Raw genomic sequence first — 54,953 nt, 5'->3', positions numbered from 1 at the left:
GCCGGGCCGGGGCCCCCACACCCCCCCCCCCCCCCGCCTCTGTGTGTCGGGCAGGTTTCGTGCCGTCCGTTCCTTTTGCCAAGGGTTAACCCCCGCCTCTTGACGACCCCATGACGGCGTTCTCACTATGTTCCTCATAGCGCAACCCATCGTGCATTGCGCAACAGCAGAGGAGCTTGTCGTGCCACACGAGGTCCGTGCCGTAGTCGCCGTCAAGAAGGGCGCACCCGTCGAGGTGCAGACGATCCTCGTCCCCGATCCCGGCCCGGGTGAGGTGCTCGTCGCCGTACAGGCATGCGGGGTCTGCCACACGGACCTGCACTACCGGGAGGGCGCGATCACCGACGACTTCCCCTTCCTGCTGGGCCATGAGGCGGCCGGCACGATCGAGGCGGTCGGCGCGGGTGTCACCGACCTGGTCCCCGGCGACTACGTCGTCCTCGCCTGGCGCGCGCCCTGCGGAAGCTGTCGCTCCTGTCGCCGCGGCCGCCCCTGGTACTGCTTCGACTCCCGCAACGCCACCCAGCCGATGACGCTCCTCGACGGCACCCCGCTCAGCAACGCGCTCGGCATCGGCGCCTTCGCCGAGAAGACCCTGGTCGCCGCCGGACAGGCGGTGAAGATCGACCCGGCCGCCCGTCCCGAGGCCGCGGGCCTCATCGGCTGCGGGGTGATGGCGGGGTACGGCGCCGCCGCCAACACCGGCAACGTCGGCCGGGGTGACACGGTCGCCGTCATCGGCTGCGGCGGTGTCGGCAACGCGGCGATCGCGGGCGCCTGCCTCAACGGCGCCATGAAGGTCATCGCCATCGACATCGACGACAAGAAGCTCGACCAGGCCGAGAAGTTCGGCGCGACGCACACGGTCAACTCCCGGGGCACGGATCCCGTGGAGGCGGTACGCGCGCTCACCGACGGTTTCGGGGTCGACATCGCCATCGACGCGGTGGGCCGGCCGGAGACGTACAAACAGGCCTTCTACATGCGCGACCACGCCGGGGTGCTCGTCCAGGTCGGCGTCCCCGACCCTGAGATGAAGATCGAGATCCCGCTGATCGACCTGTTCTCGCGCGGCGGCGCCCTGAAGTCATCCTGGTACGGCGACTGCCTGCCGAGCCGCGACTTCCCGTTCCTCATCGACCAGTACCTCTACGGTCTGCTGGACCTCAACGCCTTCGTCAGCGAGACCATCTCGCTCGATCAGGTCGAGGAGGCGTTCGCGAAGATGCACCGGGGCGAGGTGCTGCGTTCGGTGGTGGTCCTGTGACCACGGACTGCACTGGACAGAGCCGCATCGACGCGGCCACCGGTCTCACCAATGCGACCGGCAGCTCGTATTCCGACCGACCCACCGTCGACGCCTCCCTCCGCAACCGGCTCCTCAACCTCCCCGGCAACACGGTCGTCCGCACCGGACACGGCGAGGACACCACCGTCGCCGCCGAGCGGCCCAACGTCCCCACGCCCTGAGCGCGTTCGCTCCCCACCCCGGCAAGGAGGGGCATGTCCAGTACGCCCGAAACCCATCCCCGAGTGGTCATCGTGGGCGCCGGCATCGTCGGCTGCTCACTCGCCGACGAGCTGACCGCCCGCGGCTGGACCGACGTCACCGTCCTCGAACAGGGGCCGCTGCCCGCCCCGGGCGGCTCCACCTCGCACGCGCCAGGTCTGGTGTTCCAGACGAGCCCGTCCAAGACGCTCACGGCGTTCGCCCGCTACACGGTCGAGAAGTTCAACTCCCTCCAGGTGGACGGGGTTTCCTGCTTCAACCAGGTCGGCGGTCTGGAACTGGCGACCACACCGGAGCGGCTGGCCGACCTGCACCGCAAGGCCGGTTACGCCGCCGCCTGGGGCGTGCGCGGCGAGGTCGTCAGCGCGACCCGTTGCAAGGAACTCTGGCCGCTCATCGACGAGTCGACCTTCCTCGGCGGCTTTCACACGCCCGACGACGGCCTGGCCCGCGCCGTGCTCGCGTCCCGCGCCCAGCTGGCACGGGCCACCGAAAGGGGCGCCCGCTTCCTGGACCGCCACACGGTCACCGGCATCGAGCAGGAGGACGGCCGGGTCACCGCCGTCGTCACCGACCGCGGCACCTTCCCCGCAGACCACGTCGTCTCCGCCGCCGGTTTCTGGGGCCCGGTCATCGGCCGTATGGCCGGAGTCGAGATCCCGCTGCAACCACTCGCGCACCAGTACGCGAAGACGAGGCAACTCCCCGAGCTGGCCGACGCGCAGACGGAAGCCTCCAAGCCCATCCTCCGCTTCCAGGACCGCGACCTCTACTTCCGCGAGCACAACGACCGTATCGGTATCGGCAGTTACGCCCACAAACCGCTCCCCGTCGACCCGTTCGCGATCCTCCCCTACGACGAGGCGCGGGCGAACGACATGGAGATGCCGTCCTCGTTCCCCTTCACCGAGGAGGACTGGGCGCCGAGTTGGGAGGACTGCCGCCAGCTGATGCCCGCCCTGCGTGAGACGGAGATCGAGGAGGGTTTCAACGGCGTCTTCTCGTTCACGCCCGACGGCATGCCGGTTCTCGGCGAGTCACGGAAACTCCGCGGCTTCTGGCTGGCCGAGGCCGTCTGGGTCACCCACTCCGCGGGGGTCGCGAAGGCGGTCGCCGAGTGGATGGTCGACGGACGCGCCTCCATCGACCTGCACGAGTGCGACCTCACGCGTTTCGAGGATGCGCAGCGTTCACCGTCGTACGTCCGTGAGCGCGGTTCACAGCAGTTCGTCGAGGTGTACGACGTCCTGCACCCGCTCCAGCCGATGGAACAGCCCCGTCCACTGCGCGTCAGCCCCTTCTACGCCCGGCAGCAGGAACTCGGCGCCCGGTTCCTTGAGGGCGGCGGCTGGGAACGCCCGCACTGGTACGAGGCGAACGCCCCGCTCGTCGACACCCTCGGGCCCCTCCCCGAGCGCGACCCCTGGTCGGCCCGCTACTGGTCGCCCATCGCGGCCGCGGAGGCGAAGGCGACCCGCGAGAAGGTCGCGCTGTACGACATGACCCCGCTGCGCCGCCTCGAAGTCACCGGCCCCGGCGCCCTCGCCTTCCTCCAGCGCATGACCACCAACAACCTCCGCAAGAAACCCGGAGCGGTCACGTACACCCTGCTCCTGGACGAGACGGGCGGCGTCCGCTCCGACCTCACCGTCGCGCGCCTCGCCGTCGACCGCTTCCAGGTAGGCGCCAACTCCCCCGCCGACCTTGACTGGTTGACCCGGCACGCACCCACCGACGTACACATCCGCGACATCACCTCCGGCACCTGCTGCATCGGCGTCTGGGGCCCGCTCGCCCGCGACCTCGTGCAGCCGCTGGCCCGCGACGACTTCTCGCACGAGGGCTTCGGCTACTTCCGCGCGAAGGAGACCTACCTCGGGCATGTCCCGGTGACGGCGATGCGCCTGTCGTATGTAGGCGAGCTGGGCTGGGAGTTGTACACCAGCGCCGACCTCGGGCTCAGGCTCTGGGACACGCTGTGGGCGGCGGGCCGGGAGCACGGCGTGATCGCGGCCGGTCGCTCCGCCTTCAACTCCCTCCGCCTGGAGAAGGGTTACCGCGCCTGGGGCGTCGACATGACCGACGAGCACAACCCGTACGAGGCGGGCGTCGGTTTCGCCGTCCGCATGGACAAGGACGGCTTCGTCGGCCAGGAGGCACTACAAGGACTCGCTCAGGCCGAGCCGACGCGCAGGCTCACCCCGCTCCTCCTCGACGACCCGGCCGCCGTCGTCCTCGGCAAGGAGCCGGTGTACGTCGACGGCGCCCCAGCCGGTTACGTGACCAGCGCCTCGTACGGCTACACGCTGGGCCGCTGCGTCGCATATGCCTGGCTGCCGACGCTAGCGAGCGGCACGGGCGTGCACATCGAGTACTTCGGCGAGAAGGTCCCCGCGACCGTCGCCGACGAGCCGCTCTTCGACCCGAAGATGACCCGCATCCGCCGCTGACACACCTGCCGTTGACACACCCCTCAGGAGGCTTACTGTGTCCCCGACCTACGACGTGATCGTGATCGGTCTCGGCGGTATGGGCAGCGCCGCCGCTCACCACCTCTCCGCGCGCGGCGCCCGTGTGCTCGGCCTGGAGAAGTTCGGCCCGGTGCACAACCGCGGTTCCAGTCACGGCGGTTCGCGGATCACGCGCCAGTCCTACTTCGAGGACCCGGCGTACGTACCCCTGCTGTTGCGCGCTTACGAGCTGTACGACGAGGTGGAGCGGGCCACCGGGCGGGACATCGCGACGCTCTGCGGCGGCGTGATGATCGGCCCGCCCGACTCGCTGACCTTCTCCGGCTCGCTGCGCTCCGCCACACAGTGGGACCTGCCCCACGAGATCCTGGACGCCGCCGAGATCCGCCGCCGCTTCCCCACTCTCAACCCGAACAACGACGAGATCGGGCTCTACGAACCCCGCGCGGGGTTCGTCCGGCCCGAGAACACCGTCGCCGCACACCTCCAGCTCGCCACCCGTCAGGGCGCCGACCTGCACTTCGACGAGCCGATGACGCGCTGGGAGCCGTACAAGGACGGTGTACGGGTTCACACGGCCGAAAACACCTACACGGCAGGCCAGTTGGTGATCTGCCCGGGGGCGTGGGCGCCGCAGCTGCTCACCGATCTGGGGGTGCCGTTCACGATCGAGCGGCAGGTCATGTACTGGTTCCAGCCGAAGGCCGGCGTCCAGCCGTTCCTCTCCGCCGACCACCCCATCTACATCTGGGAGGACGCGGCCGGAGTACAGGTCTACGGCTTCCCCTCGATCGACGGGCCGGACCTCGGCGCCAAGGTCGCCTTCTTCCGCAAGGGCGTCGAGTGCACCCCGGAGAACATCGACCGGACCGTGCACGAGGACGAGATCGGGGCCATGGCGGACCACATGTCCCGCTGCATCCCCGACCTGCCCGGCACCTTCCTCAAGGCCGCCACCTGCATGTACTCCAACACTCCCGACGAGCACTTCGTGATCGCCCGGCACCCCGCGCACCCGGAGTCCGTCACGGTGGCCTGCGGGTTCTCCGGGCACGGCTTCAAGTTCGTGCCGGTCGTCGGCGAGATCCTCGCCGACCTGGCCCTGAACGGAACCACCGAACACCCGATCGACCTCTTCGCCCCCCAGCGCCTCGCCGCCGCGCCCGCCTGAGGAGTACGCACGTGACGACGACCCCCATCTCCCCGAGCCCCGTCTCCCCCAGCCTGATCGCCACCCTCCCCGGGCGCTACTACACCGATCCGGAGATCTTCCGCGCGGAACAGGAGCAGCTCTTCGAGTCGATGTGGTTCTGTGCCGTGCGTTCCGCCGATCTCGTCAAGCCCGGCGCCTTCCGCACGGTCCAGGTCGGCCGCGAGAGCGTCCTGATCACCCGTTCGCGCACCGGTGAACTGCGCGCGTTCCTCAACATCTGCCGCCACCGCGGGGCCCGGCTGTGCACGGAGGAGGCAGGCGAGGTCCGCCGCAATATCCAGTGCCCGTACCACGCCTGGACGTACGACCTCGACGGCAAGCTGGTCGCGGCGCCGAACCTGATCAAGATGCCGGACATCGACCGCGTCGAATACGGCCTGGTCAAGGTCGCCCTGCGGGAATGGCTCGGCTACGCCTGGGTATGCGTGGCCGAAGAGCCGCCCTCCTTCGAGGAGACGGTGATGGGCGCGGCCGTCGAGCGGCTCGGCAACGCGGCGGCCATCGAGCACTACGGAACGGAGAATCTCGCCCTGGGAAAACGCATCACCTACGACGTGAAGGCGAACTGGAAGCTGATCGTCGAGAACTTCATGGAGTGCTACCACTGCGCCACGATCCACCCCGAGCTCACCGACGTACTCCCGGAGTTCGCGGAGGGTTACGCCGCCCAGTACTACGTCGGACACGGCGCCGAGTTCGGCGAGGAGATCAAGGGATTCACGGTCGACGGCAGCGAGGGATTCACCAAGCTGCCCGCGGTAGCGGAGGATCAGGACCGTCGTTACTATGCGATAACCGTCAAACCGACCGTATTCATCAATCTCGTACCGGACCATGTCATCCTGCACCGCATGTTCCCCCTCGCCGAGGACCGCACGGTCGTGGAGTGCGACTGGCTCTACGCTCCAGAGGTCGTGGCGTCGGGCGCCGATGTGTCGAAGTCCGTGGAACTCTTCCACCGGGTCAACGCTCAGGACTTCGAGGCCTGCGAACGTACGCAGCCCGCGATGGCGTCCCGCGCCTACCGGCGGGGCGGGGTTCTGGTGCCCACCGAGCACCACATCGGGATCTTCCACGAGTGGCTCATAGGCATGCTGGGAGGCATGGATGGCTGATCTTTATATCGACGGCGCATGGACGAGTGCCCGGGAGAAACGGACCCGCGAGATCCGGTGTCCGGCGGACGGCTCGCTGGTGGCCGAGGTGGACGAGGCGGGCGGCCAGGACACGGTCGACGCGATCGCGGCCGCGCGCCGCGCCTTCGACGAGGGCCCCTGGCCCCACACGTCCGCGAACGAGCGCGGCGACCTGCTGCTGCGGGTCGCCGATCTCCTCGTACGCGACAAGGACGCACTCGCCCGCGCGGAGTCGCTCGACACCGGCAAACGCCTGGTGGAGAGCGAGTACGACATCGACGACATCGCGAACTGCTTCCGCTACTTCGGGAAGCTCGTGACGAACGAGTCCGGCCGGGTCGTGGAGACGGGTTCGGCGGGCGTCGACAGCCGGGTCGTATACGAACCGGTCGGTGTCTGCGCGCTGATCACCCCGTGGAACTATCCGCTGCTCCAGACGGCCTGGAAGGTCGCCCCGGCGATCGCGGCGGGCAACACCTTCGTCCTCAAGCCGAGCGAACTGACCCCGCACACCGCGATCCATCTGATGCGCCTCCTGGAGGAGGCCGGGCTGCCCGCCGGCGCGGGGAATCTGATCCTCGGCGCGGGGCCCGAGGCCGGCGCACCGCTGGGCGAGCATCCCGACGTGGACCTGGTGTCCTTCACCGGCGGTCTTCAGACCGGCCGCAGGCTGATGGCCGCGGCGGCCGGGACGGTGAAGAAGGTCGCGCTCGAACTCGGCGGCAAGAATCCGAACATCGTCTTCGCGGACGCCGATTTCGACACGGCCGTCGACATGGCGCTGACCGCCGTCTTCCTGCACTCCGGGCAGGTGTGTTCGGCAGGCGCCCGACTGCTGGTCGAGGACTCACTGCACGACCGCTTCGTCGACGAGGTCGTACGCCGGGCCCAACTGATCAGGCTGGGCGGGCCGTTCGACGAGCAGGCACAGACCGGTCCGCTGATCTCGGCGGCGCACCGGGCGAAGGTCGAGGCCTACGTCGCCAAGGGCCTGGAGGAGGGCGCGGTACTGCGCTGCGGCGGCGAGCGGCCGGCTGATCCTCCGCACCCGGAGGGCTTCTACTATCCGCCGACCGTGCTGGACGAGTGCTCCGGCGGGATGTCTGTCGTCCAGGAGGAGTCCTTCGGTCCCGTACTGACCGTCGAGCGGTTCACCGACGAGGCGGAAGCCGTACGGCTGGCCAACGCCACCATCTACGGTCTCGCGGGCGGGATCTTCACCTCCGACGAGGCGAAGGCCCAGCGGGTCGCGTCCGCGCTGCGCATCGGCACCGTATGGATCAACGACTACCACCCGTACGTACCCCAGGCCGAGTGGGGAGGTTACAAGCAGTCCGGGTTCGGGCGGGAGCTCGGGCCTGCCGGTCTCGCCGAATACCGGGAGACGAAACACATCTGGCGTACGACGAATCCGAGTCCGCAGGGCTGGTTCGATTGATCCGATCCGCTCTGTCCTCCGATTCGACCGGTTCGGCCCTTCGGAGAGGTGAACTCCGGCAGCCAACGGATCCGCAGGATGACCCGGCAGCCGCGGATCAGCCCTATGATCCAGCACCCGCACACACCTTCGACCCCGCACGAGCCGCACTCCCCCTCCCGCCCGGGAGAACTTCCCCCTTTCCAGGAGGCCGCTCATGACCACCACGGCTCAACCACCCGAGAAACACAGTCACGACGACTCGGAACTCAACGAGTTCGGTTACAAGCCCGAGCTGAAGCGCACGCTTGGTAACTTTCACACCTTTGCCGCCGGCATCAGTTACATCTCCATCCTCACCGGTACCTTCCAGCTCTTCTACTTCGGCTACGGCAGCGGCGGGCCCGCCTACTGGTGGTCCTGGCCGATGGTCTTCGTCGGCCAGTTCATGGTCGCCCTGTGCTTCGCCGAGCTCGCCGCCCGCTATCCCGTGGCCGGCTCCGTCTACAACTGGTCGAAGAAGGTGGGCAATCCGCACGTGGGCTGGCTCGCGGGCTGGACCATGCTGCTCGCCTCGGTCGTATCGATCGCCGCCGTGGCCCTTGCTTATCAGCTGACGCTTCCTCAGATCTCTTCCGTGTTCCAGTTCGTGGGCGACGGCACGGGCAAGTACGACGTCGCCACCAACGCCGTGCTGCTTGCCTCCGTACTCATTGTCTTCACCACCCTGGTGAATGCCCTCGGCGTGAAGCTGATGGCCAGGATCAACACGGCGGGCGTCTTCATCGAGTTGGTCGCGACCGTCGTCCTGATCGTGCTGTTCGCGGTGCACATCACGCGCGGTCCGCAGGTCGTGCTGGAGACGAACGGCACGGGAGCGGGCATGCCCGGCGGTTACCTCGGCGCGTTCCTGGTCGCCTCGCTCGCGTCCGCGTACGTGATGTACGGCTTCGACACGGCCGCGTCGCTCGGTGAGGAGTCCCGCGACCCCTCGCGCAACGCGCCGCGCGCCATCCTCCGCGCCATCATCGCCTCGTTCGTGCTCGGCGGACTCGTCCTGCTGTTCGCCCTGATGAGCGTCTCCAGCCTGAAGGGCGAGCAACTGTCCACGGACGGCCTGCAGTACATCGTCCTCAACGTGCTCGGTGAGGACGCGGGCAAGGCCATGCTGTGGTGCGTGTTCATCGCGGTCACGGTGTGCGCCCTGGCCGTCCACACGGCGGCGATCCGGCTGGCCTTCGCGATGGCCCGCGACAACAACCTGCCCGCCGCGTCCAAGCTGGCCAAGGTCAATCCGCGGTTCCAGACCCCGGTCCTGCCCGCAGTCATCATCGGCGTCCTGGCGCTGGCGATCCTGGTGGTCAACATCCGCCAGCCGCAGATCTTCACCGTGGTCACCAGCATCGGCATCATCATGATCTACCTCGCGTATCTGGGGGTCACGGTACCCATGCTGGTCGCCAGGTTGCGCGGCAAGTGGCAGCCCGCGGGCGACGGGAAGTTCTCGCTCGGCCGCTGGGGCCTGCTCGTCAACATCGGCGCGGTGCTGTGGGGCACGGCCATGACGGTCAACCTGATCTGGCCGCGCGCCGCCGTCTACAACGCGACCGCCCCGTTCCACTGGTATCTGAAGTGGGGTGCGCTTCTCTTCGTCGGCATCGTGATGGGAGGCGGCTTCGCCTATTACTGGTTCGTGCAGCGGCACCGGACCGGGGTGCTCGCCGAGCACCAGTTCCAGCAGGCCCCGTCCGTCCCGCCCGAGGCCGCGACGGCAGCCGAGTAAGCGCCCCGAAGACAACAGCGATCTAGTAAGCGTCTGACTCAAGGAGGTCAACTCCCCATGAACGCAGATGAGTTCGACTACGTCGTGGTCGGTGGCGGCACCGCCGGCAACGTGGTCGCGGCCAGGCTCTCCGAGGACCCGTCCGTCACGGTGTGCGTGCTGGAAGCGGGGCCCAGCGACGTCGGCGACGACGACGTCATGAAACTGGAGCGCTGGATGGGCCTCCTTGAGTCCGGCTACGACTGGGACTATCCGATCGAGCCGCAGGCCAGCGGCAACAGCTTTATGCGGCACGCCCGCGCCAAGGTGCTGGGCGGCTGTTCCTCGCACAACTCCTGTATCGCCTTCTGGGCACCCGCCGAGGACCTGGACGACTGGGCGGCAGCGGGCTGTACGGGGTGGAGCGCGGCCGAACTCTTCCCGCTCTACCGGCGGTTGGAGTCGAACGACGCTCCCGGCGACCATCACGGCCGCACCGGCCCGGTGAAGCTGCGCACGCTGAAGGGCGAGGACCCTTGCGGCACAGCCCTGTTGGAGGCGTGCGCGCAGGCGGGCATTCCCACCACCGGTTTCAATACCGGCCAGACCGTGGTCCGCGGCGCCAACTGGTTCCAGATCAACTCCGACGAGAACAACATCCGACAGTCCTCGTCGGTCGCCTACCTCCACCCCATCATCGGGAAACGGCCCAACCTGGAGGTACGCACCGGGGTCCGGGCCAAGAAACTCCTGCTCGACGGCCGTCGCTGCGTCGGCGCCGAGTACCTGGACCCGGACCTGATCCACACCCGGGCGGTACGCGCCCGCCGCGAGGTCATCGTGTCCTGCGGATCCATCGACACACCCAAGCTGCTCATGCTGTCGGGCATCGGGCCCGCCGAACAGTTGCGCGAGGTCGGGGTCGAGGTGGTGGTGGACTCGGCGGGCGTCGGCGAGAACCTCCAGGACCACCCCGAGGGCCTCATCATGTGGGACGCCAAACAGCCGATGACCACCACCTCCAGCCAGTGGTGGGAGGCGGGCATCTTCTACGACACCGAACCGGGCCTGGACCGACCGGACCTGATGTTCCACTACGGCTCGGTGCCGTTCGACATGAACACCCTGCGCTGGGGCTACCCGACGTCGGAGAACGCCTTCTGCCTCACCCCGAACGTGACCCGCGCCAAGTCGCGCGGCACCGTGCGGCTGCGCACCCGCGACTACCGGGACAAGCCCGTGGTCGACCCGCGCTACTTCACGCACGAGCACGACGCGCGCGTGATGACGTACGGCCTGAAGCTGGCACGGAAGATCGCGTCGCAGCCCGCGCTGAGCGGCTGGGCGGGCGCGGAACTGGCACCCGGACCCGATGTCCGCACGGACGACGAGCTGCTCGACTACATCCACAAGACCCACAACACCGTCTACCACCCGTCCTGCACGGTGAAGATGGGCGCCGACGACGACACCTCGGCCCCGCTCGACGCCCGTCTGCGCGTCAAGGGGATCGAGGGTCTGCGGGTCGCGGACGGATCGGCGATGCCGGACCTCATCTCCGTCAATCCGTGCATCACGACGATGATGATCGGCGAGAAGTGCGCGGACATGCTGAAGGAGGACCGCTAAGTCACGCGCGAGGACTGCTAGTCACACGCGAGGACCGCTGGTCACCCTCCCTGCGGTGACGGCCGCTTGAACATGCGCGTCGCCGTGATCTCGCTGTGCACCGTCTCCCCCTCACCGGCCGGAGTCTGCTGAGGCAGACCCGGCCGGAGGTGTTCCTCCACGCTGATGTACTTCAGCCCGGCGCGCAGGTCGGCGTCGTTGCGGAGCCGGATGACGAGCGGGAACTCGGCGAGCGCCGTCGTGTCGAACAGGCCGGTGGTGTAGAGGAGTTGGACTCCGAGCGCGTCCGACACGGCACGCTGGAGCTCCAGCAGGTACGTCGCGTTGGCGCGCCCGATGGGGTTGTCCAGGAACAGCGTGCCCGCGTGCCGGTGCTTGTCGCGGCCCCGGTCGTTGCTGCGCAGCGCCGCCATCGTGCAGTACAGCGCGATGGCGGCGGTGAGCAGCTGGCCACCGGAGAACACGTCGCCCATCTGTCCGACGGGGACACGCTCGGCGCGCAGTACCGCGTCCGGCTTGAGGATCTCGACGGCGATGCCCTTCGGCTGAAGCGCGGCGCCGACCCCGCGCAGCAACAGCGACATGCCGTCGCGGCGCATGTCCGAGTTCTTCTTGACGGCCGCGCGGGTGGCCTCGTCGACGACCTCGCCGAGCCGGTCGGCGAGCGTCGCCTGGTCGGGCTCCTCGAACCGGATGCGCAGGAACTCCTGCCCGGACCACTCGCCGAGCCCCTCCGGAAGCCGGGACAGCCGCTGCGCGGACCGCAGGGTGGCGAGCGCCGACTCGACGAGCCCGCGCAGCCGGTCCACGATCGAGTCCCGGTTGCGCTCCAACTGCTCCAACTCGTCCGTCAGGACCCGCAGTCGGGGTGCGAAGGCGTCCCCCCACTTCTGGGCGTGCTCCGGCAGCGCGGACGCGGGCAGCTCGCGGATCTGCTGCCGCGCCGGGGTGCGCACCTGCTCGTACCGTGTGGAGTTGGCATGCCGTACGAGGATGTCGGAGGCCTCGCGCACGGCCGCCTCGGCGGCGGAGAGGTCGGCGGCGCAGCCGCGCAGGGAGCGACGGGCCTCGGCGGCGGAGTGCCGTGCCTCTTCGAGGCTGCCGGGGTAGGGCTCGGTCTCCTCGTGCTCCTCGTCGGAGTGCTCGCGCAGCAGGTCCCTGAGCAGGGCGGCGGTCTCGTCGAAGCCTCCACCCGCGTCCTCGGCGGTCCGGTGGGCGGCGAGCAGTTCGGCGTGGGCTTCGCGCGCCCGGCTCAACGCCTCGGTGCGGGAGGCGAGTTCACCGGTGGCCGTGCGCAGCAGCAGCTGTGCGTGCTCGGCATCACGCGGGACCAGCTCCTCCGACAGCTCGGTGTGGGCCTCGCCGTCCGAGGGCGCGTGCCGCTCGGCCTCGCCGCGCAGCCGCCCGAGCTGCTCGCTCGCGGTCGACATCCGGGTCTCCAGGAGCTGCACGAGCTCCTCGGCGCGGGCGGCCGCGGCCTGCCGGGACGGCCCGTCGGAACCGTCCGTCGACTCCAGGAGCTGCCCCGCGCGCGTACGCACCTTGTTGCTGAGCCGGTCCCACTCGGCCAGCGCCGCGCTCTCCTCGCTCTCGGCCCGCGCCTGCTCGGCCCGCAGATCGGCGCCGACGCCGACCTTCTCGTACAGCTGCGATGCAGCCCGGTACGCCTCACGCAGGGCAGGCAGGGACGACTTCGCGGTCGTCGACTCGTCTTCCGCCACGTCGTCGGGGGCGCCCGCGATCTCCGCGCGCTCGGCGCGCAGTGCGCGGGCCGTGCGGCGGGCGTCGTCAGCGGCGCGCTGGGTGGCGCGGCGGTCCTCATCGGCGGCGCGGGCGCGCTCCAGGCAGACCTGGGCGCGGGTCTCCGACTCCGTTGCCTCGTCGGCGAGTTCGCGCACCTTGACCTGCCAGCCGGCCCGCTCGCGCAGTCGGAACGCGAGCCCGGCGAGGGCGTCGGCGGCGCGCCGGGCGCGCTGGGCGGCCTCCTGCCGCTCGTCCCGTACCAGGGCGGCCTCGGCCGCGGCCTCGTCGGCCTCGGCCCGCACGGTACGTGCCTCGGCCAGCTCGGCCTCGGCCTCCTCGGCGAACGCGCGCGCGTCGCGGGCGGTCGCGGCGAGCTCGACGAGCCGCCCCGCCGGGCACCCGGTGCGCCAGGACGCGAGCCGCGCGGCCAGCTCACGGTCCTTGGCGAGCCGCCCTGCCAGCTCGCGGATCTCCTCGTCCCGTCGCGTCGCACGCGTGCGCAGCGCCTGGCGCTCCTCGTCGGCGGCGTGCTCGTCGTGCATGGCCGGGTTCGGCGGTACGAGGAAGACGTCACCGTCGCCCGCGTCGGGCGCCGGAGTCGGGGCGAGCAGCGCGGCGGCGGTACCGACGGCCACCGCGGACCTCGGCAGCAGGGCGGCGTCACCGAGCGCCTCGCGGGCCCGGGCGTGGGTGGCCGGGTCCGTGATGATCACGCCGTCGACGAGTTCGGGCCGGGCGGCCAGCACGCGCGCGTGGTCGACGGGGTCGACTGCCTGCGCGAGGTAGCGCCAGCCCGGCAGCGCCGGGATCCCGTGCTCCCCGAGGAACTCGACGGTGGCGAGGACATCCGGGCCTGGCGGCAGCAGCCCCCCGTCGCCGAGCGCCCCGAGGATCCGCGCGTCGTCGGCCGCGGCGGTGCGCAGGTCGAACAGCTGACGCTCGGCGGAGGCGACACCCTCGTCGAACAGCTCACGCAGTTCGTCGGCGTAGTGGTCCAACTGCTCGGGGGCAAGGGCGCGTTCTTCCGCAGGCCACGCCTCGGTGAGAACCTTGCCCGACCCACCGGCCGCGCGACCGGAGCGGGCAGCCGCCGTGCCCCCGTCCCCGCTGTGCGTGTCAGGAGCGCCCGGTCCCCGGAGCGCCGCTGCGCTGTCACCCGCGCCGGGGCGCCTACGCGCCGTACCGCCCGTGTCGTCGCCGACACGATCGGAGTCACTGCCGGCCGCCCCGCGTCCCGCGGAACCGTCCGCTCCGGCCCGGGGCACCGGCACCCCACCGCGCCCACCGCCAGAGGCACCGGAAGCACCGGAAGCACCGGAAGCACCGGGCAGGCTCAGCAACTCCGCCAGTCGCTCCTCCCCCGCCAGCCCCTCCGCGGTGCCTCGCTCGGCCTCGTACGACCGCTCGGCCGCCGTCGCCGCATCCGCCGCACGGGCTGCCGTCAGCTCCGCGCGGGACGCCTCGGAAGCCGCTTCGCGAGCGTGCTCCGAGGCGCGCCGCGAGGCCTCCCGGGCGGTGTCCCAGGCGGCTACGGCCGTCTTCTCGGCGTCGCTGGCGGCGAGCGCGGCGCGCGCCGGGTCGGCGTCGGGGGCGCTGTCGTCGAGCCACCCGGCCCGCACCGCCTCGGCGGTCTCCTGCTCGACCTCGCCCAGGCGCTGACGCAGATGCCCGACCTCACTGCGGGCGCGCTGCGCGGCGGTGGCGGCGGCGGTCGCGTCCGCGTGGGCGGTTTCGCCGACCTCCTGGAGCCCGGCGGACCGCTCCTCCTCCTCGTTGGCGAGCGCCTCGGCACCGTCGGCGGCGCGGTGCAGGGCCCGTACGAGGTCGACGGCGGCCTTGGCCCGCGCGGCGAGCGCCGGTGCGGCATCCCGCTCGGCCTCGCGGATCGCGGCGGCCACGCGCGCGGAGCGGTCGGCGGCCGAGCGATGGCGCAGCACGGCCTCCGCGGCCTGCCAGGCGGAGTGCAGCGTGCGCGCGTCGGCAAGCTCCCGCTTCTGCGCGGCCGCGGCCTTCTCGGCCCCGGCGAGCGCCAACGAGGCGTGCCGGTAAGCCAGTTCCGCCGAGATCAGCGAGCTAGTCGAGCGGGCGCTCTCAGCCTCGGTGACCGTGTGCGCGGCGCCGGTGACCCCTTGCGCCAACTCGCCTGCCCGGCCCCTCTCCCGCACGGCCCGCGCGGACAGGCGCCTGGACAGGGTCCTCGTACGCCGCTCGGCGCCCGCGTGGATGTCACGCGCGCGTGCCCGTGCCTCGGCGGCTTCGACGATCCGCCCGAGCAGGTCCACGGACCCCGCCGTGAAGTCCCGTTCGGCGATGAGTTCGGCGCGCCGTCCCAGCTTGTTGCCGAAACCGCCGACCAGGTCGGCGAGTCCGTCGGTGTCCCGGGTGTCGGTGACCGCACGCAGCAGCAGATCCGTGAAGTCGGAGTCCTTCTTGACCGCGAAGAGACCGGCGGCCTCACCCTCGTCGGCGTTCATCTCCCGCTGGTAGCGGAAGAGTTCGGGGTCCAGGCCCAGGTCTCCGAGGTGTTCGTTCCAGCGGTCGTGGATCTCCTCCCAGTGCACTTCGAGGTGCGGATACGCCTTGCCCGCCTCGGTGATCGCGTCCCGGAAGCCCTTCATGGTGCGCCGTCGCCCCTGCGCCCCGGACGCGCCCTCCACGGGCGGCCGTACGGCGGTGGCCTCGGCGACCGGCAGATTGTCCAGGCTCAGCCCAGGACCGGGCCGGAACGAGTACCAGGCCTCGGCGAACTTCCGCGGGTCGTTGGAGACCTGCCGCCCCCGCCACTCGCTCACCTTGCCGACGACCACGCACTCACCGGTCAGCGTGTGCTGCCACTCCAGAGCCACATGCCCGCAGTCGTCGGCGAGCAGGAACTTGCGCAGCACACCGGAACTGGCGCCGCCCAGCGTGTTCCGGTGCCCCGGCAGCATCACCGAGAAGATCAGCTTGAGCAGCACCGACTTCCCGCCGCCGTTCTCCAGGAAGAGCACACCCGCGGGCGCCGGGCGACGCGGCGGCCCGACGGGTTCCTCCGCGAAGAACTCCGCCTGGGTGGGCGCGGGGTCGGGCACCGGCTGACCCACTCCTCGCAGGTCAAGCACGGTGTCGGCGTAGCGCGCACCGGCAGGACCGATGGAGTAGAGGCGGACCCTGGACAGCTCGTACATGGCGGCGGACTCTCGTAGTCGTAAAGGGAGGTGTGGCGCTCGGGCGGTACTGACTTGGTCGGTTGTCGAGCGGCTCGGTCAGGAGTGGAAGGGCAGTCCGGCGCCGACCGCCAGCTCCACGTCGTCGGTGTCCGCAGCGGGCAGCAGACTCGCGGTGCCGTCGGTCACCGGGACGATGCCCAGTTCAAGGAGCTCGGCCATGGCGGCGCTCCCGGCCATGTCACGGACCTGGAGCTGATAGCGGGCCGTCGTCCGGTACGTCCCTCCGGAGTCGTCCCCGGTGCGCTGCAGAAACCCGGAGTCGGTGAGGAACGCGACGGCCTTGCCGATGATTCCGGTGGTGGAACCGGCCAGTCTTCGCGCGTCCTTGGTGGCCCCGGTGGAGCTGCGCCGCGTCCAGATCCGCCAGGCCGCCTCCAGTCCCGGCGCGTCCGTCGCCGGATCACTGTTCTCCCCCTGCTCCTCGGCCCGCTCCTCCAGCCGACGGCAGGCCTGTCGTACGAACGCGTCGACTCCGTTGACCGAGACCCGCCCGATGTACCCGTCGTCCGCGAGGTCCTCGGGACGCGGGAACGACATGGCGGCGACGGCCAGATGGGCGAGACCGTGCAGGAACCGGTCTCCCGAGTCGGTCGACGCCCGACGCGCGTAGTCGCCCATGCGGACGGCGAACACGGAGTCCTCGGCGGCGGTCACGGCCATCCCCGCGCGCGGGGACACCTCCAGGACGACCAGTCCCAGCCCGGCGGCCACGGCGTCCGCGAGCCGCGCGAACGGCGGATCCTCTCGGTACCGCCGCAGCAGCTCCGCATACTCCTGGTCGCGCGCGGGCTGCAGCTTGGGCTGCAGCCCGAAGGCGACGAGCCGCGCGGCATCGGCGGCGTCGGCGGGCGTGACGGCGGCGCTCACCGGGGCGGCGACGGCCTCCGGCTCGCTCCACTCGACGTGCTCAGTCACAGGTGAGACTCCTTGGTCTGATAAACGAGGGCGAGGGCGGCTGAGTAAGGGGCGCGGGGCGTGACATCAAGCGGCTCCGCCGCGTGGGCGCGACCAGCCACGGCCGGTCCGCAGCCGAATGACGACCCGAACAACATCACGCCGCCTCCGACCTGCCGGCCGCCATCCCCACCGCATCCAGCAAGGCCATGCCAACGATGAGATCGGCCCCACCGAACTCCGGATCGTCCAGCTCCGTCCCGTCGTCCACGGCGAACAACAGCTTCTGCTCACCCTGCCGGTAAGCCGTCCCGACCGGCGGGCTGGCCGCGTGCACAGCCAACAGCGCGACGAGGTAGGGCAGTTCAGGGTCCCGCCGCCGGGCGTCCGCAAGCAGCCCGGACAGCCGCCGCGGCGCGTCGGCAGGCAGGTCGAGGAGTTCCATGGCGCTCGCCAACTGCTCCTCGCTGAACCGACTGTCGTCAGGCGTGGCGATCAGATCCGGCTCAGGCATCTCCGCACCCAGATGCTCCCGCTCCATGGGAGGCGTCAGCAATATGTCGACAAGGTCACCGACCCGCACGGACACCGGCGTACGCAGCCCTGTCCCGCGGGCGAAGAACGCATCCGTCACCCTCAGCGCCTGCTCGACCGGCAACGGCAGCACGGGCGCGACGAGATGACCGTAGAGATCTATCCCCGAGGTTGTCATGGGTGTGGCGAAGGCCTGCCGGTCCTGCTCGGCGCGGAACAGGGGCCCGGCCTCCAGGAGCCGGGACTGCAACTGCGTATGCCGGCGGATGCAGTCCTTGACGATGTCGACGAGCTCGGCGGCACGCCGCTTCTGTTCGGGGTCCTCGGACTCGTCGCGGGCCTTGCGGATGTTGGTGAGGATCGCGTTCTCGTGGCGGTACCGGTCAGCGACGTGGTCGAGAGCCTCCGCGATCATGTCGGGGACGGCCTGCAGCCAGTCCACGGCCCGCACATTGCGCCGAGTCGCGTCCAGCGCCCTGCGGAGCGTCTCCGCGAACTGCACGGTCCGGTATCTGGCCTGCTCGGCGGCGAGTTGGGCGTCGGCGAGCCGACCGCGGCTGATCAGCACCTCCAGCTTGACCTCGGCGGCGATCTGCGCACTGGTGACGTCGGTGTCGAGGGCGCCGACTAGCACGTTGACCGCTTCATCCGTCGTACGGAGATACACGCTTCCGCCGTATCCGGGCACTTCCTCGATCAGCTTGAAGTCGTAGTCCCGGCGTACATAGGAGCCGTCCGGCGCGAACGTGCCGTATACGGCCCGGAAGCCGCGGTCGACGCTGCCGACGTTGATCAGGTTCTCCAGGACCCAGCGGGCGACGCGCTCGTGCTCGGCCACCGGCCGCTGCGGGGCCTGGGCGGCGATGCGCGGGATGAGCCTGGCCACTATCTGGTCGTGGTCCGCGCCCGTGTCGAAGTCCATGTTGAGCGTGACGAGGTCGATGGCGGCGAGGGCCACCTCCGCCATCCCGTAGACCGAGTACTCGCCGGCGAGATTCGCTTTGCGTACGTCGAGATCGTGCAGCGGCGCGGTGCAGGCGAGCGCGCGCAGCCGCCGCGCCAGACCCTCGTCGGCAGCCGGGCCCGGAGCGGGGCGCGGCCCCGCGCTGAGCTGGGGCGGAACACTGTCCGTCGATGCAGGCGAAGTCACGCTGCACAGACTAGGTCCTCGGTCTGACAACGGTCGAAACGACGCAGAAGCGACCGCCGCCACATCAACCGAACCCACGCACAAGCAATCACCGTCACAACACCCGTGACCACGCAGAGGCAATCACCGTCACAGCCGTGACCACGCAGAAGCGACCGTCGCCAACAGCCGTATCGGCGTAGAGGGGATCACCGTCACAGCAGCCCGAACGACATAGAACAGATCACCGTCTCAGCAGCCGCAACACAGCTTGGAGGCGATCATCGTCGCAACAGCCGCACCGCCCGCCCCCACCGCTCTCAGCCGACCCCCTGCACCCCGTCGGCCACCCGCCGCCCGTACACCGCGACGAGCCCCTCACGCGAGTCGTCGAGATAGACCGCGAGCAGCCGCTCGGCCCCTTCCCGGTCCCCCTTCTGGAGGATCTGGAGGATCTCGCGGTTGCGCGCGAGATACGGCTCGTGCAGTCGTCGCGGATCGTCCACCACGTGGAACGCGAGGCGCAGTTCGGCGAAGACGCTGCGCATCAGCTCGTCGGTGCGGGCGCTCCCGGCGAGCGCCACGAGCTCCCGGTGGAAGTGGATGTTGGCCGTCGAGACGCCCGTCCACTCGCCCTCGCGCGCCGCCCGTTGCCCGTTCGCCACTGCTTTCGCGAGGCCGTCCACGGCGTACGGCGGCTCGCCGAGGCCCCGGACCACGGCACACTCGACGAGCGTGCGGGTGCGGTAGATGTCCACAACGTCCTCGACGGTCAGGACCCGCACGAACACCCCGCGATTGAGCTCGTGGACGAGCAGCCGCTCGTGTGTGAGCAGCCGGAATGCCTCGCGCAGTGTGTTGCGTGAGACGCCGAGCGCTCCGCCGATGCTGTCCTCGGACAGCCGGGTGCCGGGCGGGAAGTACCCCTCGGCGATGCGACTCCTGAGGATGTCCGCGACCCGCTCGGCGGTGCTGGTGCGCCCCAGCAGGGCGCGATCGTCGGCCAGTCCGGTCAGCTCTGCCATGTCCGGAATTCAATCGCAGATACAAGAACGAAACAACATAGGTATTGAAGGATTGTTCAACGATCCTCTACCTTGTCGGTCAGGCGCCTGTCGCATGGCCGCGAAAACACGGCGCCACGCGCTTCCCGCACGGCACGGCTCAGTCCAAGCACCCTCCGTCCCTCATTGCGAGGTGCCCATGAGCACGACCCCTCCACCCCAGGCCCTGACCGCCGGAGACCGCTCCGAACCGGCTGAACCCACCACCCAGGACGGCCCCTTCGCCTGGCTGCACGCTCTCGGTCCACGCGGCCGCCGTGCCTTCGCCGGCGCGTTCGGCGGCTACGGCCTCGACTCGTACGACTACTTCACACTGCCGCTGACCATGGTCGCGCTGGCGGCGTACTTCGGCCTGGACAGCGGCCAGACCGGCCTGTTCACCACCGTCACGCTGGTCATCTCGGCGGTCGGCGGCGCCATCGCGGGCGTGGTCGCGGACCGGGTCGGGCGCGTCAAGGCCCTGATGATCACCGTGATCACGTACGCGGTGTTCACCGTGGCCTGCGGTTTCGCGCCCAACTACGAGACGCTGCTGGTTTTCCGCGCTCTTCAGGGGCTCGGTTTCGGCGGCGAGTGGGCGGTCGGCGCGATCCTGGTCGCCGAGTACGCGAGCCCCAAGCACCGTGGTCGCACGCTCGGCGCGGTCCAGAGTTCGTGGGCCGTCGGCTGGGGACTGGCCGTGATCGTCTACACGTTGGTCTTCCAGTTCCTCGGCGACGACCTCGCCTGGCGCGTGATGTTCTGGACCGGCGCGCTGCCCGCGCTGCTCGTCGTCTGGGTGCGGCGCCGGGTGCAGGACGCTCCCGAGGCGGCCGCCGAACGTAAGAAGAGCGCCCAGAAGGGCTCGTTCACGGTGATCTTCAAGCCCGCCACGGCCGACGGCCCCGGTCTCCTGCGCACCACGTTCTTCGCGGTCCTGCTGTCAACGGGTGTCCAGGGCGGCTATTACACGCTGGCCACCTGGGTGCCCACCTACCTCAAGACGGAGCGCGGACTGTCCGTCGTCGGCACCGGCGGCTACCTCACGTTCCTGATCTCCGGGGCCTTCATCGGCTACCTCACCGGCGGCTACCTCACCGACAGACTGGGCCGCAAGCGCAACATCCTGCTCTTCGCGATCCTCTCGGCGGTGTGCATCCTCGCGTACGCCAACATCCCGAGCGGCGCCAACACCCTTGTCCTGGTACTCGGTTTCCCGCTCGGCTTCTGCATGTCGGCCATCTTCAGCGGCTTCGGCTCCTTCCTCAGCGAGCTGTACCCCACGGCGGTGCGCGGCACGGGGCAGGGCTTCACGTACAACACCGGGCGCGCCGTGGGCGCCGTCTTCCCCACCACGGTCGGCTTCCTGGCCGACAGTTGGGGCGTGGGCGGTGCGCTGGTCTTCGGCGCCATCGGATACGCCCTCGCGGCCCTTGCACTGATCGGGCTCCCCGAGACGCGCGGAAAGGAACTCCTGTGACCGCCACGTCCGCTGTGATCCGCACCCCCCAGGACCGCCCGTTGAGCCTCCTCGACAGCCACGCGCACGCGTGGACCCCCAAGAAGGCGCGTGCCCGCTTCCGTTCGGGCGTGTCGGGTCCCACCGCCGGAGTCGCCGCGGGCCACACCCAGGCGAACCTGATCTCGGTGCCCGCCGACTGGGCGTACGACATGCTGCTGTTCTGCCAGCGCAACCCGAAGCCCTGCCCGGTCCTCGACGTCACCGACGCCGGTTCCTGGACCACTCCGCTTGCCGAGGGCGCGGACCTGCGCACCGACCTGCCGCGTTACCGGGTGTGGGAACACGGCGAGTTGGTGGCCGAGCCCACGGACGTGGTCGGTCACTGGAGGGGCGATCTGGTCTCGTTCCTCATCGGGTGCAGCTTCACCTTCGAGTGGGCGCTGAGCGAGGCCGGTGTCCCGATGCGCCACCTCGAACAGGGCCGCAACGTCTCCATGTACGTGACGGGCCGCCAGTGCCGTCCGGCCGGGCGGCTGCACGGCCCCATGGTGGTCTCGATGCGCCCGGTCCCGCCCGAGCATCTGGCCGCGGCCATCCGGGAGAGCAGTCTGCTGCCCGCCGTGCATGGAAGTCCGGTGCACTGCGGTGAGCCGTCGGGGCTGGGCATCGGGGATCTCGCGCACCCCGACTTCGGCGACCGGGTGGACGCCGAGCCGGGCGACATCCCGGTGTTCTGGGCCTGCGGAGTGACACCCCAGGCTGCCGTGATGGCGTCCCGCCCGCCGTTCGCCATCACCCACGCGCCCGGCCAGATGTTCGTCACGGACACTCGTGACGAGCAGTACCGCGTGGCCTGAAGAGGAGAGACAGCACCTGATGACACCGATCGATCTCAACGCCGACCTCGGCGAGGGCTTCGGCCGCTGGCACCTGACCGATGACGAACAGTTGCTGTCCGTCGTCACCAGCGCCAATGTGGCCTGCGGTTTCCACGCCGGGGACGCGACCACCATGCGGCGGGTGTGCGAACTGGCGGTCGAGCGCGGTGTACGGATCGGCGCTCAGGTCTCCTACCGCGACCTGGCGGGTTTCGGGCGGCGCACGATGGATGTGCCGTCCGACGAACTGACGGCCGAAGTGGCCTACCAGATCGGCGCCCTGGAGGTCTTCGCGCGTGCGGCGGGCTCGCGCGTGTCCTACGTGAAGCCGCACGGCGCGCTCTACAACCGCGTCGTGCACGACGAGGAGCAGGCGGGGGCGGTGGTCGACGGCGTACTGCTCGCGGACGCCTCCCTGCCCGTCCTCGGTCTCCCGTCCTCCCGCTTCCTGAAGCTGGCCGAGCGGGCGGGGCTGCCCACCGTCACCGAGGCGTTCGCGGACCGCGCGTACACCGAGGAGGGCACCCTGGTGCCACGTACCCAGGACGGCGCAGTGATCACGGACCCCGACACCGTCCTCGAACGCTCGCTGGGCCTGGCCCGTTTCGGCGTCGTGACCTCGCACTCCGGGGAGCGCGTCCAAGTCCGCGCCCGCTCGCTGTGCCTGCACGGGGACACCCCGGGCGCGGTGGACATGGCCCGCCGGGTCCGCGCCGGGCTCGAGTCCTCGGGCATCCGCGTGGAGGCGTTCTCATGAGGGCACTGCCGGTCGGTGACCGTGCCCTGCTCGTCGAGGTCTCCTCCGGCGACGAGGCACAGGCCCTGCACGCCGAACTGCTGCGCCGCCGCGCGGACGGCTCCCTGTCGGTCACGGAAATCGTTCCCGCGGCCCGTACGGTCCTCCTGGACGGCCTGGACGACCCCGTGCGCCTGGCGGCCCGCCTCGCCTCCTGGGACATTCCTGCACTGGCCGCGCGCGCGGAGCAGGCGATCGAGATCCCCGTACGGTACGACGGTCCCGACCTGGCGGACGTAGCGGCTCTGTGGGGCGTGCCGGCGCACCGGGTGCAAGAGATCCACGCGGCGGCCGAGTTCCGTGTCGCCTTCTGCGGGTTCGCGCCCGGCTTCGGCTACCTCACGGGCCTGCCCTCGGAGTACGACGTTCCCCGCCGGGCGACTCCGCGTACGACGGTTCCGGCGGGTTCCGTGGCGCTCGCGGGCCCGTACACCGGCGTGTACCCGCGTTCCTCGCCGGGTGGCTGGCAGCTGATCGGGACGACGGACGCGGTGCTGTGGGACCACGCGCGCGTGCCGGCCGCGCTGTTGGCTCCGGGCACCCGGGTCCGTTTCGTACCGACGAGGCGCTCATGACAGACCGGGCCCTCTCCGTCGTACGCTCCGGGGCCCTGACCACCGTCCAGGACCAGGGACGCCCCGGCCACGCCCACCTCGGTGTACCGCGCTCCGGTGCGCTCGACGGGCCCGCGGCGGCGCTGGCCAACCGGCTCGTCGGGAACCCCGCCGAAGCGGCCGTCCTGGAGACGACGCTCAACGGGTGTGCTCTTCGCCCGCGTTCGCCGGTCACCGTGGCAGTGGCGGGCGCGCCCTGCCCGGTCACCGTGGACGGCCGTCCAGCGCCCTGGGGAGCGGCTGTACGCGTAGCCGCGGGCGCGCTCCTTGACGTCGGTCCCGCGCACGCGGGACTGCGCAGCTACGTGGCCGTCTCCGGTGGGGTCGCCGTGGACCCGGTCCTCGGCAGCCGCTCCACGGACCTCCTCTCGGACCTGGGTCCCCCGCCCCTGACGGACGGCACGGTGCTGCCCCTGGGCCGCCCCGAAGCCCTGCACGCGCGCGTGGACGTGATTCCGCACCCGGCGCCGCCGTCCGAACTGGTCCTACGGGTGACGCAGGGCCCGCGCGAGGACTGGTTCACGGCGTCGGCCCTGCGCACCCTGACCACCCGGGTCTACCGGGTGTCGTCGGCGAGCAACCGCATCGGCCTGCGTACGGAAGGGCCCTCACTGGAGAGGGCCGTTCCCGGCGAACTCCCCAGTGAGGGCATGGTCCTGGGGGCCGTCCAGGTACCGCCCGACGGCAGGCCCGTCGTCTTCCTGGCCGACCATCCGACCACCGGCGGGTACCCGGTGATCGCTGTCGTCCGCCCGGCCGACCTCCCGGCGGCCGCTCAGGCCGTCCCCGGCACGCCGGTCCGCTTCGTGGCCGTACGCCGGCGTTGAAGCGGCCTGAAGGGAAGCCGAGCCGTCACGCCGGGTCCGGCTGGTGTTCGGTCACCGACAGGGCGGCCAGGGCGGCGGCCACGGCGTGCGAGGCGCTCAGGTCGAGGCGTGCGCTGGTACCGCGCGCCTTGTGACGTACTTCGGCGGCGGCGAGCGTGAGCAACTGCGGCAGCAGGTCCGCGCACCGCCGGGCGACCCACCCGGTTCCGGCGGTGGCCAGCCACCAGAGGCTCGCCGACCGCGTGGGCGCGGGGAACTCGGCCTCGGCAGAGGGCTGGACACCGGTGGCGATGCCCTGCTCCGCGAGCAGCGCGTGGAACCGGAGCGCGAGCGCCCGGTGTCCCTGCTCCCCCGGGTGCAGTTTGTCCGCGCTCCACATCGCGGGGTCCTTCAGCCAGTCCTCCTCGGCGGCGTGCAGATGCAGCGCCCCGTGCCGCTCGGACAGGGCGTGCACGACCGCGTTGACGGCCCGTTGCCGCCGGGCCAACGGCCGCGCCAACGCACCCGGCAGCCCGAGCATGTAGCCGGGATCCGGGAGACAGGCCGTCATCACCACCGCTCCCTGGGCCCGGAACGCCGAGTACACCCTGTCGAGCCGGGCGGCCACGGAGTGGATGTCGAAGGTGTACCGCAGGGTGTCGTTGACCCCTATGACGACGGAGACCACGTCCGGGCCCAGGGCCGTCGCCTCGGGCGTCTGACGCTCCAGGACGTCCCGCGTCTGGGCGCCGCTGACCGCCAGGTTGACGAACTCCACGGGTACGTCCGCCGGAGCGAGCCCCTGCGCGAGCAGTGCGGCCCACCCCCGCCATGCCCCGCCGACGGGGTCGCCCACCCCTTCCGTCAGCGAGTCCCCGAGGGCCACGAAACGAAGCGGTCTCATCCCACGCCCTCCTGAAGGCGCGGCCGCACCTCGACCACCGCGTCGTGCGCGGCGAGGAAGCCCTCTACGGCCGTGCTCCATCCGAAACACTCGGCACGCGCGCGTGCCGCCTGCCTGCGCTCACCCTCGGGACGCCCCAGCAGCAGCCGCACCGCGTCCGCGAAAGAGTCCCCGTTGTCCGCGGCGGTGGCCCCGGCGGACCCGATGACCTCCGGCAGGGCGGACAGGGAGCTCGCCGCCACCGGCGTACCGCAGGCCATCGCCTCCAGGGCGGCGAGCCCGAACGTCTCGGCGGGCCCGGGGGCCAGGCAGACGTCGGCGGAGGCCTGGAGCGCGCCGAGCGCGGCGCGGTCCGCGAGGTGTCCGAGGAAGGTGACGGGCAGCCTCCGCTCCCGGGCGCGCTGTTCGAGCCGGGCCCGCAGCGGTCCGTCCCCGGCGACGACGAGGACAGCACGCTGTCCGCGCCGCAGCAGCGCCTCAAGACCGTCCAGCGCCGTACCGGGCCGCTTTTCGACGGACAGCCTGGAGCACATCATCAGCAGAGCCTGGTCCACGCGCGCGTAGCGGGCACGGACCGCGGGATCCCGGAGCGAGGGGTCGCGGCCCACCAGATCGACGCCCAGGGGGGCGCGTACGACATTGCGGGCGCCGATCCGGACGAACTCGCGCTCGGCGAATTCTGTGGTGCACACGACACGCGAATAGGTGTGTGCGGTACGCACGTTGAGGGCGTCGGCAGTGCGCCGGGCCATCCCCTCAGGGAGCCCCCAGGTCCGCAGCACGCCGTCAGCGGTCTCGTGGGAGACCATCACGGCGGGCACCCGGGCCCGCCGCGCCCAGACGCCGGTCCAGCGCAGGGTGGTCCGGTCGGACACCTCCAGACGGTCGGGTGCGAGCGACTCCAGGAGCCGAGCGACCCGCCGCTTGTCCGTGAGCACGCGATAGCCGCCGGTGCCGGGCAGCACCGGCCCGGGCAGCGTGATGACGCGCCCCTGTTCGGTCTCCCGGTCCGTGGCGCGCTCACCGGGGACGATGAGCACCGGCTCGTGTCCCGCGGCCAGGTAGCCGGTGCCCAGCTCGCGCAGCGCGGTGCGCAGGCCACCGGAGGCGGGGGCGACGAAGTTGGCGAGCCGTACGATGCGCAGGCTCATGCCGCCACCGCCGTCCGTGCGGAGAGCACGTCGCTGTAGTGCCCGATGAGCTGATCGCCGACGGCGGCCCAGGTGCGGCCCTCGACCATGTTCCGTCCCGCGGCGCCGTAGGCGGCCCGCAGTTCCGGATCGGCGGCCAGGGCCCACACGGCGTCGCGTACGGCGGTGGCGTCGCGCGGTGGCACCAGCAGCCCGGTACGCCCGTGGGCCACCAGGTCGAGCGGTCCGCCCGCGGCCGGCGCGACGACGGGCACCCCACTGGCCATGGCCTCCTGCACGGTCTGGCAGAAGGTCTCGAAGGGGCCGGTGTGCGCGAAGACGTCCAGCGAGGCGAAGATCCGGGCGAGTTCGTCACCCGTGCGACGCCCTAGGAAGACGGCGCCGGGCAGCTGCTCGGTGAGGCCGGCCTGACTCGGTCCGTCGCCCACGATCACGAGACGCACGCCGTCCAGGCCGCATACCCCGGAGAGCAGTTCGACCTGCTTCTCGGGGGCGAGCCGGCCGACGTAACCGACGATCAGCTCACCGCCCGGCGCCAGCTCCCGGCGCATCGCCTCGTCCCGCCGGTCGGGACGGAAACGGTCGGTGTCCACGCCACGCGCCCACAGCCGTACCCGGGGCACACCGTGTGACTCCAGGTCGTGCAGGGCCACGCTGGACGGGGCGAGCGTCCGGTCCGCGGCGGCGTGCACGGAGCGAATACGCCGCCACGCGGTGGCCTCGCCGGCACCCACGTACGTACGGGCGTATCCGGCCAGGTCGGTCTGGTAGACGGCGACGGCGGGGATGCCGAGCCGGGCGGCCGCGGCCATGCCGCGGACGCCGAGGATGAAGGGGCTGGCCAGGTGAACGATGTCCGCGCGGTGTTCGGTGATCGCCGCGGCGACGCGTCGGCTGGGGAGAGCGACGCGGACCTGGGGGTAGCCCGGGAGCGGAAGGGAGGGGATTCGGACGACAGGGCACGGCGCGGTGGCGTCGGGCCCGCTCCCGGCGGCGGTGGCCGGGGCGACGACGAGGGGAACGTGACCGCGATCGACGAGGTGCCGGGCGGTCTGAAGCGCGCAGTGGGCCACGCCGTTCACATCGGGGGGAAAGGATTCGGTCACGATGACGACACGCATACCCGTGTTGTCGCCCCGCTGGACGTGCCCGCGTCAACGTGGATCTTTCCGTACGGGGAACGTCCCATGAGCGTTGAACTCCGCACCCGTCCAGGTCAGTCCGCGTCCACGACTTCCCGACCCATGGGTCACCGAACGTTCATACGGCAGGCATGTCCGGCCCGATTCTGCTCCGTACCGCCGTCTGCACTTCGGCCTCCTCGGCCGGATCCGCCGCCAGCCTGCGCAACTGGTCCACCACACGTGCGTCACCGGTTTCCGCGTGCCGTGCGGCGACCTCGCGGGTGGTCTCCTCGCAGTCCCACAGGCACTCGACGGCGAAGCCGGCGGGGAAGGACGGATCGGTGGCGGCGAGCGCGCGGGCGGCGCGCCCGCGCAGATGGGACGAGGCGGTCTCGCGGTACACGTGCCGCAGGACGGGTGCGGCACAGATGATGCCGAGCCGCCCGGCCCCGTCGACGAGGGTGCACAGTGCCGGGGCGTCGGGGCCCTCGCCCCGTACGGCTTCGCGCAGCGCGCCCAGCACCAGCTCGCTGTCCTGCGTACCGCCTCGGCAGGCGAGCATCCGGCCCGCGGCGGCCCCCAGGGGATCGGGTCGGTGGGCCCAGTTTCGTGCCCGGTCGACGGCGGCGAGACTCCGCATCCGTTCGAAGGCCTCGACGGCGGCCTCGGCCACTGCCGGCGAACCGGCGGTCGCGGCGGCCTCGATCAGGTCGAGAGCGTCCGGGTCATTGCTGTCGGCGAGATAGCGCAAGGCCGTGCAGCGGGCCCCGTCGTCGCCACCACGGGCGGCCTCGACGATCTCGGGCCGGTCCTCGGGGCCTGCGACGGCGCTGAGGCAGCGGGCGGCCGGGACATGGAGCGCGGCTCCGCGTTCGATGCCCTGCTGGGCCCACTCGAAGACGGCCTGCACGCTCCACCCCGGGCGGGGCCCGGCCGGTCGCATCTGGCGCTGCCAACGGTCGAAGGAGCCCTGTTCCTGGGCGGCACGCACACGCGTGCCGATGGATTCGCGCGGATCGTCGGCCCACAGCCGCCAGGGCCGCGGCTCGAACGCGTCGCGCACGGTGGCGGCGAGCGCGGCCTCACCCTCGGCGTCGGCCGGGAAGCGGGCGAGCACGGGTGCGGCAAGAGCCCGCAGGCCCGCGTCGTCGTCGCGCAGGGCCAGCTCGTCCAGGGCCCAGGCCCAGTTGGTGCCGGAGGCGGCGTACCTGCGCAGCAGTTCGAGCGCGTCCCGCCTGCCGTACGAGGCGAGGTGCCCCAGCACCGCCAGCGCGAGCCCGGTACGGGAATCGCAGTCGTCGAGAACGTCCTCGGCGTCGAAGAGGTGCCGCTCGATCTCGTCGAGCTCACCGCTCACGTCAAGGTAGAGACGGGCGTAGTAAAGGGAGCGGTTCTCCACCTGCCAGTCGTGGCGGGGGTCGCGCAGCACACAGTGGTTCAGCGCCGCGAGCGCCTCGGCGCGCGGTGCGGTGAGCGCGTGCAGCGTGCCGTCGCCGCGACCCCTCTGAAGCAGGCCGAGCAGCGTACCGCTGGGCGCTATGACCGGATCGAACATGGGAAACAGCCTCACATCAAGCGTCGACGCAACCGGGATCCTGCATTACCTGGCCACGTGACAACACGTCGGAGCGCCCGCCGTCTCTTGCTTGCTGTAGACCATCTTCCTCTGCCTCTCGTCGGTGGCCCATGCGGGCCGCGTCACGGCCCGCGCGGTGCGGCAACACCTGCCCAGCCATCACGTCCGTGAATCACGACGTCATGATGACCCAGCGGTTCTTCCCGCCGCGACCGCATTTCCGGCGGCCCCGCTCCGCCTCCCCCATTTTCTTCGTTTCGCCTGTTCAGGGCGTTGAAGTCATCGTGTACCGAACAACTCGAGCAGCTCGGTCTTGCCGAACATGCGGGCCGTGTCGACGGCCGAGGGCGTGCCCGCGGCCGGATCGGCGCCGCCGTCCAGGAGCGCCCGGATCACCGCCTCCTCGCCTTTGAAGACGGCCCCCGCGAGCGGCGTCTGCCCCCGGTCGTTGATGCGGTCCGCCTCGGCGCCCCGCGTCAGCAGGGCGCGTACGGCGTCGGCGTGGCCGTGGTAGGCGGCGAGCATCACGAGCGAGTCACCGCGGTCGTTGGTGAGGTTGGCAGGAACGCCCGCGTCGACGTACGCGACGAGCGCCTCGGTCTCACCACGGCGCGCCAGATCGAAGATCTTGGTCGCCAGCTCCACGACATCCGGGTCGGGGGCTTCACTCATCGGCCGGACCGCCTCTCACTGCAACCGTTCGGGTGAATCGCCAGCGTACTGGCTCCGGCGGCACATGACCGGCACCGTCTGCGGCAAAGATCACAACGGAATTCCCGGCTGCGACGGGCCTGCTCAGGCGGCCTGAACGCCTCCGCCATTCGGGTGAAATCTACAGACATTCACCCCATTGCACCTTTTGTCGTATGGATACATGCTGTGATCCTGGAAGAACTCATGGTGACTGTCCCCACGAACCAGGAGAGCTCAAATGATTCTGTCCATCTCAGGCGTCGTCCTCCTCGGCATCATCGTCTTCCTCTTCTTCAAGAAGGACGGGCTCAAGGGGTCGCATGCGTTTGTGGCCGCGCTGTTCGGGTTCTACCTGGCAAGCACGGCCATCGCTCCGAGCATCAAGGCCGGCGGGGAGAGCCTTGCGGGTCTCCTCGGCGGGATCAAGTTCTGACGTCCCTCCCTCTCGCACGCACCATCAGGAGACAGCAGTGGCCCGGCGCCCTCTCCCCCGCATTCTGAGCAACGGCAGCGCACAGATCGCCCGAAGCCGGGATCTGGCCCGGACGGCAGCCGACAGCGCCACCGACGTCCTCCACCCCCTGATCACGATCACTCGTGGACTGCGCCGGCTGGCGGCTGCCGGGCGGCGCAGGTGGGCGGACACGCCCAAGGACCGGCGCGGGCCACTGCTGTTCCTGGTGGCCTCGGTGGTCCTGGTCGTGGCGCTGGTGCCGTACGGACCGCTGCTCGCCGTCATCACACTGATGGCGGCGGCAGCCTGGGCGGGCCGCGAACGCGCCGCGCCGGAGCCGACGGGCCCCGACGACTCGCAGACCCAGCGCCTCCAGTCGCTGTACGAGGCCCTGGTCCCGTACTTCTCCGCGGCCGAGGACCCCGCTCCCCTCTATGCCCACGGCGGCGACTGGGAGAAGGCCTTCTCGTCGTACGAATTCGACGACGACGGACGCGTCTCCCAGCTCCACCTCCGCTACCCGGCGTACTTCACCGACGGAGAGGCGGAGTCCCGCGCCCGGATCGAGCAGCTCCTGCATGCCAAGTCCGGCCGCGGCCGTGAGTACCACTTCGAGTGGGACGAGGAGGGCAACGAGCTGAGGATCACGGTCCTTTCGCCGCTCCCCACGGACATCGCCGCCCAGCGGTTCGTGACGGCACCCGGCGAGACGGTCCTCGGCTTCACCGACCCCGCCGACGTCCAGCGCACGCTCCCCCTCACCTACGGTGAGGAACAGCGTGACGTCCCCCCGGTCGTCTGGCGCACCGGGGTCCGCTCCACGGAGCCACATCTCCTTGTCGCGGGCGAACCGGGCAGCGGTACCACCACACTCCTGCGCTCGATCGCCCTGCAGTGCCTCCAGTACGGCGATGTCGTGATCGTCGAGGGCGCGGGTACCGGCGAGTACGCGTGCCTGACCGGCCGCCAGGGTGTCCTGGCCGTCGAGTGCGGGCTCGCCGGGGCGCTCGCAAGCCTGGAGTGGGCCGCTCACGAGACGGAGCGGCGCCTCATCGCCGCGAACCGCGCCCGGCAGGCGGGCCAGGCCGCGCCGGACGACACCAAGCACCCGCTGTGGATCCTGCTCGACCGCCCGAGCGCGCTGGGGCACTTCGCCGCCGTCGACGGCCGCAACGACCCCCAGTCACTCCTCCAGATCCCCCTGCGCCATGGCCGTGCGGCCGGTGTCACGGTCGTCGTGGCCGAGAACTTCGAGAGCCTCGACTCCCTCAGCGACGCCGTCCGCCAGCACACCCGCGCGCGCGTGGTGCTCGGTCCCGCGTCCCCCACCCAGCTGGAAACGGTGCTCGGCGCACCCCCGCACACCACCCCCACCCGCGCCGTACCCCCCGGCCGCGGCTACGCCCGCCTCGGCACCGGGCCCGTCCTCCGCCTCCAGGTCCCGGCAACCCCGGACCCCTACGACGACGCGACCAGCGAGACCCACCGCAGGGCGGTTCTGGATCTGCTCCCGGAGCGGACAATCCCGGCGGAGGCCGAGATCAGCCCGTCCGGCGTTTGAGGACGAGCGCGTTCAGCGCGATGCGGGGGTCCGGGAGCGGCAGCCCCCAGAGGCAAGGGACGGGCAGGGGCGGCGGGGGCGAAAAACCCACCCCTAAGCCACGAACGTCCGAGGCGCCTCACTCCCCCCGACACCGCCGCTCTCCACCAGCCGCGCCGCCGCAGCCAACCGCACCGCCGCCTCATCCGCCACCGCCCCCCCGACAGTGAACGGCAACCGCACATACCCCTCGAAGGCGCCGTCCACCCCGAACCGCGGCCCGGACGGCACCCGGACCCCCACCCGCTCCCCCACCTCGGCGAGCCGCGACCCGGACAGCCCACCGGTCCGTACCCACAAGGTGAGCCCGCCCCGCGGCACCGCGAACTCCCACTCGGGCAGCTCACGCCGTACGGCGGCGACGAGGGCGTCCCGGTTCTCCCGGGCCTGCGTCCGCCGGATCTCCACCGCCTGCTCCCAGCCACCGGTGCTGAGCAGCCAGTTCACGGCCAGTTGCTCCAGTACGGGCGTGCCCAGGTCGGCGTACGCGCGCGCGGCGACCAGGCTGCGGATCACGTCGGGAGCGGCCCGCACCCACCCGATCCGCATCCCGGCCCAGAAGGCCTTGCTGGCGGATCCGACCGTGATGACGGTGGACCCGGCGGGGTCGAAGCTGCACACGGGACGGGGCATGGCCGATCCGTCGACGTCCAGGCGGAGTTCGCTCATCGTCTCGTCCACGACGAGCACGGTCCCCGCGGACCTGGCCGCGTCCACCAGCACGCGCCGCCGGTCCTCGTCGGCAAGAGCGCCCGTCGGGTTGTGGAAGTCGGCGACGACATACGCGAGCCGGGGCGCCGAGTCACGCAGGACCTGTCGCCAGCGGTCCATGTCCCACCCGGCGAGCCCCTCGGCCATGGCGACGGGCACCAGCCGGGCCCCGGCCTCGCGCATCAGCTGAAGGATGTTGGCGTACGAGGGTGACTCGACGGCGATCCGTTCGCCGCGCCCGGCGAAGAGATGACAGATCGCATCGATCGCCCCCATCGCCCCGGTGGTCACCATGATCTGTTCGGGCATGGTCGGAATGCCGCGCGCGGTGTACCGCTCGGCGAGCATCGAGCGCAGCGCAGGCAGTCCGGCGGGATAGTCGCCGTGGGTGTGCGCGTAGGGCGGCAGTTCCTCCAGCGCGCCCTGGACGGCCCGGGTGAGCCATGGCTCGGGTGCGGGCAGCGCCGCGCAGCCGAGGTCGATCATGGATCCGAGGGCCTCGGGAGGCAGCGGCTCGAGTCCGCGCGCGGGCAACGGATTGCCCGCGGGCACGGCGGTCCAGCTGCCCGCTCCGCGACGGGACTCCAGGAACCCCTCGGACCGCAGCGCCTCATAGGCCGCGGCGACCGTCGTACGGCTGACGGACAGGGACAGCGCGAGCTCCCGCTCGGCGGGCAGCCGCGCGGCGACCGGCACCCGCCCTTCGAGCACGAGGAGCCGGATGCCGTCGGCGAGCGCGCGATAGGCGGGCGGGCGACGGGAACCGGGCCCCGCGGGGCGCTCCTGCTGGGAGTGGAGCAGTCGGGCGAGCTGAGCGGCACCCACCGCCGAAGTCCACTGAGTCATGATTTCCAGTCCACCTTCCCCGAATTGGCCATGGATGCGATGACTTCTCAAGCCACAGAGTGACATGGGTCAGGCCACGACGACCACTACGGGGGGCTCCACTTGTCCACGCGCACCACCCGCTCGGAACCCGGACTCCTTACCCCCCGACGCCTCCCGCGCCGGCTCGTCCAGCTGTACGCCGGCCTGGCGCTGTACGGCGCGAGCTCGGCCCTGCTCGTGGAGTCGGGTCTCGGACTGGAGCCCTGGAACGTGCTGCACCAGGGTCTCGCCGAGCTGACCGGTCTGACGATCGGCATGGTGTCGATCTTCGTGGGCGCGGCGGTGCTGCTCCTGTGGATCCCGCTGCGCCAGCGCCCGGGCCTGGGCACGGTCTCCAACGTCTTCGTGGTCGGCATCGCCATGGACGGCTCACTCACCCTCCTGCCCGACGCCCACATCCTGGCCGTACGGATTCCCCTTCTCGTGGCGGGCATCGTGCTGAACGGCGCGGCGACCGGCCTCTACCTCAGCGCGCGCTTGGGTCCAGGGCCGCGCGACGGCCTGATGACGGGCCTGCACCAGCTCACCGGCCGCTCGATCCGCCTGATGCGCACGGCCATCGAGGGGGCTGTCGTCGTGACCGGGTTCGCCCTCGGCGGCACGGTCGGAGTCGGCACGGCCCTGTACGCGGTCGCGATCGGCCCGCTCGCCCAGTTCTTCCTGCGTGTGTTCGCCGTCCCCACGGCACCGGGCGGCAGCACGGTCGTTGCCACCGGGCAACCGGAGCGCGCCATACTTCCCCGGTGAGCACGCGCATACGTCACCCGTATCTCGACCACCCCGGCCCGATCGCCTTCGCACACCGGGGCGGGGCGGCGGACGGTCTGGAGAACACCGTGGCCCAGTTCCGGCGGGCGGTGGAGGCGGGCTACCGCTACATCGAGACGGACGTACACGCGACGGCGGACGGCAAGCTCGTCGCCTTCCACGACTCGACCCTGGACCGGGTCACGGACGGGGCGGGCCGGATCGCGGACCTCCCCTGGGAGGACGTGCGCCACGCGCGCGTGGCCGGCAAGGAACCGGTGCCCCTCTTCGAGGAGCTGCTCGAAACCTTCCCCGAGGTGCGCTGGAACCTCGACATCAAGGCCGAACCCGCCCTGCATCCCCTGCTCAACCTGATCGGCCGCACCGACGCCTGGGACCGCGTCTGCGTCGGCTCGTTCTCCGAGGCGCGCGTGTTCCGCGCCCAGCGTCTGGCCGGACCACGCCTGGCCACCTCGTACGGCACCCGGGGCGTCCTGGGGCTGCGGTTGCGCTCGTACGGCATACCGGCCGCGGTGCGCAGCTCGGCGATCGCCGCCCAGGTACCCGTGTCCCAGTCGGGCGTGCCGGTGGTCGACCGGCGCTTCCTGCGTGCCGCCCACGCGCGCGGGCTACAGGTCCACGTGTGGACGGTCAACGAGACGGATCGGATGCACCGGCTCCTGGACCTGGGAGTCGATGGCATCATGACCGATCACATCGACACGCTGCGCAGCGTCCTGGAGGACCGGGGCACCTGGGTCTGAGCCCCGCGCGGTCCGTTCACGGGGAAGCGAGGAGCGCGGGTGGACACTGACACCGTGCGTGCAGAGGCGGCCGACGAGGCCGCCGAGCGGCGGCGCGAGCAGCACGGCTGGTACATGTACGACTGGGCGTGCTCCGTCTACTCGACGAGCGTGCTCACCGTGTTCCTCGGCCCCTATCTGACATCGGTCGCCGAGGCGGCGGCGGACCCGGACGGTTTCGTGCATCCCCTGGGGATCCCGATCCGCGCCGGTTCCTTCTTCGCGTACGCGGTATCGGCGTCCGTCATCCTGTCGATCTTCGTGATGCCGATGGCGGGCGCGGCCGCCGACCGCACGGGCCGCAAGAAGCCGCTGCTCGCGGCCGCCGCCTATGTGGGTGCCGCGGCCACCACCGGCATGTTCTTCCTGGCCGGCGACCGCTATCTGCTGGGCGGCCTGCTGCTGATCGTCGCCAACGCCTCGGTGGCCGTGTCGATGGTCGTCTACAACTCCTACCTGCCGCAGATCGCCCCGCCCGCGGAGCGTGACGCGGTCTCGTCCCGGGGCTGGGCCTTCGGTTACGCGGCGGGCTCACTGGTCCTGGTCGCGAACCTGATCCTGTTCACGGCCCACGACAGTTTCGGCCTCTCGGAGTCGATGGCGGTGCGCATCTGTCTCGCCTCGGCGGGCATCTGGTGGGGCGCCTTCACCCTCGTCCCGCTCAAGCGCCTGCGCGACCGCCGTACAGCCCCCACCGGGACGACCTCCGTGCACGGATGGCGGCAACTGGCCGCCACCGTGCGCGACATGCGCGGCAAACCCCTCACCCTCTCCTTCCTGTTCGCGTACCTCATCTACAACGACGGCATCCAGACGGTCATCTCCCAGGCCTCGATCTACGGATCGCAGGAACTGGGCCTCGGCCAGTCGACACTGATCGTCGCCATCCTGCTGGTACAGGTGCTGGCGGTGACGGGCGCCCTGGGCATGGGCCGTCTGGCGCGCAGATACGGCGCGAAACGTACGATCCTCGGCTCGCTCGTCGCCTGGACCGTGACGCTCTGCGCCGGGTATTTCCTGCCCGCCGGCGCGCCCGTCGGGTTCTTCGTCCTGGCCGCCGGCATCGGGCTCGTCCTGGGCGGCAGCCAGGCACTTTCGCGCTCCCTGTTCTCGCATCTCGTGCCGAGCGGCAAGGAGGCCGAGTACTTCTCCGCCTACGAGATGAGCGACCGTGGCATGAGCTGGCTGGGCCCACTGCTGTTCGGGCTCACCTACCAGCTGACCGGAAGTTATCGGGACGCGATCATCTCGTTGGTGGCCTTCTTCGTCATCGGGTTCGTGCTGCTCGCGAGGGTGCCGGTGCGACAGGCGATACGCGACGCGGGGAATCCCGTACCCGACAGGATTTAGCGCCGGAGGCCAAAGGCCGGTAGTGTACGCGTTTGGCCTGCCAGGCGTACCGTTACTGCGCGTCAAGATACTGAAACGCCAGGTTACATCTGCTCTCAGATGTGACAAAGCGGGCGCAGGTGGGTACAACAAGGGGCGGCTACGACGGCGACGCATGACCCGGAACGGGAATCTTTACCGCCGACCGGACGTTGACCGGATGACGACGACAGCGACACCTGTCCTGTGGGCGACAAGCCCGGGAGGCACGATTCATGAGTGAGCGAGCTCTTCGCGGTACGCGCCTCGTGGTGACAAGCTACGAGACGGACCGCGGCATCGACCTGGCCCCGCGCCAGGCCGTGGAGTACGCATGCGAGAAGGGACATCGCTTTGAGATGCCCTTCTCGGTCGAGGCGGAGATCCCGTCCGAGTGGGAGTGCAAGGTCTGCGGGGCCCAGGCACTCCTGGTGGACGGCGACGGCCCTGAGGAAAAGAAGGCCAAGCCCGCGCGTACACATTGGGACATGCTGATGGAGCGACGCACCCGAGAGGAACTCGAAGAGGTCCTTGAGGAGCGTCTGGCGGTTCTGCGCTCCGGCGCAATGAACATCGCGGTACATCCGCGGGACAGCCGCAAGTCCGCGTAACCCCCGCCGGGGTTGGGCGGCATACACGAACGCACGCAGCCGCGGGCACCGTACCTGTCAGGTACGGGGTCTGCGGCTTTGTGCGTTTCGGGGGTTTCGGGCCCGGCCGGGGGTGCGGGGCCGCCAGGCCGGGGTGCGGGGCCCTGGGGCTGTGGGGCCCAGGGCCCGCCACTCAGCCGTTCAGCGGCGGGCGCGGGCCCTGATCCTGCTGCCGGCCCGTGTCGTCCCTGATGACCTCGCCCTGGACGACCTTGCCGTCGGGGCGGTGCATCCGCGCCTGCTGGAAGGCGTCGCCCAGCGTGCCGGGAGGAGCCGCCGCGATCTTGCGCTCGATGGTCCGCTCGACATAGCGGCTGAGGGCCTTCTGGACCGGCGGGATCAGGAGAAGGAGGCCGACGGCGTCGGAGAGCAGGCCGGGGATCATCAGGAGAAGGCCGCCGAGCATCATCAGCCCGTTGCCGTCGCCCTTTCCGGTCCCCGCCGTGGGCGCCACCCCGCTCTGCTGCTGTTGCAGCGTCTCGCTGAGGTTGCGGAAGGCACGGCGCCCGGCCCGCTTGATGACCACGGAGCCGAGGACGAAGGCCGCGACCAGCAGCAGAAGCACCGTGAAGCCGCTCGCCACCCCCGCGACCACAGTCAGCAGCCAGATCTCCAGCACCAGCCACACGGCGACGCCGAGGGGCAGGAAGGTGCGCAGCCGCGAGCGCCGCGGGCGGGCGGGGTACGTGGGTGTCGGAGCGCCAGTCGTCATGTTCCCAGTGTGCCTGGAGGCGGCTCAGTACGGGATAAGCGGATGATCAACAGCACCTGTGAACCGGGAACGGGACTTGTGAGAGCCCCGGCGGGCGCAAGAAGCCGTACGACGGTCGAATCACCCCAGCGGGACGAATAGCCTCAGAGGGACTTGCGCCCCGTGATCCGCCCGACCCGCTCCCCCACGCCCCACGTGGTGACCCGCCACAGGGCCTCGACGAGAATGTCCCGGCTCATCTTGGAGTCGCCGTGCTCCCGCTCGACGAAGGTGATCGGGACCTCGACGACGTGAAAGCCGGCCTTGACGGCGCGCCGGGCCAGGTCGACCTGGAAGCAGTACCCCTGGGAGGCGACCTCGGTGAGGCCGAGGCCTTCCAGGGTCTCGCGGCGGAAGGCCCGGTAGCCGCCGGTGACATCACGGATCGGTACGTCGAGCAGGACGCGGGAGTACAGGCTGCCGCCGCGTGAGATGAACTCGCGGGACTTGGGCCAGTTCACGACCCGCCCACCCGGCACCCAGCGCGAGCCGAGCACGAGGTCGGCGCCCTTGAGGGCGGTCAGCAGACGGGGCAGCTCCTCGGGCTGGTGGGAGCCGTCGGCGTCCATCTCGACGAGTACGCCGTAGCCGTGCTCCATGCCCCAGCGGAAGCCCGCGAGATAGGCGGCGCCGAGGCCTTCCTTGCCCTTGCGGTGCAGCACCTGGACCTGCTCGTCCTCGGCGGCCAGCTCGTCGGCGAGTTTCCCCGTGCCGTCGGGGCTGTTGTCGTCCGCCACGAGAACGTGCACCTCGGGCACGGCGATGCGCACCCGGCCGACGATCTTCTTGATGTTCTCGGCCTCGTTGTAGGTCGGAATGATCACCAAGGCCGTACCGAGCGGGCCGAACTGTCTCCCCTGGGCTTCCGCCGCCAGGGTCCCGTCGCCGTCGTTCACTGCTGCCCCTTCGAGTACGTACGCAGAAGTCCACCATAGTGGCCGCAACCTGCGCTGCCACGCCGTGGCGGTAGTACGGGGGTGTCGCTTCACCAAGAGGCGGGTAAGACCTGAACCCGCCCGGCGCAGCACGCGTGCTGCGGATCGGGGCCCGGCGCCCTTCGGGCCGACCAGGGACCCGCTGGCTGCGGGTCGACCGAAAGCCGTTGTCTACTGAACGTCCGGGCCCCACCCGGGTCACACCTGCCGACTTGTCGGAACGTTTCCCTCGCCTCTCGCTGCGTGGGTGCTGGGCCTGGCTCCCAGTGGTGGTGTGCCGGTGCGGCACACCGCCCCTGACCCAGCGGCGCTTCGAGGCCGCGCGGAAGTTCCCCGGTCGGACGTCCGGTGGTGGACCCGGCCGAACCTACCCGCCACCTGCGGCCAACTGTCAACAGCCGTTTGACCTGCGCTTTCTCCCTCAAACGCCTGGTCAACGCGGAGGATGCGCAGGTCGCGCGACGGGGCGGCGGGCGGTGATCCGAGACGCGCCACCCCGGGACATCACTCGTTAGGCCGTACGAATACCGTCCGACCGCCCACCACGGTGCGCAGGCAGACGGGCAGGTCGTTCCCGGGGGTCAGATCCGGCAGCCCGGGGGTGCCTGAGCGAGGATCGGTGGACCAGCGCGCGACCCGGTCGTCGGGGGTCTGCACGACGAGCTCCTCGGTGCGCCACACGGCGTAGTCCGCCGGCGCGCCCGGCACCAGGACACCCGCGTCGTCCCGTCCGACGGCCCGCCATCCACCGCGCGTATGCGCCGTGAACGCGGCGCGCACCGACACCCGGTGCTCGGGCGAGCGGTGGAAGGCGGCGGCGCGGACGGTGCCCCAAGGGTCGAGGGGCGTGACAGGGCTGTCGGAGCCGAAGGCGAGCGGCACGCCGGTGCGCAGCAGGGCCGCGAAGGGGTTGAGCGTGCGGGCCCGCTCGGCGCCCAGGCGCTGGGCGTACATGCCGTCCTCGCCGCCCCACAGCGCGTCGAAGGCGGGCTGCACGGAGGCGGTGAGGCCGAGTTCGGCGAAGCCCGCGATCGTCTCGGGGGTGAGCATCTCGGCGTGCTCGACACGGTGTCTTGCGGCGCGTACGCGGGCGAGGCCGACCTTCTCGGCGGCGGAACGCACCCCTTCGACCATGGAGGCCACGGCGGCGTCCCCGATGGCGTGGAAGCCCGCCTGGAGGCCCGCCTCGGTGCACGTGACGACATGGGCGGCGACGGCCGTCGCGTCGAGGTAGGCGGTGCCGCTGTGGCCGGCGTCTGTGTACGGCTGATGCAGACAGGCGGTGTACGAGCCGAGGGAGCCGTCCACGAACAGGTCACCGGCGGCGCCGACCGCGCCCAGGGCACGCGCCTTGTCGACATCCTGCTCGGCCCAGTAGCCGACCACCCGCGGGCCGGGCTCCTCGGCGGCGAGCCGCAGCAGCCCGGTGAAGTCGTCCTCGGAGGAGATGTCCGGGCCCGCGCACTCGTGGACGGAGCCGATACCGAGCGAGGCGGCGCGGGCGAGCGCGGCGCGCTGGGCCCGGGTGCGCTGCTCCCCGGTGATGGCGCCGAGGGCGGCCCCGCGGACGGCGTGGTGAGCGTCGCGGGTCAGCGGACCGTCCTGGTACCCGGCGCGCCCGGTGACCCCCGGCACGAGGTCCAGGAGCGCGCTGGTGACCACGGCGGAGTGCACGTCGATGCGGGAGAGGTACAGCGGACGTCCGCCGGTCGCCTCGTCGAGTTCGGTACGCGTAGGAGGGCGTCCACCGGGCCAACGGGCCGCGTCCCAGCCGTGCCCGAGCAGGACCCGGTCGGCGGGGCGGGCGGCGGCGAAATCCCGTACGAGGGCGAGTGCCGCCTCCAGGGAGGGGGCGTCGGACAGGTCCAGGCCGGTGAGTGCGAGGCCGGTGGCGGTGGTGTGCACGTGTGCGTCGGTGAACGCCGGGGTGACCAGGGCGCCTTCGAGATCCACGACCTCGTCGACCCCGTCGGCGAAGGCGTCGGCCGCGCCTTCCGAACCGACCCAGGCGACCTGCCCGCGTTCGACGACCATCGCGGTGGCGAAGGGATCGGCGGGACTGTGGACTTCTCCACCGCGCAGCAGCACGGTGTCCGACGAGGCGGTGCTCTCACTCATGGGGAACAGTTTCGCCCCTGCCGGCACCGGTCCCGTGCCGGGGTCCGTCAGATCCGGGGTGGCCGCGCCTCGTACGGCGTCGACAGCACCACCGTCGTCCGGGTCGACACCCCCGCCAGGCCGCGCAGCCGTGCGAGGAGTTCCTCCAGTTCGTGCGGGGTCGAGACCCGCACCTTGAGGATGTAGTTCTCGTCGCCCGCGACGCTGTGGCAGGCCTCGATCTCGGGCACGCCGGCGAGGCGTTCGGCGATGTCGTCGGGGGCGCTGGGGTCGAACGGCTTCACCGAGATGAAGGCCGTCAGGGGCAGCCCGACGGACTCCGGGTCCACGACCGCCGCATAGCCGCGGATGACACCGCGTTGCTCCAGTCGGCGCACCCGTTGGTGCACGGCAGACGTGGACAGGCCCGTGGCCTTGCCCAGGTCGGTGTAACTCATCCGCCCGTCCGCGACGAGCAGCTGTACGATCTGTCGGTCCAGCTCCTCCATGGCGCAGAACCTACAGGGCCCTTGATCCTCACGGATACCTGAGCGGCGCAGGTCATACCCGGTTTGTGATGTGGCAGAGTTCGACCGGTGAGCCGGCCGGGGGACAAACCCACCGGGCCGGGCACCTGCGGGCGGCATGTGACGAACGCCACATAGTCGGAACCGGGTCCGTGATGTTCTCGTGATTACCGCAGAGACGGGGCGGGAAGTGCTTGCTGTGGTCGAGGTCGCAGCGCCTTGTCGGCCCACCCAAGGGGGAGAAGCCCATGCAGAGTCTTAAGCGCCCTGGTCGTACCGCACCCAGGCGGCAGCAGCCGGTTGTCGACCCTGAGCCGGAGGGCGTCGAATCAGACGCCCTGGACGGTGAGGAGTTCGACGCGTACGACACCTTCGAGATGTACCGGGTGGTCTGCCCGGACTGCGCGCAGCCCATCGCGCTCCTGGCGGACGAAGAGATCCTTCCCGAGCACGCCCTGTGCGCCTCGCCGTGGAACCCGTTCGGGCTCACGGTCTGCACCGGCACGGGCCGGGCCGCGGACGACGCACAGCCCGCGGACGAGACCACGGAACCTCAGGAGCAGGACACCGCCCTGCTGTTGACGCTCCCTCAGGGCCTCGACTGGCGGACCCAGCCGTTCTCGCACGTCGGCGGCCCCAGCTCGCGCCCGATGCGGGTTCCCGAGATGCGGCGCCTGGCCGCCTGACCGTCTCACGCGCGCCGCGGCTGACGCCCGGTCAACTCCAGTAGCTGCCCTGCACCATGGCCCGCAGGCTGCCGTGGTGCAGGATCAGTGTGTCCGGATCCCGGGGGACGGCGACCTCACCGAAGTGTGCCTGGCGGTAGGCGATGCGCAGCATCACGATCGCGTGGCGCAGGGCGGCGTACAGCGTGTAGAAGTCCATGTCCCGCGGTGTGTGGCCGGTGAGTTCGGCATAGCGCCGCTCCACCCTGTCGCGGCGCAGGAAGTCGGGCAGTCCGGCCTGGCCGAAACTCACGGTGAGGTCCTGGGAGAAGCGGTGCAGATAGACGGTCCAGCCGAGGTCCACCTCGCGCGGGGCCGGTGCCGCCATCTCCCAGTCGAGGACGGCGACGGGTTCGAAGCCGTCGTAGATGACGTTCCCGATGCGCGCGTCGCCCCAGTTGAGCACCGTCTCGCCCTCGTCTCGGGGCCACAGCTCGTCGAGGCGGTCGAAGGCGCACTCGATGAGGGGCGAGCGTGACAGGCCGTCAACCACCCATGCGTAGTAGGCACGTTGGGCCTCGACATGCCTACCGAGTGGGCTTCGACGGCCCTTCAGGGACAGGAATCCCGTCTCCTTCAAGGGGACTTGGTCGTGCAGTCGCGCCAGGAGTCCGACCGAGGCCGCCTCAAGGTGCCCGCGTTCCTCGTCACTTGCCGCGTGCAGCCAATTCCCTTCGTACGTATAGGGCATGACGTCCGGTGGCACCCGTCCCGCTATCCGTTCCATGACGAGGAACGGCGCCCCGAGCGGTCCCGGGTCCTCCTCCAGCCACAGCACGCTCGGCACCGGCAGGTCGGTGTGCTCGGCGACCAGGCGCATCGTGCGGTACTGCCGGGTCATGTCGTAGACGGGAAAGACCGTGTACGCCGCCGGGTCCGCGGCCAGTCTCAACGCACAGGCGCGCAGGGGCAGTTCGGGGTGCTCGATGTCGAAGAGCAGGGTTTCGCTGGACATGCCGTTGGACTGGGGGACGGATACGTTCACCGCCCTGGCGCCGGGGAGGCGGGTGGCGAGCCAGCCCGTCAGCTTGCCGGTCAGCTCCTGGAGGTCGCGTGTCGTCGTACGTGGGCGGGGTGCCGTGGCCATCTCGCGCCCCCTTCAGTGCGCGACCGAGTCGAATCCGGAGAACCCGCTGGGATCATGGCGGCCGAAGGAGCCGTGCTCGAAGATCCCGTGCCCGGTCTGTCCGTCCAGCGTGCAGCGGGCGGAGTGGTCGATCACCCCGTACGCGGCCGGCCGATGAGCCGTCGGGTCGGAGAGGTCGTAGACGCGGCGGTCGGTCCAGCCACGGCCGCGCCAGGTGCCGTGCTGCCAATCGTCGGCCGGTGGATAGCCGGCGCCGACGGCCAGCGGGGAGGAGGTGAGCACCTCCACTTCCAGTTCCATGGGCTTGCGGTCCGCCGGGTGCGTGAGGTGGATGACGGCGGAGGCGGGGTGGCGGGTACCGGGTCGATAGGTGATGTCGGCCTGGGGCCAACCCAGTTGGAGGTCGCGGCGGCCGTCGCGTACGAGTGTCGCGTCGTTGAGGGTGCGGTATCCGTCCGCGTCCTCCTGGATGACGACCATCAGGAACCGGTCCTCGAAGCGGACCGGGCACCAGACCCAGTGGAACCCCTCGGTCGGGTTCTCCTCGGCCAGGCGTCCGCCCTCCTCGCCCGGGAGGGGCCGGACGCCCCAGCTGCGGTCGCGGGTGCCGGTCCACTCGCCCGTCCGGACGGGTATCTCCCGGCCACCGACGCGGATCATCCCCTCGACGCTGCCCGCCTGCACGAAGCGGCGCCCTTCCAGCGTGAGCCGGCCGCCCCGGCGCTGGACGTGATGCGGCTCCCAGAGGGCCGGGAAGTCGGCGGTCCAGGTGATGTCGTACGACAGGGAGTCCGGCGGCAAGTCCGACGACGGCAGATCCGGCGACGGATCCGGTGATGAGCCGGACGAAGAACCCGGCGAAGAACCTGGCGAGGAGGCCGGACGGGAGGAGCCCATCGGGGAATCCGGCAGCGAATCGGCCTCCAGCTGAAGCCTCAGCCGCCGCAACGGCTTCTCGACCGTGATCCGCAGCGGTCCCACCGCGAGGTCCATCCGGTCGTCGCCGAGCGCGTCCGAGGCCCGTACCGCGTACAGGCGGTCGCCGTACCGCAGGGTGGCGTACGCGTCGATCACCCCGGCGTTCGGGTACACCCCGAGCCCCACGATCAGGAGCGCCCGCCCCTGGTGGTCGAAGACATGGAAGATGCAGCGGTCGTAGGCGTTCCGGTCGCCTGTCGCGACATGCCTCATCGACAGGGGCACCTGGTGTACGGGGTACTCGTCGAGGGCAACGGGGCGGTCGTCGGGCATCGCAAGCCTCCCTGGGCGCGCGGCAGTTGACGTCGCCCGGAGAGGTACGGCCCGGCGCGCAATTGACGGTACGTCAGGTGTGGGCCATGGGCCAGATGCCGGAACCCGGACGGAGCCCCCCGCGTGGGGCCGGTCGCGAACGCACGGGCGATTCCGGGGGCCGGTGACCTGCCCGCCCGCCTACGCGTTGCCCCGGTATGACCCCCACATATTCAGCGACCGGACGTCGGCGCAGGACCGTCGCGTCGGCGACCGCAGAATCGGTTCCGCGGTCGGTTCAGCAGACGCCGCCACTCCCGGATCCCCCCATCTACCGCGCCCTCATCCGCACCTGGGCCGATCGTGGCCGCACACTGCCGGGGCGCCACGACCCGGAGTGGGTACGGCTGGCGTCGCCGTCGGCGATGTACGGCCACGGGTCGTTCAGCGCGACTCGGGACCTGCGAGGTGACGGGCGATGACCATCCGCTGGATCTGATTGGTGCCCTCCACGATCTGGAGGACCTTGGCCTCGCGCATATAGCGCTCGACGGGGAAGTCGGCGGTGTAGCCGTACCCGCCGAGGACCTGGACGGCGTCCGTGGTGACCTTCATCGCGGTGTCCGTGCACAGCAGTTTGGCCATGGCCGCCTGCTTGGAGAACGGCCGGCCCATGTCGCGCAGGCGTGCGGCGGCGACGTAGAGCGCCCGGCCCGCCTCGATCTGCGTCGCCATGTCCGCGAGCATGAAGCGCAGCCCCTGGAAGTCCGAGATCGGCCGCCCGAACTGCTGCCGGCCGGTGGCATAGGCCAGAGCCTCGTCAAGGGCCGCCTGGGCCACGCCGATCGCACAGGCCGCGATGCCGAGCCGCCCGGAGTCGAGCGCGGACAGGGCGATCGCGAAGCCCTGGCCCTCCTCGCCGATCCGCCGGTCGTCGGACACCCGTACGCCGTCGAAGTGGACCTGCGCGGTGGGCGAGCCCTTCATGCCCATCTTCTTCTCGGGCGCCGCGGCGCTCAGGCCCTCGGCGTCGCCCGGCACCAGGAAGGCCGTGATGCCGCGGGCACCCTCGCCGCCGCTGCGCGCGAGCACGGTGTAGAAGTCGGCGATTCCGCCGTGGGTGATCCAGGCCTTGGTGCCCGTGATCACCCAGTCGTCACCGTCCCGAACGGCCTTCGTACGGAGGGACGCTGCGTCCGAGCCCGAGGAGGGTTCGGAGAGGCAGTAGGCGCCGAGGAGGCCGCCGGTGAGCATCGCGGGCAGGTGCTCGGCCTGCTGTTCCTTGGTTCCGTAGTTCGCAAGGGCGTGGCAGGCGAGGGAGTGCACGCTGACGCCGAGGCCGATGGTGAGGCGGGCCGCAGCGAGCTCTTCGAGGGCCTGGAGGTAGACCTCGTACGGCTGGTCGCCGCCGCCGAACTCGGAGTCGTACGGCAGTCCGAGCAGTCCCGACTCCGACAGCAGGCGGAAGACATCGCGAGGGAAGTGCCCGGCGTCCTCCTGCTCGGCCGCCTGCGGGACGATCTCGCGCTGTGCGATGCCCCGGACGAGCGAGATCAGATCCCGGGCCTCGTCCGTGGGCAGTTGACGGTCCACCGGCTGCGGGGCGCGGTCGGGCATGGCGACGCTCTCCTCCCTGTTGGGCACTGGCGGGCGTGCACCTGGGTGGGGTGACTCCCGCCGGGTCTCACTGGCCTCAGCCGATGCTGCCGTCCCGGGTTGCGGAATCGGCTGATCAGCGGCGGTGGCGCTGTAAGCATGCCCGATCGGAGGCATCGAGTCACCAGTTAACGACCGCTTACTAAAAGAAAGGGAAATTGGTCCGAACCATTGACCGCACTGGTCTAGTCCTCCTAAGGTTCCTCCCACGTCACCGCGTTCATGCCAAACAGACATATACGCATGACAGTGCTCAGCAGGTCCCAGCACCACGCCCCCCGGCTCCCCTCCCCCACGAGGAGACATCGATGCGCAGACCGCACCTCCCCCGCGCGCCCTTCCGCGCGCTCCTGTCCGCCGCCTGTTGCGCCATTCTCGGCGCCGGGCTCCTGGCAGGCGCGGGTACCGCGACCGCCACCACCGAGTCCGCCCCCGCCGCGGTCGACACCCAGGCCGGCACCGCCCAGGCCGCCGCGGCCGGTTCCAAGGTCGTCGGGTACTTCACCGAATGGGGCACCTACGACCGGAAGTACTACGTCAAGAACATCGAGACCTCCGGCTCGGCGGCCAAGCTCACCCACATCAACTACTCCTTCGGCAACGTCGTCGACGGCAAGTGCGCGATGGGCGACGCCTACGCCGCGACCGACCGGACGTACACCGCGGCGGAGTCCGTGGACGGCGTCGCCGACACCTGGGACCAGACGCTGCGCGGCAACTTCAACCAGCTCCGTGAGCTGAAGAAGCTGCACCCGAACCTCAAGGTCCTCTGGTCCTTCGGTGGTTGGACCTGGTCCGGCGGGTTCGGAGCGGCCGCCGCGAACCCGACCGCGTTCGCCCAGTCCTGCTACGACCTGGTCGAGAACTCCAAGTGGGCCGATGTCTTCGACGGCATCGACATCGACTGGGAGTACCCCAATTCCTGCGGCAACACCTGTGACACCAGCGGCAGGGAGGCGTACAAGAACCTGCTGGCGGCGCTGCGGGCGAAGTTCGGCACGAGCAACCTCGTCACCTCGGCGATCACTGCCGACGCCACCACCGGCGGCAAGATCGACGCGGCGAACTACGCGGGCGCCGCTCAGTACGTCGACTGGTACAACCCGATGACGTACGACTTCTTCGGCGCCTGGGCCACCACGGGACCGACGGCCCCGCACTCGCCGCTGACCTCGTACACCGGCATCCCGACGGCCAACTACTACACCGACGCGACGATCGCGAAGCTCAAGGGCCTCGGCATCCCGGCCTCGAAGCTGCTGCTCGGCATCGGCTTCTACGGGCGCGGCTGGACCGGCGTCACCCAGTCGACACCGGGCGGCACGGCGACCGGCGCGGCGGCGGGTACGTACGAGGCGGGCATCGAGGACTACAAGGTGCTCAAGACGAAGTGCCCGGCCACCGGCACGGTCGCGGGCACGGCGTACGCCAAGTGCGGTACCAACTGGTGGAGTTACGACACCCCGGCGACCATCGCGACCAAGATGACGTACAAGAACGCGCAGGGCCTGGGAGGCACCTTCTTCTGGGAGCTGAGCGGTGACACCACGAACGGCGAGCTGATCAAGTCGATCAACTAGCCCTACTGGTACGTCACTCGGGGCGGGGGTCCGGCGGCCCCCGCCCCTTCCTCATGTGTCCCGACGGGCGGGCGCCGGGGCCACGTACGAGGGGTCCAGCTCCTCTACCGCACGCATGGCGCCGCCCAGCATCTTCACCAGCAGCTCGCGCATGGTGTCGCGCGGCAGCACCTGGTCCTGGTGGCCGATCCAGTCGAGGGTCGCCCCCTCGACGCTGTAGAGCCAGCCGAGCAGGGCCATCCGCGGCAGCGGGGCGATCTTGCGCCGCCCGTACGCCCCTTCGGCGATGGTCTCGACGATGACCTCGCGTACGCCGTCCCGGAGGGCGTGCACCTCGGCGTCGAAGCCGACGCCGCCGCTGATGATCGTGCGGTACGCGGACTGGTTGTGCTCGGCATAGCGCAGATAGCCGTCGATGGTGCGGTGCACCCGCTGCGCCGGGGGGAGTTCGAGGCCGCTCGCCGCCCGGGAGACCAGCTCGGTGACCGAGTCCTCGATGATGGCGAGGTAGTAGCCGCGCTTGGACTTGAAGTAGTAGTAGATCAACCCTTTGGCGACATGCGCGTGCCTCGCGATGTCGTCCATCGACAGCGCGTCATAGGACGTGTCGGCGAACAACTTCCGTCCGATGGCGATGAGTTCGGCGCGGCGCGCCAGTGAGCGAACGGTACCGCGAGCCCGTGGGCGCTCGACGCCACGCTGTTGACTGCTATTCAATTTCGATCCTGGTCTCCGGCTGCCGGCGGGACATCCGCAGTATGGCAGACCGGCACCACCTGCTCGTTCGACTCTCATCGACCTCACAGGCGTCCACCAAAGGCGCCGACCGGGTCAGCTCACAGCAGGCCCAGCTGAGTGACGAGCATGGCCAGAACCACGACGAAGGTCCAGCCCGCGACGTGCTCCAGGATCCTGGGTCCGTCGTCCTTGGGGCCGCCCGTGCGAGCGCGGACACGGGTGGTGGTGGCGGAGGTCGCGGTCATGGCATCTCGCAGACGTAGTGGTGCGGTGGACTCCCCCGCCTCCCGTCGGCTCCCCACCGACTCGACCACTTTGCCACCGGAAACAGTTTCATTGGTAGAGACCTTGGTCACGTCCGCCGGCCCGACACTTCGATCAGCTTCGAATCCCGCAATTCCCACAACTGTGCATGCGGTGTGTGCGTCTCCTCACAGGCAAATGGTCAGCCAACCGAAAGGTTCTCGATGAGCACGTTCCGGACGCACCGCCGCAGCGCCCGCCTCGCCCTCGCGACCGCGACCGCGACCGCGATCACCATGGCTGCCGCCCTGACGGGTCCGGTCTCCCAAGCCGCTTCCGTCGGCTCCGGTGCCGCGTCGCCGGGAGCGGCAGGGCTCGGCGACCCGATCTTCCCGCTCGACGGCAACGGCGGATACGAGGTGAGCCGCTACACCCTCGACTTCGACTGGCAGGCGCCGAAGACACCCTTCGAGGCCTCGACGACGATCAAGGCCACCGCGACGCAGGCCCTCTCCCGCTTCAACCTGGACTTCGCGGGCAACACCCTGCACACGGTGACCGTGGACGGACAGTCGGCCGACGCCGTACGCGAGGGCGACGAGCTGGTGATCACTCCCGCGAACGCCCTCGCCCGCGGCAAAGCCTTCACGGTCAAGGTCACCTACACCGCTGACCCGACCCAGATCCGCCACCGCGACGACGCCATCGAGGACTACGGCTGGATCCCGACGCCGGACGGCACGGTGCTCTACCCGCAGCCCAACGGCGCCAAGATGATCTTCCCGTCGAACGACCACCCGAGCAGGCGGGCGCCGATCACCTTCCACATCACCACTCCCGCGGGCCTGTCGGCCGTCGCCAACGGCAAGCTCACCGGCCGCACCGAACAGGCCGACGGACGGGTGCGGTGGACGTACGACTCCGAACAGCCGGTGGCGGCCCAGCTCGCGCAGCTGGCGATCGGCAAGTTCACCTTCGTCGACAGCACCGGCCCGCACGGGCTGCCGATCCGCGATGTGGTCCCGGACGACCTGGTGGCGCCGACCGAGCAGTACCGCAAGCTCACCGCCGACCACATCGCCTGGCTGGAGGAGCGGCTCGGCCCCTACCCCTTCAACCGGTACGGCCTCCTCGTCGGCGACACCGACCTGGGCGTCGCCCTGGAGACGAACACGATCTCCCTGATCCCGAAGGCCGACCTGCTCGGCGACCGGGTCAGCGCGGAGCGGAACCTGGTGCACGAGCTCACCCACCAGTGGACCGGCGACAGCATCGGCATCAAGACCTGGTCCGACCTGTGGCTGAGCGAGGGCCACGCCCGGTACTACGAGCGGCTGTACTCGGAGTCGCACGGCGGCGACAGCTTCGAGGCGACCATGAAGACGGCGTACGCGAACCACGACCAGTGGCGCCACGACTACGGCGCCCCGGCCGAGCCGACCGAGCCGAACCTCTTCAAGCGGATGCGGTACGACGGTTCGACGCTCGTCCTGTACGCGCTGCGCGAGCAGGTCGGCCAGGAGACGTTCGGGAAGATCGAGCGCGCCTGGGTCACCAAGTACCGCGGAAAGACGGCGAGTACGCAGGACTTCGTCGACCTGGCGTCGAAGGTCGCGGGCGAGGATCTCGAGGGTTTCCTGCACCCCTGGCTGTACGGCGCGACGACGCCGCCGATGCCGGGCCACCCCGACTGGGTGGTCAATCCGGTCCAGAGCTGAACCGACGGGCGGCCCCTTCACGGGGGTGAGGGGCCGCCCGTCTCCTCAGCGGACGCCCACCGCCGCGAGCGCCACGAGCTGTCGCGCCGACGGCTGCGCCGGGAAGTACAGGTAGCAGACGCCACCGCTGCCCGAGGCGACGCCCCCGGCGGCGTTGTACCGCTTCGTGCGCAGCCAGATGTTCTCGAACTCGCGCCGCTTGTAGACACGGCGCACCGCGCTGTCGCTGGGGGACGCCGGGTCGTTGGCGATCACGTCACCGTCGGCGGTGAATCCGATCACGGTCATCAGGTGGCCGGAGGTCCCGTAACCCGCCCCGGTCAGCTCGGACTTGAGGAACGACTGGGACGTTATGGCCGGGATACCGGCGGCGATCAGCGTCTCCAGTTCGGTGAGCGAACCGAGCCGGGTCACCACACCCTGGAGATCCTTGTACGTCGCCGCGTACGCCGCGTTGAAAGGCCAGTTGCCGCAGCCGGCGTACTGGTAGTCGTACGTGTACCGGGCCGCGTGACACACCTGCGGGTCCGTGAAGTCCGGGTCGACCCAGGCCAGTTGGTCCGCCGTCGGCTTGCGGCCCCAGTACTCGACGATCATCTGCGAGGAGGTGGGGCTGCACCAGGCCTCACCGCCGTTGTCGTACTGGGGGTACTGGCCCGCGTGGGTCTCCTGCGAGTAGCGCGGGACCTTCAGCTCCTGGGCGAGGCCGGGCGTGGAGGCCGGGACGGTGAACCGGTCGGGAACGTCGGAGCCCATCGCGCCCAGCCGCCACACGGTGGGTGTGACCTTGGTGCCCGGGGTGCGGTACAGCGTCAGCCGCAGCCGGTACGAGACCAGGCGCAGGCCGGAGGCCGCGTCGTCGATGGAGAAGGTGTCGGTCCAGATGCTGCTCCTGCCGTCGCTCTGGTCGTCGACGGAGGTCCGCCTGATGTCCTGGTCGCCGGCCGCCCAGCGGCCCAGTACGTACCAGGGGGTGTCGGTGCCGTCCGAGTACGTGCCCGTCAGCTCGACCTGGATCCAGGTCCCGGCCGGGGTGTCCGCGTTCCAGGAGGCGACGGCCTCGGTGGCGGGGACCGCGAGCTGGTGCACGGGGGAGGTCCAGGTCCCGTACTCCCACAGGGCGGTCTTGTTGGTGTGCGGGTCGGTGTACGTCCTGGTGCCGGCCGGGGTCGCGATCATCACGCCGGGACGGACTCCGGGCACGGCGCGCGTGCCCTTGGCCGTGCCGCCACGCCAGTCGGCGTACGAGATCCAGGCGCGGTTGTCCACGAGGCCGGGCGGCGCCTTCGATGGGACTGTCGACGGCGCTTTCGACCGGGCTCTCACCGGGCGCTCGGGCGAGTCCGCGGCAGCCGCCGGACTCACTGCGCCCGCCGCGGCCGCGACCACTGCCGCGGTCAGGACGGTTCTGCGGGACGGCTGTTCAGCTCTGGGCATGGGTGGGTGACCCCCGGGTGTCCGATCCGAAACGGGCAGGTCCAATGCGCGGGTGTGTGCGCCAACTATGGATGCCTCCCCAGGCTTCTGCCAGCACTTTTAGCCTCGCGGCGCCCACCAATATTGGTCCTGACCCTTGGCATGACCGGGAACGCGGCGGCCCGGACGCGGGAAGCCGCCCGGTATAGAGTTTTTTCTCAGGAATACTCCGACAAGACACCCGCCCCACCCCTCCCAGGAACTCCCATCCACGACCTCGTCCCACATCTGCTCCGGCTGCCGCCCTCCTGCGGCCCGGTCCGCATCGTCGGCGTCGACGGGCACGCCGGCTCCGGAAAGACCACGTTCGCCGGGCGGCTGGCCGCAGCACTGGGCGGCGCACCCGTTCTGCACCTCGACGACATCGCGACGCACGAGGAGCTCTTCGCCTGGACCGGGCGACTGCTGAGCCAGGTGGTCGAGCCGCTGCGGCACGGCGAGAGCGCGCGCTACACCCCGTACGACTGGACCACGCGGGCCTTCCGGCCGGTCCGTGAGCTGCCGCCCGCTCCCGTGGTCCTCCTGGAGGGCGTCGGCGCGGGCCGCCGGGCGCTGCGGCCGTATCTCGCGCGACTGCTGTGGATGGAGTTGCCGCAGGAAGAGGCGTGGACGCGAGGGCGGCGGCGGGACGGCGAGGCGCAGGACGAGTTCTGGGGCGAGTGGGTCTCCGCCGAGCGCCGGCACTTCGCCGAGGACCCCTCAAGACCCTTCGCCGATCTTCTGGTGCGACAGCGTTCCGAGAGTTACGAGGTGCTTCCGGGGCCCGCCAGGACTCCTGGACTGGACCAAGGAATCACTCACGGTGACGGACCATCCGCAGTGTGCTGAACTTGTGAAGACCCTTGCCTGAGAACTTTCTTCAGTGCCTCAACTCGGCTTGACCGGGGGGCCGTACAGGTCTTACGTTCTGAATGTGCGGCCGTTCGAGGCCGCCCCGCAGACGCGAAGCCCCCGGTTGTTCCCCCGTGATCGGGGGCTTCGTTCTGCCCCGGACAGGTTTTCCGGACGCTGCGAGGCGTGATTCGCTCACCCTCGGTCACCAAACCGAGTGCGCCCCATCTGCTTCCGCCTCGTGGAACGGGGTGTGCTGCACCCTTCGGCCCGGCACTCCCTCGCAGGTACGATGCCTCTCGGTGCGATATTCGGACGGCTGCTCTGCGCACCAGTGCAACTCCCGTCCGCGGCACAGCGGTTCGACCTAGGCTGCCGACGGGCACCGGCCCGGCGGAGGACCATCGGGGGCACGGTTTGTGGGGGGACGTGATGGACTTCGGCACGCAGGGCCCGGAGGCCCCGGCCGACCTCGCCTGGCTGCGGGGGGTGGATGCCTACACGATGGGCGCCTATCCGCAGGCGGAGGAGGAATTCCGTATCGCGGTACAGATGGACCCGGGCATGGCGGACGGCTGGCTCGGACTGCACGCGCTGCGGGTGGACACGACGACCGCGCTACTGAGGATGTTCCGGCATCGGGAGCGCTTCGGGGAGCAGCGCACTCGGCATCGCCGCACGCTCAACTCCTGGTACTGGCTGGGCTGGTGGGTGCAGCCGGTCCTTGAGAGCCCGCGCGACCTGCTGCTCGCACACGCCTCCCACTGGCTGGACGGCCGTCATGTCCCCGAACTGGAACGGGCGTTGGCGGGTCTGCCACCGGTCGACACCGACCCGCAGGTGCGCTTCCTGCACGCCTGCCGTGCCTATCTGGTCAAGGACTGGGAGCAGTTGGTCCGGCACACGGATCCACTGGTCCACGATCCGATGCTGGGCATCGAGGCCGGTCTCTTCGGCGGCATGGCCCGGGTGCGTCTGGAGATGTTCGGGCAGGCCGAGCCGCTCCTGTCCGCCGCGCTGATGCGCTGTCGCAGCGAGCAGCCGCAACGCAAGGAGCTGCGGTACTGGCTGGCGCGGGCGCACGAGGGCACCGGGCGCTCCGCCGCCGCCCTGCCGCTGTACCGGGCGGTGCACCGGGTCGACCCCGCCTTCATGGACACCTCGGCGCGGCTCGCGGCGATCTCGGAGGGCGACGGGTACGACGAGGTCAGTGACCTCGCGGCGATCACGCTCGCCGGGGTCGGGCAGGACATGTTGGAGGGGCCCGACGGTATCGATCCGCTGTTCGGCCCCGAGGGGCGGGACCTGAAGCTCTCGGAGCCCGGTTTCGTACCGCCGGGCGCACTCCCGCCGGAGACGGACGTGGTGCGTGAGAAGGCCATGGTGCCGGTGCAGCCGCTGCCACCGGGGCCGACCGACCCCGCCTTACTCGACGAGGCGCTCGCCGCGCTGGAGCGCATGGTGGGCCTGGAGCCGGTGAAGCGCCAAGTGAAGGCGCTGTCCGCGCAGTTGAACATGGCGAGACTGCGCGCCGGGCAGGGCCTTCCGGTCCAGCCGCCCAAGCGGCACTTCGTCTTCTCCGGTCCCTCCGGTACCGGGAAGACCACCGTGGCCCGCATTCTCGGCCGGGTCTTCTACGCACTCGGACTGCTCGGCGGCGACCATCTGGTGGAGGCGCAGCGGGCGGACCTGGTCGGCGAGTACCTCGGCCAGACGGCCGTCAAGGCCAACGAGTTGATCGACTCGGCCATCGGCGGCGTCCTCTTCGTGGACGAGGCGTACTCGCTCTCCAACTCCGGTTACGGCAAGGGCGACGCGTACGGCGACGAGGCCCTGCAGGTGCTCCTGAAGCGGGCCGAGGACAACCGCGACCACCTGGTCGTCATACTCGCCGGCTACCCCGAGGGCATGGACCGCCTGCTGACCGCCAACCCCGGCCTCTCCTCCCGCTTCACCACCCGCGTCGACTTTCCGTCCTACCGTCCACTCGAACTCACCTCCATCGGCGAGGTGCTGGCCGCCGAGAACGGCGACGCCTGGGACGGGGAGGCGGTGGACGAGCTGCGCTCGATCGCCGGGCACGTCGTCGATCAGGGCTGGATCGACGAGCTCGGCAACGGGCGGTTCCTGCGGACGCTGTACGAGAAGAGCTGCGCGTACCGCGATCTGCGACTCTCCGGCTATCCGGGAGTCCTGTCGCGCGACGACCTGTCGACACTTCGGCTGCCGGATCTGATGCAGGCGTACGGCGAGGTTCTCTCCGGGCGGAGGCCGCAGGATCCGTCGGCGATGTGAGTGGGGGGCGGCGGCTTCGATCAGTTTTTCGCCCCCGCCGCCCCCACCCTTCCCGTACCTGGGGGCTGCGCCCCCAGACCCCCTGGGGTTGTTGGTTCGCTGCGGGGCCGCGGGGGCTTGTCGCGCAGTTCCCCGCGCCCCTGAAGGGG

44 protein-coding genes are annotated in these 54,953 nt (G+C 70.6%); 24 read left to right on the top strand and 20 right to left on the bottom strand.

What is annotated here, in order from left to right; translation table 11 throughout:
• Positions 1-181 precede the first annotated feature (181 nt).
• From ACFWP7_RS34635 to ACFWP7_RS34600, 8 genes are all read left to right on the top strand, one after another.
• Positions 182-1,267: an S-(hydroxymethyl)mycothiol dehydrogenase gene (locus ACFWP7_RS34635; protein ID WP_384389901.1), complete on the top strand. Its 1,086-nt coding sequence runs from the start codon at positions 182-184 to the stop codon at positions 1,265-1,267.
• Entirely contained in the window at positions 1,264-1,470 is a 207-nt protein-coding gene (locus ACFWP7_RS34630; RefSeq protein WP_384389898.1) for a hypothetical protein, read from the top strand. The genes ACFWP7_RS34635 and ACFWP7_RS34630 overlap by 4 nt, the downstream gene beginning before the upstream one ends.
• Before the next feature lie 33 nt (positions 1,471-1,503).
• On the top strand, positions 1,504-3,960 hold the full coding sequence (locus ACFWP7_RS34625) for an FAD-dependent oxidoreductase (protein ID WP_384389896.1): 2,457 nt from the start codon (positions 1,504-1,506) through the stop codon (positions 3,958-3,960).
• 37 nt (positions 3,961-3,997) lie between these two features.
• Positions 3,998-5,152: an N-methyl-L-tryptophan oxidase gene (solA, locus tag ACFWP7_RS34620; protein ID WP_384389893.1), complete on the top strand. Its 1,155-nt coding sequence runs from the start codon at positions 3,998-4,000 to the stop codon at positions 5,150-5,152.
• 11 nt (positions 5,153-5,163) lie between these two features.
• Positions 5,164-6,309, top strand: coding sequence for an aromatic ring-hydroxylating dioxygenase subunit alpha (locus tag ACFWP7_RS34615; RefSeq protein ID WP_384389890.1), 1,146 nt, complete (start codon positions 5,164-5,166; stop codon positions 6,307-6,309).
• Positions 6,302-7,768 carry an aldehyde dehydrogenase family protein gene (locus ACFWP7_RS34610; RefSeq protein ID WP_384389887.1) on the top strand — a complete coding sequence of 489 codons (1,467 nt, stop codon included), beginning with the start codon at positions 6,302-6,304 and terminating at the stop codon, positions 7,766-7,768. The genes ACFWP7_RS34615 and ACFWP7_RS34610 overlap by 8 nt, the downstream gene beginning before the upstream one ends.
• A gap of 196 nt (positions 7,769-7,964) precedes the next feature.
• A complete protein-coding gene (locus ACFWP7_RS34605; protein ID WP_384389884.1) occupies positions 7,965-9,530 on the top strand; it encodes an APC family permease in 1,566 nt (521 codons plus the stop codon).
• Positions 9,531-9,587: 57 nt separating this feature from the next.
• A complete protein-coding gene (locus ACFWP7_RS34600; protein ID WP_384389881.1) occupies positions 9,588-11,138 on the top strand; it encodes a GMC family oxidoreductase in 1,551 nt (516 codons plus the stop codon).
• A 41-nt stretch (positions 11,139-11,179) separates the two neighbouring features.
• Here ACFWP7_RS34600 and ACFWP7_RS34595 read toward each other — a convergent pair whose 3' ends face one another.
• The 4 genes from ACFWP7_RS34595 to ACFWP7_RS34580 all read right to left on the bottom strand — a co-directional run bounded on the left by ACFWP7_RS34595 (position 11,180) and on the right by ACFWP7_RS34580 (position 19,672).
• Positions 11,180-16,048 carry a hypothetical protein gene (locus ACFWP7_RS34595; protein WP_384389878.1) on the bottom strand — a complete coding sequence of 1,623 codons (4,869 nt, stop codon included), beginning with the start codon at positions 16,046-16,048 and terminating at the stop codon, positions 11,180-11,182.
• A gap of 78 nt (positions 16,049-16,126) precedes the next feature.
• The gene (locus ACFWP7_RS34590) at positions 16,127-17,005 is read right to left on the bottom strand and encodes a hypothetical protein (protein WP_384389875.1); all 879 of its coding nucleotides are present in this window, start codon (positions 17,003-17,005) and stop codon (positions 16,127-16,129) included.
• 136 nt (positions 17,006-17,141) lie between these two features.
• On the bottom strand, positions 17,142-18,668 hold the full coding sequence (locus ACFWP7_RS34585; protein WP_384389872.1) for a hypothetical protein: 1,527 nt from the start codon (positions 18,666-18,668) through the stop codon (positions 17,142-17,144).
• A gap of 299 nt (positions 18,669-18,967) precedes the next feature.
• On the bottom strand, positions 18,968-19,672 hold the full coding sequence (locus ACFWP7_RS34580) for a GntR family transcriptional regulator (protein WP_384389869.1): 705 nt from the start codon (positions 19,670-19,672) through the stop codon (positions 18,968-18,970).
• A gap of 178 nt (positions 19,673-19,850) precedes the next feature.
• On the opposite strand from ACFWP7_RS34580, the gene ACFWP7_RS34575 reads away from it, so the two are divergent.
• Genes ACFWP7_RS34575 through ACFWP7_RS34555 form a run of 5 tightly spaced genes read left to right on the top strand, consistent with a single transcriptional unit; the run spans position 19,851 to position 24,267 of the window.
• Complete coding sequence (locus tag ACFWP7_RS34575; protein ID WP_384389867.1) at positions 19,851-21,170, top strand: MFS transporter; 1,320 nt, start codon at positions 19,851-19,853, stop codon at positions 21,168-21,170.
• The gene (locus ACFWP7_RS34570) at positions 21,167-22,009 is read left to right on the top strand and encodes a putative hydro-lyase (RefSeq protein ID WP_384389865.1); all 843 of its coding nucleotides are present in this window, start codon (positions 21,167-21,169) and stop codon (positions 22,007-22,009) included. Before ACFWP7_RS34575 ends, ACFWP7_RS34570 begins: the two co-directional genes overlap by 4 nt.
• A 19-nt stretch (positions 22,010-22,028) precedes the next feature.
• A complete protein-coding gene (locus tag ACFWP7_RS34565) occupies positions 22,029-22,787 on the top strand; it encodes a LamB/YcsF family protein (RefSeq protein ID WP_384389862.1) in 759 nt (252 codons plus the stop codon).
• Positions 22,784-23,401 carry a 5-oxoprolinase subunit PxpB gene (gene pxpB / locus ACFWP7_RS34560; RefSeq protein WP_384389859.1) on the top strand — a complete coding sequence of 206 codons (618 nt, stop codon included), beginning with the start codon at positions 22,784-22,786 and terminating at the stop codon, positions 23,399-23,401. The genes ACFWP7_RS34565 and pxpB overlap by 4 nt, the downstream gene beginning before the upstream one ends.
• Positions 23,398-24,267: a biotin-dependent carboxyltransferase family protein gene (locus tag ACFWP7_RS34555; RefSeq protein WP_384389857.1), complete on the top strand. Its 870-nt coding sequence runs from the start codon at positions 23,398-23,400 to the stop codon at positions 24,265-24,267. Before pxpB ends, ACFWP7_RS34555 begins: the two co-directional genes overlap by 4 nt.
• Before the next feature lie 25 nt (positions 24,268-24,292).
• Here the strand turns inward: ACFWP7_RS34555 and ACFWP7_RS34550 are convergent, their stop codons facing one another.
• The 5 genes from ACFWP7_RS34550 to ACFWP7_RS34530 form a co-directional block, all read right to left on the bottom strand.
• Positions 24,293-25,150 (bottom strand): SGNH/GDSL hydrolase family protein, encoded by an 858-nt coding sequence (locus tag ACFWP7_RS34550; RefSeq protein WP_384389854.1) that lies wholly within the window; start codon positions 25,148-25,150, stop codon positions 24,293-24,295.
• Positions 25,147-26,301: a glycosyltransferase gene (locus tag ACFWP7_RS34545; protein WP_384389851.1), complete on the bottom strand. Its 1,155-nt coding sequence runs from the start codon at positions 26,299-26,301 to the stop codon at positions 25,147-25,149. The genes ACFWP7_RS34550 and ACFWP7_RS34545 overlap by 4 nt, the downstream gene beginning before the upstream one ends.
• Complete coding sequence (locus tag ACFWP7_RS34540) at positions 26,298-27,422, bottom strand: glycosyltransferase family 4 protein (protein WP_384389849.1); 1,125 nt, start codon at positions 27,420-27,422, stop codon at positions 26,298-26,300. The genes ACFWP7_RS34545 and ACFWP7_RS34540 overlap by 4 nt, the downstream gene beginning before the upstream one ends.
• A 139-nt stretch (positions 27,423-27,561) precedes the next feature.
• The gene (locus tag ACFWP7_RS34535) at positions 27,562-28,980 is read right to left on the bottom strand and encodes a HEAT repeat domain-containing protein (RefSeq protein WP_384389846.1); all 1,419 of its coding nucleotides are present in this window, start codon (positions 28,978-28,980) and stop codon (positions 27,562-27,564) included.
• A gap of 300 nt (positions 28,981-29,280) precedes the next feature.
• The gene (locus tag ACFWP7_RS34530) at positions 29,281-29,673 is read right to left on the bottom strand and encodes an ankyrin repeat domain-containing protein (RefSeq protein ID WP_384389843.1); all 393 of its coding nucleotides are present in this window, start codon (positions 29,671-29,673) and stop codon (positions 29,281-29,283) included.
• Positions 29,674-29,932: 259 nt separating this feature from the next.
• Between ACFWP7_RS34530 and ACFWP7_RS34525 the strand changes: the two genes are divergently transcribed.
• Complete coding sequence (locus ACFWP7_RS34525) at positions 29,933-30,127, top strand: hypothetical protein (RefSeq protein WP_266824614.1); 195 nt, start codon at positions 29,933-29,935, stop codon at positions 30,125-30,127.
• A gap of 37 nt (positions 30,128-30,164) precedes the next feature.
• The gene (locus ACFWP7_RS34520) at positions 30,165-31,709 is read left to right on the top strand and encodes a hypothetical protein (RefSeq protein WP_384389839.1); all 1,545 of its coding nucleotides are present in this window, start codon (positions 30,165-30,167) and stop codon (positions 31,707-31,709) included.
• 93 nt (positions 31,710-31,802) lie between these two features.
• On the opposite strand, the gene ACFWP7_RS34515 is transcribed toward ACFWP7_RS34520, so the two are convergent.
• Positions 31,803-33,305 (bottom strand): PLP-dependent aminotransferase family protein, encoded by a 1,503-nt coding sequence (locus ACFWP7_RS34515; RefSeq protein ID WP_384389836.1) that lies wholly within the window; start codon positions 33,303-33,305, stop codon positions 31,803-31,805.
• A 102-nt stretch (positions 33,306-33,407) separates the two neighbouring features.
• On the opposite strand from ACFWP7_RS34515, the gene ACFWP7_RS34510 reads away from it, so the two are divergent.
• The 4 genes from ACFWP7_RS34510 to ACFWP7_RS34495 all read left to right on the top strand — a co-directional run bounded on the left by ACFWP7_RS34510 (position 33,408) and on the right by ACFWP7_RS34495 (position 36,876).
• On the top strand, positions 33,408-34,094 hold the full coding sequence (locus ACFWP7_RS34510) for a YitT family protein (protein ID WP_384389834.1): 687 nt from the start codon (positions 33,408-33,410) through the stop codon (positions 34,092-34,094).
• Positions 34,091-34,858, top strand: a complete 768-nt coding sequence (locus tag ACFWP7_RS34505; RefSeq protein WP_384389831.1) for a glycerophosphodiester phosphodiesterase — start codon at positions 34,091-34,093, stop codon at positions 34,856-34,858. Before ACFWP7_RS34510 ends, ACFWP7_RS34505 begins: the two co-directional genes overlap by 4 nt.
• A gap of 39 nt (positions 34,859-34,897) precedes the next feature.
• Entirely contained in the window at positions 34,898-36,247 is a 1,350-nt protein-coding gene (locus ACFWP7_RS34500; RefSeq protein WP_384389828.1) for an MFS transporter, read from the top strand.
• Between the two features lie 254 nt (positions 36,248-36,501).
• Positions 36,502-36,876: an RNA polymerase-binding protein RbpA gene (locus tag ACFWP7_RS34495; RefSeq protein WP_164314920.1), complete on the top strand. Its 375-nt coding sequence runs from the start codon at positions 36,502-36,504 to the stop codon at positions 36,874-36,876.
• A gap of 172 nt (positions 36,877-37,048) precedes the next feature.
• On the opposite strand, the gene fxsA is transcribed toward ACFWP7_RS34495, so the two are convergent.
• The 4 genes from fxsA to ACFWP7_RS34475 all read right to left on the bottom strand — a co-directional run bounded on the left by fxsA (position 37,049) and on the right by ACFWP7_RS34475 (position 41,207).
• Positions 37,049-37,627, bottom strand: coding sequence for an FxsA family membrane protein (gene fxsA / locus ACFWP7_RS34490; protein WP_384389825.1), 579 nt, complete (start codon positions 37,625-37,627; stop codon positions 37,049-37,051).
• 143 nt (positions 37,628-37,770) lie between these two features.
• Positions 37,771-38,562, bottom strand: coding sequence for a polyprenol monophosphomannose synthase (locus ACFWP7_RS34485; protein ID WP_384389822.1), 792 nt, complete (start codon positions 38,560-38,562; stop codon positions 37,771-37,773).
• A 543-nt stretch (positions 38,563-39,105) separates the two neighbouring features.
• Positions 39,106-40,719 carry an amidohydrolase gene (locus tag ACFWP7_RS34480; RefSeq protein ID WP_384389819.1) on the bottom strand — a complete coding sequence of 538 codons (1,614 nt, stop codon included), beginning with the start codon at positions 40,717-40,719 and terminating at the stop codon, positions 39,106-39,108.
• A 47-nt stretch (positions 40,720-40,766) separates the two neighbouring features.
• On the bottom strand, positions 40,767-41,207 hold the full coding sequence (locus ACFWP7_RS34475) for an Lrp/AsnC family transcriptional regulator (protein ID WP_189188097.1): 441 nt from the start codon (positions 41,205-41,207) through the stop codon (positions 40,767-40,769).
• 266 nt (positions 41,208-41,473) lie between these two features.
• On the opposite strand from ACFWP7_RS34475, the gene ACFWP7_RS34470 reads away from it, so the two are divergent.
• Positions 41,474-41,911 carry a hypothetical protein gene (locus tag ACFWP7_RS34470; RefSeq protein WP_384389815.1) on the top strand — a complete coding sequence of 146 codons (438 nt, stop codon included), beginning with the start codon at positions 41,474-41,476 and terminating at the stop codon, positions 41,909-41,911.
• Positions 41,912-41,942: 31 nt separating this feature from the next.
• Here ACFWP7_RS34470 and ACFWP7_RS34465 read toward each other — a convergent pair whose 3' ends face one another.
• The 3 genes from ACFWP7_RS34465 to ACFWP7_RS34455 all read right to left on the bottom strand — a co-directional run bounded on the left by ACFWP7_RS34465 (position 41,943) and on the right by ACFWP7_RS34455 (position 45,884).
• Complete coding sequence (locus ACFWP7_RS34465) at positions 41,943-43,037, bottom strand: phosphotransferase family protein (RefSeq protein ID WP_384389812.1); 1,095 nt, start codon at positions 43,035-43,037, stop codon at positions 41,943-41,945.
• A gap of 12 nt (positions 43,038-43,049) precedes the next feature.
• On the bottom strand, positions 43,050-44,288 hold the full coding sequence (locus ACFWP7_RS34460) for a hypothetical protein (RefSeq protein WP_384389809.1): 1,239 nt from the start codon (positions 44,286-44,288) through the stop codon (positions 43,050-43,052).
• A 423-nt stretch (positions 44,289-44,711) separates the two neighbouring features.
• Complete coding sequence (locus ACFWP7_RS34455) at positions 44,712-45,884, bottom strand: acyl-CoA dehydrogenase family protein (protein WP_384389806.1); 1,173 nt, start codon at positions 45,882-45,884, stop codon at positions 44,712-44,714.
• 347 nt (positions 45,885-46,231) lie between these two features.
• On the opposite strand from ACFWP7_RS34455, the gene ACFWP7_RS34450 reads away from it, so the two are divergent.
• Positions 46,232-47,503: a glycoside hydrolase family 18 protein gene (locus ACFWP7_RS34450; RefSeq protein WP_384389803.1), complete on the top strand. Its 1,272-nt coding sequence runs from the start codon at positions 46,232-46,234 to the stop codon at positions 47,501-47,503.
• 51 nt (positions 47,504-47,554) lie between these two features.
• On the opposite strand, the gene ACFWP7_RS34445 is transcribed toward ACFWP7_RS34450, so the two are convergent.
• Together ACFWP7_RS34445 and ACFWP7_RS34440 are read right to left on the bottom strand one after the other, a co-directional pair.
• Positions 47,555-48,220 carry a TetR/AcrR family transcriptional regulator gene (locus ACFWP7_RS34445; RefSeq protein ID WP_384389800.1) on the bottom strand — a complete coding sequence of 222 codons (666 nt, stop codon included), beginning with the start codon at positions 48,218-48,220 and terminating at the stop codon, positions 47,555-47,557.
• A gap of 119 nt (positions 48,221-48,339) precedes the next feature.
• Entirely contained in the window at positions 48,340-48,486 is a 147-nt protein-coding gene (locus tag ACFWP7_RS34440) for an SCO1431 family membrane protein (protein WP_384389797.1), read from the bottom strand.
• Positions 48,487-48,708: 222 nt separating this feature from the next.
• Between ACFWP7_RS34440 and ACFWP7_RS34435 the strand changes: the two genes are divergently transcribed.
• Positions 48,709-50,202 (top strand): M1 family metallopeptidase, encoded by a 1,494-nt coding sequence (locus ACFWP7_RS34435; protein WP_384389794.1) that lies wholly within the window; start codon positions 48,709-48,711, stop codon positions 50,200-50,202.
• A 45-nt stretch (positions 50,203-50,247) separates the two neighbouring features.
• On the opposite strand, the gene ACFWP7_RS34430 is transcribed toward ACFWP7_RS34435, so the two are convergent.
• Positions 50,248-51,639 (bottom strand): peptidase C39 family protein, encoded by a 1,392-nt coding sequence (locus tag ACFWP7_RS34430; protein WP_384389792.1) that lies wholly within the window; start codon positions 51,637-51,639, stop codon positions 50,248-50,250.
• Between the two features lie 141 nt (positions 51,640-51,780).
• Here ACFWP7_RS34430 and ACFWP7_RS34425 point away from each other — a divergent pair, with 141 nt between their 5' ends.
• A complete protein-coding gene (locus tag ACFWP7_RS34425; protein WP_384389785.1) occupies positions 51,781-52,506 on the top strand; it encodes a uridine kinase in 726 nt (241 codons plus the stop codon).
• A gap of 435 nt (positions 52,507-52,941) precedes the next feature.
• A complete protein-coding gene (locus ACFWP7_RS34420) occupies positions 52,942-54,804 on the top strand; it encodes an AAA family ATPase (RefSeq protein WP_384389783.1) in 1,863 nt (620 codons plus the stop codon).
• Positions 54,805-54,953: the final 149 nt, after the last annotated feature.

Origin of the sequence: Streptomyces sp. NPDC058470 (genome assembly GCF_042721055.1) — a bacterium.
Classification (GTDB): domain Bacteria; phylum Actinomycetota; class Actinomycetes; order Streptomycetales; family Streptomycetaceae; genus Streptomyces.
Note: the sequence above shows the minus strand (reverse complement) of the source record. Positions and strands in the feature narration are given on the sequence as shown.

Coding starts and splice junctions, on each gene's coding strand:
- ACFWP7_RS34625 (WP_384389896.1), top strand. CDS start 1,504: ATGTCCAGTACGCCCGAAACCCATCCCCGAGTGGTCATCGTGGGCGCC.
- ACFWP7_RS34610 (WP_384389887.1), top strand. CDS start 6,302: ATGGCTGATCTTTATATCGACGGCGCATGGACGAGTGCCCGGGAGAAA.
- ACFWP7_RS34605 (WP_384389884.1), top strand. CDS start 7,965: ATGACCACCACGGCTCAACCACCCGAGAAACACAGTCACGACGACTCG.
- ACFWP7_RS34600 (WP_384389881.1), top strand. CDS start 9,588: ATGAACGCAGATGAGTTCGACTACGTCGTGGTCGGTGGCGGCACCGCC.
- ACFWP7_RS34595 (WP_384389878.1), bottom strand. CDS start 16,048: ATGTACGAGCTGTCCAGGGTCCGCCTCTACTCCATCGGTCCTGCCGGT.
- ACFWP7_RS34580 (WP_384389869.1), bottom strand. CDS start 19,672: ATGGCAGAGCTGACCGGACTGGCCGACGATCGCGCCCTGCTGGGGCGC.
- ACFWP7_RS34575 (WP_384389867.1), top strand. CDS start 19,851: ATGAGCACGACCCCTCCACCCCAGGCCCTGACCGCCGGAGACCGCTCC.
- ACFWP7_RS34565 (WP_384389862.1), top strand. CDS start 22,029: ATGACACCGATCGATCTCAACGCCGACCTCGGCGAGGGCTTCGGCCGC.
- pxpB (WP_384389859.1), top strand. CDS start 22,784: ATGAGGGCACTGCCGGTCGGTGACCGTGCCCTGCTCGTCGAGGTCTCC.
- ACFWP7_RS34555 (WP_384389857.1), top strand. CDS start 23,398: ATGACAGACCGGGCCCTCTCCGTCGTACGCTCCGGGGCCCTGACCACC.
- ACFWP7_RS34550 (WP_384389854.1), bottom strand. CDS start 25,150: ATGAGACCGCTTCGTTTCGTGGCCCTCGGGGACTCGCTGACGGAAGGG.
- ACFWP7_RS34545 (WP_384389851.1), bottom strand. CDS start 26,301: ATGAGCCTGCGCATCGTACGGCTCGCCAACTTCGTCGCCCCCGCCTCC.
- ACFWP7_RS34540 (WP_384389849.1), bottom strand. CDS start 27,422: ATGCGTGTCGTCATCGTGACCGAATCCTTTCCCCCCGATGTGAACGGC.
- ACFWP7_RS34535 (WP_384389846.1), bottom strand. CDS start 28,980: ATGTTCGATCCGGTCATAGCGCCCAGCGGTACGCTGCTCGGCCTGCTT.
- ACFWP7_RS34530 (WP_384389843.1), bottom strand. CDS start 29,673: ATGAGTGAAGCCCCCGACCCGGATGTCGTGGAGCTGGCGACCAAGATC.
- ACFWP7_RS34525 (WP_266824614.1), top strand. CDS start 29,933: ATGATTCTGTCCATCTCAGGCGTCGTCCTCCTCGGCATCATCGTCTTC.
- ACFWP7_RS34515 (WP_384389836.1), bottom strand. CDS start 33,305: ATGACTCAGTGGACTTCGGCGGTGGGTGCCGCTCAGCTCGCCCGACTG.
- ACFWP7_RS34495 (WP_164314920.1), top strand. CDS start 36,502: ATGAGTGAGCGAGCTCTTCGCGGTACGCGCCTCGTGGTGACAAGCTAC.
- fxsA (WP_384389825.1), bottom strand. CDS start 37,627: ATGACGACTGGCGCTCCGACACCCACGTACCCCGCCCGCCCGCGGCGC.
- ACFWP7_RS34480 (WP_384389819.1), bottom strand. CDS start 40,719: ATGAGTGAGAGCACCGCCTCGTCGGACACCGTGCTGCTGCGCGGTGGA.
- ACFWP7_RS34475 (WP_189188097.1), bottom strand. CDS start 41,207: ATGGAGGAGCTGGACCGACAGATCGTACAGCTGCTCGTCGCGGACGGG.
- ACFWP7_RS34470 (WP_384389815.1), top strand. CDS start 41,474: ATGCAGAGTCTTAAGCGCCCTGGTCGTACCGCACCCAGGCGGCAGCAG.
- ACFWP7_RS34465 (WP_384389812.1), bottom strand. CDS start 43,037: ATGGCCACGGCACCCCGCCCACGTACGACGACACGCGACCTCCAGGAG.
- ACFWP7_RS34460 (WP_384389809.1), bottom strand. CDS start 44,288: ATGCCCGACGACCGCCCCGTTGCCCTCGACGAGTACCCCGTACACCAG.
- ACFWP7_RS34455 (WP_384389806.1), bottom strand. CDS start 45,884: ATGCCCGACCGCGCCCCGCAGCCGGTGGACCGTCAACTGCCCACGGAC.
- ACFWP7_RS34450 (WP_384389803.1), top strand. CDS start 46,232: ATGCGCAGACCGCACCTCCCCCGCGCGCCCTTCCGCGCGCTCCTGTCC.
- ACFWP7_RS34440 (WP_384389797.1), bottom strand. CDS start 48,486: ATGACCGCGACCTCCGCCACCACCACCCGTGTCCGCGCTCGCACGGGC.
- ACFWP7_RS34435 (WP_384389794.1), top strand. CDS start 48,709: ATGAGCACGTTCCGGACGCACCGCCGCAGCGCCCGCCTCGCCCTCGCG.
- ACFWP7_RS34430 (WP_384389792.1), bottom strand. CDS start 51,639: ATGCCCAGAGCTGAACAGCCGTCCCGCAGAACCGTCCTGACCGCGGCA.
- ACFWP7_RS34425 (WP_384389785.1), top strand. CDS start 51,781: ATGACCGGGAACGCGGCGGCCCGGACGCGGGAAGCCGCCCGGTATAGA.
- ACFWP7_RS34420 (WP_384389783.1), top strand. CDS start 52,942: ATGGACTTCGGCACGCAGGGCCCGGAGGCCCCGGCCGACCTCGCCTGG.